The organism is Psychrobacter sp. Rd 27.2 (assembly GCF_001921755.1).
GTDB lineage: Bacteria > Pseudomonadota > Gammaproteobacteria > Pseudomonadales > Moraxellaceae > Psychrobacter > Psychrobacter celer.
Window position 1 is genome coordinate 1 of the sequence record NZ_MRYB01000009.1, and the last position, 57671, is coordinate 57671.

The window sequence follows — 57671 nt, forward strand, 5'->3', positions numbered from 1 at the left end:
GTGCGCTTAACCTTTGCTATTGCTAACTTGTCCATAAATAAGTCCCTTTTTCGTAAACTTATTTTAGGACGGGACAGCATCATAAAAAAAGCCCTCACACTTTATGTTGAGGGCCTTTTATTGAGAGGTGCTTTACCAGATACCGCCTATTTAGCAAAGATAGCGGTCACATCGTCTTTATCGAACGGATAGATCTCACCGCAAAAACCGCAGTCCATCTCAAACGTCCCGCCTTGCTCTTCGATGATATCTAACGCTTCTGCTTCACCGATTTGCTCGATGGCTGTCTCGCACTTTTCGCGTGAGCAAGTACAGCCAAATGATAACGCCACAGGCTCAGGTGCCACGATGTTTTCTTCATGATACAAGCGGTATAAAATCTCGCTGGTATCGAGTGTGGTCAGCTCTTCTGCTTTTAGCGTACGCGTAAGGACGCTTAAGCGCGGCCATAGGTCATCATCGATGCCGGCGTCTTGGTTTTGCTCGACCTCGTAGGTTTCCTCAGCGGTACGTGGCAACATTTGTACCAAGATACCCCCAGCTTGTAGACCATCTGATGCCAAGTTGATCAGCGTTGGAATCTGCGCGGACTGCTTTTGATAGTGCGCCAAGCAGTCTGCCAAATTGTCATGACTACGCTCGACGATACCTTGGTAAGAGTCGCCGCCGTCAGGCTGGATATTGATAAACAATACGCCTTGACCCATCGCGCCAAGCTCGGCAAAAGCGTCTTTGGCTGTGATCATGCTCTCCCACGCTTGTGCTTGCGCGTCGGTGTCGGCTTTCCAGCTGGCAAGCGCACGGATGATGCCGTCTTGGTCACACTCCGCCATCGCCCAATTGAGCAGGCTTTCAGGGTCTGAGGACTGCAGCTGGATAGACAGCCGGCCGTTGATTTTGACAGTGCTGATCAGCAAGCTTGCCGCTGTCATCATCTCGCCCAATAAGCGTTTGATCGCTTCAGGATAGGGCTTTTGGGCAATCGTGGTCGCATAGCTGCGCGATAGACGCACCACATCACCGCGTACAGGCGAGTCTTCAATAAAAAAGCGCTGGCGAATGTCGTTGTAGCTGGTGGTTTGGGTGTCAGTATTTGGTGCTTGAGTATCTTGAGTCATAACTGGCTTATGTCATTGAGAAGTTGCTAACTTTATGGGGATTGTTGCGTATTTATCAATCTTATCAATTACCCTTGATGGCCGCCGCGGGCTAGATGGGTAATCGCCAAAAACCATCATTCTATATTTTGCGCAAAAAAGTTTACCGCCCGTTGCAATTTTGTTGTACAGTAACATTAAGTTGCATTGTGATAAACAATAGCAACAACGACAAGGATGCATGACAACCAGTCAGTCGATAGAGGGTGATTTATAGACCCTTTATCGTCCAAGCACTCGTTTAATTTAGTGATAATGTGATAAAAAGGATGTATCTCATGAGCTATCTATCTTCCAAACCTTTCTCTAAGGGCTTGACCCTAGCGGCCTTTATGGCGTTTGGCCTCGCTGGGTGTAATAACAGCAACCAAGCGACCAATGAGGCAGCGCCTGCCGATGAGGCGGGTACCGCGACCAGTGGAGCAAACGGCACGCTACAAAAAATCAAAGACTCAGGCACCATCGTGGTCGGTCACCGTGACTCTTCTATTCCTTTTTCTTATATCGCGGACGACCCAAATCAGCCGATAGGCTATGCCCACGATCTAGAGATGAAAGTCGTCGAGGCCGTCAAACAAAGGCTCAATATGCCTGATCTTAATGTCCGCTATAACCTTATTACCTCGCAGACGCGTATTCCTTTGGTACAAAACGGTACTGTGGACTTTGAGTGTGGCTCAACCACCAACAACGAAGAGCGCCAAAAGCAAGTGGCCTTCTCCAATGGTTTTTTTGAGATTGGGACGCGTCTGTTGACCAAAAAAGACTCCGGTATCAATGACTTTGCCGACTTAAAAGGCAAGACGCTAGTCACCACCGCTGGCACGACATCAGAGCGCTATATCCGTCAATATAATGACGACAATCAGATGGACACCAACATCATCTCAGCAAAAGATCATGGCGAGGCGTTCTTGATGTTAGAAAACGGCCGCGCTGACGCTTTTATGATGGATGATGTGCTGCTCGCTGGTGAAAAAGCCAAAGCCAAAAACCCAGATGAATGGGTCATCGTCGGTGAGCCGCAATCGTTTGAGATCTATGGCTGTATGATGCGTAAAGACGACCCTGAGTTTAAAGCGGTGGTCGATGAAGCCTTGGCCAATGTCTTTAGCTCAGGCGAGATCAATAGCATCTATGATAAGTGGTTCTTGAACCCAATCCCGCCAAAAAACGTCAATCTCAACTTTGAGATGTCTGACAACCTAAAGGCATTGATTGCCAACCCGCACGATGGTGCGCAGCCAAAAGCGGCGCCAGCACAGTAATCGTTGTCCCAAACCCTAGCTGGCCTATGCGTACGTCATGTGTTGTTTGACGCATAGGCTTTTTTATCGCTGCTTGGAGAGTGGAGAGACAACCATGAATTATAGCTGGAACTGGGGTGTGCTGTTTGAGCAGACCGGTATCGGTAGCGAGCTGTATATCCATTGGATGATTACCGGTCTTGGCTGGCTGCTACTGATTGGCAGTATCGCTTGGGCCATCGCCATGATCGTCGGCACCATCTTAGGCATCATGCGCACGTTGCCGAGCAAGACGGCGCGAGCGATTGGTACCGCTTACGTGACGTTTTTTCGTAATATACCATTACTCGTACAGCTGTTTTTTTGGTTTTATATCGCCCCTGGTTGGCTGACACCAACGATACAAGAATGGTGGTATAAAGACCTGTCGCCCAATACCTCTGCCATGCTCTCGGCGAGTATCGGTTTGGGGCTGTTTACGGCCGCCCGTATCGTCGAGCAGGTGCGCACGGGTATCGAATCGCTACCAGATGGCCAAGTCAACGCCGCCTATGCGCTTGGCTTTAGCATCCCGCAAGTCTACAAAGAAGTCCTACTACCGCAAGCCTTTCGTATCATCTTGCCGCCGCTCAGCTCTGAGCTGACCAACTGTTTTAAAAATGCCTCAGTCGCTTCGCTCGTTGGGGTGATGGAGCTGATTAGCCAAACCAAAACCATCAGTGAATACACGCAAAACAGCATTGAGATCTATACCTACGCGACGATTATCTACTTGGTATTTAACTTGTCCTTAATCGCGATAATGGGACTGATCGAGCGCAAACTGCGCGTGCCTGGGCTGATTGCAGGAGGTCAAAAATGAATATGATGACTGAGCTTGCCACCGCTTATCCCGGTTTGATGGGTGGCATGCTGACCACGCTTAAGGTATTGTTTTTGGCGATTTTGGGCGGTATCAGTTTGGGGACGGTACTGGCGCTGATGCGTTTATCGGGTATCAAAGTGCTTGAGATACCAGCAAAACTGTATGTGAATTATTTTCGCTCAGTGCCCTTGCTGCTGGTGCTTTTGTGGTTTTATTTTGCCGTGCCGATGATTTATTTTTGGATCGTGGGTAAGTATCTACAGCTCGATGCGGCGTTTGCCTCTTGTGTGGTGGCCTTTATGATGTTTGAGGCGGCGTATTTTTCCGAGGTGGTGCGTGCTGGCATTCAATCGATCGGCAGCGGGCAGGTCAATGCCGCCAAAGCGCTGGGCATGACTTATGGGCAGACCATGCGTTTGGTTATCTTGCCGCAAGCCTTTCGCAAAATGCTGCCGCTGATTTTGCAGCAGTGTATTATTTTATTCCAAGATACGACGTTGGTGTTTGCCATTGGTTTGACGGATTTTTTCCGCGCAGCCTACGTGCGCGGTGAGCTGATGGGGCTGCTGACGCCTTATATCTTGGGCGCTGGTGCGGTTTATTTTGTCATTAGCTTGAGTGCGTCTATGGGCGTGCAGCAGCTACAAAAGCGTTTGCGGTTCTGACACACCCTAAACTGCGCGGTCGCGGTTGACGAAATTTTTAAACAATGATTATTAAGATAATGTGGTTAGGAGCCAGTAATGAACAATGCTGATATGTATGTAAATGCCTTTGGCGGGCTGGTCACCAATAATGGTCATGCCAGTGATGAGATGGTCATTGAGATGGCAAATGTCAGTAAGTGGTATGGCGACTTTCAAGTGCTGACTGACTGCACCGCCCATGTGCATAAAGGCGATGTCGTCGTAGTTTGCGGGCCATCGGGTAGTGGCAAATCAACGCTGATTAAGACGGTCAACGGGCTTGAGCCTTTTCAACAAGGCGAGATTATGGTCAATGGTGTCTCTGTTGGCGCGGCCAAAACCAACTTGCCCAAACTACGTAGCCGTGTCGGTATGGTGTTTCAGCATTTTGAGTTGTTTCCGCATTTGACCATTATCGACAATTTAACCGTCGCGCAAATCAAGGTGCTGGGCCGTAAAGAGTCTGAGGCTAAACAAAAAGCCATGGCTTATCTAGATCGCGTGGGGCTGAGTGCGCAGGCACCAAAATATCCTGCTGAGCTATCAGGCGGTCAGCAGCAGCGCGTGGCGATTGCCCGTGCATTGGCGATGGACCCTGTGGCGATGCTGTTTGACGAGCCAACCTCGGCGCTTGATCCTGAGATGATTCAAGAGGTGCTTGATGTGATGGTCGAGCTGACTCGTGATGGCATGACCATGATGTGTGTGACCCATGAGATGGGCTTTGCCAGTCAGGTCGCCAATCGCATTATTTTCATGGATGAAGGTCATATCGTCGAAAATTGTAGCAAAGATGAGTTTTTTGAAGGGGCAAAAAGCGCGCGCGCCCAGCTGTTTTTGTCCAAGATTTTAAATCATTAATAGCAAGGTTTTTGCTGCTACTTTAGCGCCTTGATGTAGAGACTGTTCAATGAGCCCTAAGTATTTGCCAAAAAGCGTCTATGAATTTAGGCGCTTTTTTTTGGTTTTTTTGGCTATAACGATCCAGTAGCGGGGGATAAGCAAGTAGATGAGTGCATGACTGTTTACTGCTACAATAGCGCTCAAGATACCGACAATGAAAAGTTTATACATTATATTGGAGCTATTATGAGCATAGAAAATGCCGACACCCTCGCAAACTCAAAAAACCCCGCCAATGCTGAAAACCCTTTACATACTGAAAACCCCGCGCCAGCGGAAAACCCTGCGTCAGCGGAAAACCAAGGCATCGTTATCGTTGGTGCCGGCTTGGCAGGTTGGCACGTCATCGATGCCATTCGAGCAAAAGACAAAGACGTCGCCATCACTCTTATCACTGCGGATAATGGTGATCGTTATCATAAGCCAATGCTGACAATGGCTATTAGCCAAAACAAGCGGGCGGCAGATTTGGTACGTGCGACTGGCGCTGACGCTGCCAAAGCGGCAAACGTCAATCTGCTGGCCAACACGCAGGTCACGGATGTTGACGCTACTACGCAGCAGTTGCAGCTGGTCTCTGCCCTGCGCTCTGACCCTGTTTATACCAATTATGCCACCATCAGCTATGACAAGTTGGTACTGGCGATGGGCGCGCAGCCGATTTTTCCAAAGAGCCTGCCGGAGGATTTGGTGTGGCATGTCAATCATATTGAGCGCTTTGGGCAGCTACAAGAAAAGCTGGCAGCAGGCAGTCAGCATGTTGCCATCGTTGGCGCTGGTATGGTGGGGACAGAAATCGCCGAAGATTTACTCAAAGCTGGACATAAAGTGACCTTGATTGATTTAAATGACGCGCCTTTATCACAAATGCTACCAGCAAAAGCGGCCGCTCGTATCGCGGCGGCGGTCCAGTCCCAAGGTATTCACTTTTTGGGTGGTTATCAAGTATCGGGTGTCACGCGTCAGGAGGACGGCAAGCTACAAGTCCGCTATGCGCCAGTGGCAGACAGTGCTGGCAGCGCGGCCGCTCAGTCCTCCGAGCCTTTGGTCGTCGATCATGTGATTGCCAGTACTGGCCTCACGGTTGATGCCAGACTGCCCACTGCGGCAGGGGTGGAGTTCGATCGCCGGACTGGTATCGTGGTGGATGCCACCACCTTACGTACGCAAGCGTCAAATATCTATGCCATCGGTGATTGTATGTCTATCAATGGCGTTGCCTGCCGTTATGTTGCCCCGCTGCGTGCGCAGGCGGCGACCATTGCCGATGATATCTTAGGGATGGCACATGACGGCTACGATCATAAACCGCCAATGATTCGCCTAAAAAATAAAGCCATCTCTGTTATGGCCACTGGCGTACCACAAGCGACAGGCAATTGGCAGGTAAAGACTGACACGGATGACGAATTAATCATGGAATTGCTAGATGATAACAATGACGTCAGTGCGACAGTAACGATTAAAGCGCCGCCAATGGTTAAATCTTAATCACCGCTTCATCGTTGCAAGTTTAACTTTTAGCTTTAATTTCTAGTTTTAGCTTTTCTCAAGAGCCAGCTGTGTAACAAATACGTAGCTGGCTTTTTTGCCGACAATAATCGCGGGTTTTTATGCTATCTTTTACTGGGCTAATATTTTTAGCGGTTAATTTAAATGATACATAATGTATTACTATTATTGACAGTTTCGTTTTAGGCGGTATAGTAGATGAATCATCTATGATAGATACTCAAGGAAGAAAAATTGGCCCACGGGCGGTTTTTGAGTAGAATAAAAAGCACAACGAAAGGACTCGTTATGACGCAACCTACTGCATTTGACCACATATTAAGCAACATCCCTACCGTAAATATGGGCGCGCGCTCAGCGAATGCGCCACTGACCCAAAGCTATGATAAAGGCCCTGATGTGCCGCTGATTGAGGCGACCATCGGCGACTTTTTTGACGCCATTGTTTCCAAATATCCAGAGCGTGAAGCGCTGGTCGTCCGTCATCAAAACATCCGCTGGACGTACCGCGAATTGCAGCAACATGTCAATCAGCTGGCCAGCAGTATGATCGAGATGGGACTGGAGATTGGCGATCGCATCGGTATCTGGTCGCACAACAACGCCGAATGGCTACTTATGCAGCTTGCCACGGCCAAAGTCGGCGTGATCCTCGTCAATATCAACCCGGCCTATCGTACCTTTGAGCTGCAATATGCGCTCAATAAACTCGGCTGCTCAGCACTCGTGCTTATGCGCCATTTTAAAAGCAGCGACTACGCTGGCCTTATCCGTGAGCTGTGCCCTGAGATTTACCATAAAGACTACACCCAGCTGGATTTGGTCGAGATTCCAACCATCGAACGTATCATTTGGATTGATGAGCCAGACTCTGACGAAACGTTTGGTTTTATGCAAAAATTCTCTGACTGGATGGCGGAAGGCGATGCCAACGATCCGCGCGTGGCCGAGCGTCAAGCACAGCTAAAAAACACAGACGCTATTAACGTTCAGTTCACCAGTGGCACAACTGGTACGCCAAAAGGCGCGACCTTAAGCCATCGCAATATCCTCAATAATGGCTACTTCATCGGTGAGGCGATGAACCTTACCTTCGAGGATAGACTGTGTATTCCTGTGCCGCTATATCACTGTTTTGGTATGGTGCTCGGCAATTTGGCCATCTTGACGCATGGCGGTTGTATCGTCTATCCCAATGATGGCTTTGAGCCTTTATCAGTCCTGCAAGCGGTCGAAGAAGAAAAATGTACGGGGCTGCATGGCGTACCGACGATGTTTATCGCCGAGCTTGATCATCCTGAGTTTGAAAACTTTGATTTATCGACCCTGCGTACAGGCATTATGGCCGGCTCTAGCTGCCCGATTGAGGTCATGCGCCGTGTCATTGATAAGATGCATATGAAAGAGGTGACCATCGCTTATGGCATGACCGAGACCAGCCCGGTTTCTTGCCAGACCAACGAGCACACGCCGCTTGAGAAGCAAGTCTCGACCGTTGGCTTGGTACAGCCTGCACTTGAGGTAAAAGTCGTCGATACCGAGACGGGTGAGATTGTGCCATTAGGGGAGACAGGAGAGCTGCTCACACGCGGCTACTCGGTGATGAAAGGCTATTGGGGCAGCCGTTTTAAAACCCGTGAAGCGATCCAAGATGGCTGGATGCATACTGGCGATTTGGCTACCATGGATGAGGACGGCTATGTCAAAATCGTCGGCCGTAGTAAAGACATGGTCATCCGCGGCGGCGAAAACATCTATCCGGTTGAGATTGAGAACTACTTATATCGCCATCCCAAGATTCGCGATGTACAAATCGTTGGCGTACCAGATAAGCGGTATGGTGAAGTGCTGGCCGCTTGGATTATTCCCAAAGAGCCGGGCTGCTTGAGTGAAGACGAGGTGCGCCAGTTTTGTAGTGAGCACATTGCTCATTATAAAGTACCGACTTATTATCGGTTTGTTGAAGAATATCCGATGACCATCACCGGTAAAATTCAAAAGTATAAGATTATCGAGCAGATGAAAGCAGAGCTGGGTTTAGACTAAGCGCACTTCTCGAGTACAAAACATCCACGACACCGGTGAGTGATATAAAAGACAAATGGCTGGCAAGCTATCGGTTAGCAGTCGTATAACCAGCAGTCACTATAAACCATACAATCAATCACTTGCACTTACGCAGCAAAGAAAAGGGATATCATGAGCACTATCATAACCAGTAAACTGAGTCCAAACGCCAGCGATTTTCAGCAAAACCGTGCCGCCATGCAAGAGATGGTCGATGACTTATATGTACACCTGCGTAAAGTCGCTCAGGGCGGCTCAGAGCGGGCGCGAGCCAAGCATTTAGCGCGTGGCAAACTGCTGCCACGTGAGCGAGTCGAGCGTTTGCTGGATGCCGGCACCGCATTTTTAGAAGTGGCTCCGATGGCGGCGCACGACATGTATGGCGAAGAGATACCCGCCGCGGGCGTGATTGCCGGTATTGGCCGTATCAATGGCACTGAGTGTATGATCGTCTGTAATGATGCTACGGTAAAAGGCGGCACCTATTATCCCATGACGGTCAAAAAACACTTGCGCGCGCAAGAGATTGCGCAAGAAAACAATCTGCCTTGCGTGTATTTGGTGGACTCAGGCGGCGCAAACTTGCCCAACCAAGATGACGTATTCCCTGACAAAGAGCATTTTGGCCGTATCTTCTTTAATCAGGCCAATATGAGTGCGGCGGGTATCCCGCAGATAGCGGTGGTTATGGGTAGCTGTACGGCAGGCGGCGCGTATGTACCGGCGATGAGCGATGAATCCATCATCGTCAAAGAGCAAGGCACTATATTTTTGGGTGGGCCGCCACTGGTAAAAGCAGCAACAGGTGAAGAGGTCAGCGCTGAGGATTTAGGCGGCGGTGATGTGCATACCCGTCTGTCTGGGGTGGTCGATCATTTGGCACAGAGCGACACGCATGCGCTATCGATTGCGCGTGATATCGTCAGTCACCTTAACCGTCCTGCCAAGCAAATTCCCAATCAAATCAAACCGCGTCCACCGCGCTACGATGCCAAAGAATTATACGGCATCATTCCGACCGATAAGCGTCAGCCCTTTGATATCAAAGAAATCATCGCTCGCATCGTCGATGACAGTGCCTTTGATGAGTTTAAAGCGCGCTTTGGCAACACGCTGGTCTGCGGCTTTGCTCATATCGAGGGCATGCCAGTTGGCATTATCGCCAATAACGGCATCTTGTTTAGCGAGTCGGCGCAAAAAGGCACGCACTTTATCGAGCTGTGCTGCAAGCGTAAAATCCCGCTGGTATTCTTGCAAAACATCACCGGCTTTATGGTCGGCCGTAAATACGAAAACGAAGGCATCGCCCGTCATGGTGCTAAGATGGTCATGGCAGTGGCCAACGCCAAAGTGCCGAAGTTTACCGTCATCGTCGGTGGTTCGTTCGGTGCCGGTAACTATGGTATGTGTGGCCGTGCTTATAGTCCGCGTTTCTTATGGATGTGGCCAAATGCGCGCATCTCTGTGATGGGAGGTGAGCAAGCGGCGTCGGTATTGGCCACCGTTAAGCGCGATAACTTCGAGCGTAAGGGCGAGACATGGAGTAGCGAGGACGAAGCGGCCTTTAAAGCACCGATTCGAGATATGTACGAAGCGCAAGGCCATCCGTATTATGCCACCGCGCGCCTGTGGGATGACGGGGTGATTGATCCTGCTGATACGCGTCAAGTGCTGGCATTGGGGCTAAGCGCCGCCTATAACGCTCCGATTGAAGAGACGAAGTTTGGGGTCTTTAGAATGTAGATTGGTACTATATTTTCGATGAGAAAATGCTTTGGTTTAAAATAAAAACTGGGTTACTAAGGCAGAGAACATTACGCAAAACTATCCGTAAAAAAAGACATGCAAAAGTTACTATAAAATATTGAGATAACCCTAATTGAGATAACCCTATATGAATAATTATAAAAGCCTATTGGTTGATATCGAACAGCACGTGGCGACGGTGACGCTAAACCGTCCTGAGATACGCAATGCCTTTAACGATGAAATGATTGCTGAGCTGACAGAGGTTTTTACCACGCTTGGCACTGATGATAATGTGCGAGTCATCGTGCTAGCAGCAGCAGGCAAAGCGTTCTGTGCGGGTGCCGATTTAAACTGGATGCGCGCCATGGCGGATTATAGCTATGAAGAAAATCTAGCCGACGCCGATAAACTCGCGCAAATGCTCAAAACCATTTATGAGTGCCCAAAACCAACCGTGGCTGCCATTCAAGGCGATGTCTATGCAGGTGGCATGGGTCTGGTCGCCGTCTGTGATGTGGCCATCGCGGTGAAGATTGCCAATTTCTGCCTCAGTGAAGTGCGTTTGGGACTAGCGCCTGCCACCATTAGTCCGTATGTCGTAAGAGCATTAGGGGCTAGGGCATCGCATCGCTACTTTTTAAGTGCAGAAGTGTTTGATGCCAAAAAAGCGCGTCAATTAGGCTTTATCCATGAGCGCGTCAGTGAGGAAGCGCTCGACGATGCGGTGGCAACGTTTTGTGCCAAAATGGTCAAAAACAGCCCCGATGCGGTGAAAACCTGCAAGCAGCTATTGCATGATATCGCAGGCGCGCCCATTAGCGACGAGCTGATCGCCGATACGGTAAAAGGCATCGCTGATATCCGCTCATCCACACAAGGTAAGGAAGGCGTGCAAGCGTTTTTGCAAAAGCGTAAGCCTGATTGGTTGACGGCAGATTAGCGACAAAAAACGATAGCCAAGCCGACAAATAAAAACGACAAGACACAGGGATAGTTATGTTTTCTAAAATTTTAATCGCCAACCGTGGTGAAATTGCCTGCCGTGTGGCCGCGACTGCCAAGCGCTTAGGCGTTCGTACCGTCGCTGTTTATTCTGATGCCGACCGCGGCGCCAAGCATGTCGCTGTCTGTGATGAAGCCGTTTATTTGGGTGGCTCATCGCCGAAAGACAGCTATCTAAAAGGCGATGCGATCATTGCGATTGCTCTCGATGTGGGCGCGCAAGCGATCCATCCGGGTTATGGGTTTTTAAGTGAAAACGCCGACTTTGCTCAGGCTTGTCAGGATGCAGGATTGGTGTTTATCGGTCCATCCGCTGATGCGATTCGCGCGATGGGCGGCAAGTCTGAGTCCAAGCGTTTGATGGAAGCGGCTGGCGTGCCATTGATACCGGGTTATCATGGCGACAATCAAGATGCCCAGTTTTTAAAGCAGCAAGCAGACAGCATTGGCTATCCTGTGTTGATTAAAGCCAGTGCCGGCGGCGGCGGTAAAGGTATGCGTATCGTCGAGCACAGCAGCGATTTTATCGAAATGCTAGACTCTTGTCGCCGCGAAGCAATCACCAGCTTTGGTAATGATCAGGTACTCATCGAAAAATACGCGCTAAAGCCGCGCCATATCGAAATCCAAATATTTGGTGATACGCATGGCAACTATGTGCATCTGTTTGAGCGCGATTGCTCAGTGCAGCGCCGCCATCAAAAAGTGCTAGAAGAAGCGCCAGCGCCAGGCGTCGATGCAGCGATGCGTGAAGCGATGGGGACAGCGGCGATTGAGGCGGCGCGTGCGGTCAGCTATGTCGGTGCAGGGACGGTTGAGTTCATCGTTGAGCAGCGCGAAGGCGAGATGAGCTTTTATTTTATGGAGATGAATACCCGCCTACAAGTTGAGCATCCAGTCAGTGAAGCCATTACCGGTGTCGATTTGGTCGAGTGGCAGCTCTTGGTCGCCTCCGGTCAGCCATTGCCAAAGTCGCAGGATGATTTGACGATTAATGGTCATGCGATTGAGGCGCGTATTTGCGCGGAAAACCCTGACAATGATTTTTTGCCAGCGACGGGTACACTCTTTACGTATCAAAAGCCTGAACACAGCACCTTTGATGTTACCGATGTACGTATCGACGATGGGGTACGCGAAGGCGATGTGATTAGCCCGTTTTATGACTCTATGATTGCCAAGCTTATCGTGCATGCGCCGACTCGCGAGCAAGCGTTAGCGAAACTCGATCGCGCATTGGCACAAACGCGCATCGTGGGCTTGCCAAATAACGTGGCGTTTTTGCGTTATATCTTGAATACAGAGTCGTTTAGTCAAGCCAATCTCGATACGGCGCTTATCGAGCGCGAGGCGGACGAGTTATTTGATCAGCATCCACTTGATTTATCGACGCTGGTTGTGACTGCTATCGCCCAGCAGTTGGCTAGTGAAGGCATGGCGCAAGACGCCGATCCGTTTAGTAAGCCGACAGGATTCCGTGCTTATAACGATTATACACGCTCGTTTAGCTTGGTTTATGATGAGCAAGCTTATAGCGCTCGTATTAGTCATTGGCACAACGCCACTGCCACTGCTGGCAAAAAAGGCACAGATAATCTGAGCAGCTTTACCCTAGTGATCGAAAAAGAAATCGCGAACGCTGACGAAACTGCCAATGCCAATGTCGCCGCGCCAACCGAAGCGGTATATGAAGGTGAGGTCAGCTACTCCAGCGATGACGCGCACAATCATACATTATGGCTCGATGGCGCACGTATCAATGCGCAGAGCTGGGTGAACTATGAAACCGTCTATGTGTTCACCGATCGTGGCCGTGACGAGATTACACTTGTCGATGTGATGGCGCATGTAGGCGAAGAGTCTGCGGCAGTCGGTAGCTTAAAATCACCGATGCCAGGGCAGGTCGTTGCCTTTAAAGTGGCTGTCGGCGATAGTGTAAAAAAAGGCGAGCCACTCGCCGTGATCGAAGCGATGAAAATCGAGCACACCATTACTGCACCCACCGATGGCGTGGTGGGAGAGTTGTTATTTGCAGCGGGCGATTCGGTGGCCGATGGTGATGAGCTGCTGCGTATTGATACCGAAGCTAGTGAAGTTTAAGGTAAGGACAATAAAAGGATAATAATCATGAGCCATTCGTATCCAGAGCACGTCACCATCGTTGATGTCAGCCCGCGTGATGGCTTGCAAAACGAAGCCATGACGGTACCGACGGCGGTTAAGCAAACGCTTATCAACGATTTAATCGCAGCAGGCGTCAAAAAGCTGGAAGCAACCAGTTTCGTCTCGCCAAAGTGGGTACCACAAATGGGCGACAACAGTGAGCTGATGACCGCGCTGGCAGATAGTAGGCGTGATGACGTTATTTATTCGGTACTGGTGCCCAATATGCGCGGCTTTGATAATGTTATCAATTACCGCCCTGATGAAATCGTTATCTTTGGTTCAGCTAGTGACACTTTTAGTCAAAAAAACATCAATTGCAGTATCGATGAAAGTATTGAACGTTTTGCACCCGTTGCCGCTGCGGCAAAAGCGCAGGGCATAAAGGTACGCGGCGTCATCTCTTGCACGGTCGGTTGTCCTTATGAAGGCGAGATTGACCCAAGCCAAGTGGCGTATGTCACCAAACGTTTGGTAGAGATTGGTGCTGAGCAGATTGGTATTGCTGATACGATTGGTGTTGGTACGCCGCTGAAAGTGCAGCGCGCCCTACAAGCTGCTTTAGAATATGCTGATATCAGCATGCTATCAGGGCATTTTCATGATACTTATGGTCAAGCCGTCAGTAATACCTTGGCCGCCTTACAGATGGGCGTCAGCGAATTTGATACCTCGGTTGCGGGTCTTGGTGGCTGTCCGTATGCCAAAGGTGCAACGGGTAATGTCGCCACCGAAGATGTCGTCTACATGCTGCATGGTATGGGTATCAACACAGGCATAGATTTAGATGAATTGGTCGTCGCTGGTGAGCGTATTAGTGAGTTTCTCGGTCGCCGCAATGGCTCAAGCGTGGCGCGTGCGCTGATTAATAAGCGTCAGTCTTAACGAAAAAATAAAGCGAGTCATAAGCTAAATGAATAGAAGTAAATGAATAGATGGCTGGTGTAAATTTTTTGAAGCCTCTGGAGTGACGCAGTCGCACAGCAAGCGATAAAAATTTGTACCAGCTATATGGTCTCTTTTTAAATGGATCTAAATTTTTAAGAAATTAAACATCAAAATACAAGGAATGGTTATGAGTTTACCCGGATTGAATTTCCAGCTTGGCGAAGATATCGACGCACTGCGTGACGTGGTACAGCAGTTTGCGGCTAATGAAATCGCTCCGCGCGCCAGCGAAATCGACAGCAGCGATGAGTTCCCAATGGATTTATGGCAAAAGATGGGCGACCTAGGTCTGCATGGCATTACTGTTCCTGAAGCGTACGGCGGCTCGGACATGGGCTATGTGGCTCATATGGTGGCGATGGAAGAGATCAGCCGCGCTTCTGCCTCTGTGGCACTAAGCTATGGTGCGCACTCTAACCTATGTATCAACCAGATTAAACGCAATGGTAATGAGGCGCAAAAACAAAAATATTTGCCTAAGCTCATCAGTGGTGAGTTCATCGGTGCGCTCGCGATGAGTGAAACCGGCGCTGGCTCAGATGTGGTCAGTATGAAGCTCAAAGCCGAAGAAAAAGACGGCCATTATGTATTAAATGGCAGCAAAATGTGGATCACCAATGGCCCAGACGCCGACGTGATGGTGGTGTATGCCAAGACCAATCCAGAGCTGGGTGCCAAAGGCATGACCGCATTTATCGTAGAAAAAGGCATGAAGGGCTTTGGCACCGCACAAAAGCTCGACAAGCTCGGCATGCGCGGCAGCCATACCGGTGAGATGACCTTTGATAATGTCGAAGTACCAAGTGATAATATCTTAGGCGGCGTCGGCAATGGCGTCAAGGTGCTAATGAGTGGTCTTGATTATGAGCGTGCGGTACTTGCCGCAGGTCCTATCGGTATCATGCAAGCGGTGATGGATAATGTCGTGCCTTATATCCACGACCGCAAGCAGTTCGGTCAAGCGATTGGTGAGTTTCAGCTGATCCAAGGCAAAGTAGCGGACATGTATACCATCTTGCAAGCAGGGCGCAGCTTCTTATACACCGTTGGTAAAAATCTTGACATGTTGGACGCGCGCGGTGCTGGTCATAGCCGAGAAGTGCGCAAAGACTGTGCCAGTGTGATCTTGTGGTGCGCCGAAAAAGCCACGTGGATGGCAGGCGAGGGCATTCAAATCTTCGGCGGTAATGGCTATACCAACGAGTATCCACTTGGCCGCTACTGGCGTGATGCCAAGCTCTATGAAATCGGCGCGGGTACCAGTGAGATACGTCGTATGCTAGTTGGGCGTGAGTTATTTAACGAGACTAAGTAGCAACACGTAATTTCACATTAAACCAAAAAAGCAGGTCGCTTAAAACGTCCTGCTTTTTTATGTTTATTTTATGTCTTATAAAAATCTTAGATCAAAAATGTTATGTCTGTTTACTATGGTCAAAATAGCGTGCCAGACCATTTAGTAGTAAATCATCACGTAGTCGTACTGGGCGATTGACATGCTGGGCGATGATGGCGGCATCACCACCCGTCATGATGACTTCGAAGTTAGGATGACGATGGCTGATCTCGTTGATAGCGCCAACGATAGAGAGCAGTATACCGCGATGCACCGCGTCTTGGGTGGTCATGCCCTGACCGACGCTATCAAAGGCACCGTTAGAGATGGTGATTTGCTTGGTACCAGAAAATAGCGACTCACGCTGCAAATAAATACTGGGAAAAATATAACCGCCTAAATGTGTCGCATGGTCAATCAAGTCAATCGTCACCGCGGTCCCGCAACCTATCACGCACTGGCGCTTTTTTTTATCGACTGCGCCTAGCATCTGTAGCCAGCGATCACAGCCGAGCTGCTGATCGTTATAGTCGCTACGCATCAATGGGTGCGCGGCATCGACGTGGACAAACTCAAACGGGATATTTAGACGGCTGAGGGTTTCGGTGACTTTTATATTGAGCGCTTCGCCGAGCACAGATGAGATACCGATAAAATCGGGCGCATATCGCTCAAAGCGATCGGTGAGACCCATGAGTAATTCGGCAGGCGCTTGCAAATGCTGCTTGGCATCATGGTCGACGATCTGACCGATATCATCGGTGAGCCAGTATTTTAAGCGGGTATTGCCAAGATCTAACCAGAGCATAAAAATCCCTTTATATAGTCAATTCACTAAAAAATGTTATGGCAAAGCTTGTAGTTGAAGCTTGTCAATAAAACCCAGAGACTTTTATGCCATAAGGGCGATAGCGCCCGCAGGCTCTATGCGTTAGGCCTGATGAATCACGTCAATGCGTCCAGTAAAAAGCGCAGAAATATTACCGTTATCTTGGCACAATTGCAAACACCCATGTGTATCGATACCGCAGGCATATCCTGTCACTACAGTACTATTGCCATGGTGCTCTTGAGTGACACGTAGGCGCCGTCCTGCGAGGGCATCGACGTCATCAAACTGCTCTAAAAAACGATCCAAATAGTAGGTATGACCGGTGGGTTTTTCTAAACTAAAATATTCAAAACGCGTCATCGCTGCCATCAGCGCTTTGCTCATTTGCTGATAGAGTGTTTTGAGATTTGGCAAGCGTATCGTCGCCGCGTCAGGCAGCATCTGACAGATATCTTGTAGACTGATCGCCTGATAGCTCATACCTTCGCAAGTCTGCGCGGTCAGCGCTGGTGCCGCTTGTACATTTAGCCCCACACCCATCACCACACCGACCAACTTGCCTGCTATGGTGACAGGCTCTATCAAGATACCCGCAAGCTTTGAGAACGGCTGAGTTTGTATTGCTTGCTCAGAGGGTGTCAACGCTGGCTTAGATATGGCAGCATAAAAGCCCAAGTCATTGGCCCATTTTACCCCGATAGGCGTCAGCTGGCGCGCGCGCAGTTGCTCATTGAGCGCTTGAATGACAGGCATTTTTGCCAGCTCGACACCGATGACTAAAGACAACAAACCGCTAATCGGCTGATGCACAGGGTGATATAACGACAAGTAAACATTACCAGGTGGCGACTGCCAAGAGCGTCCGTGCTGCCCGCGACCAGCGCTTTGGGTGTCGGCAGTCAGCAGATGCATCTGTGCGGCATCAAGCGTGCCATCTTGTACCGCTGTGATCAGCTCGCTATTGGTTGAGGCGCTACTAGCGAGGTGCCGATGGTTGAGCTCAGGCAAATGTACAAGCGTTGGCGATGTATCTGATACAGTTGGATTAGAGACATCGGCTAAAGGGTCAAAAGAAGCGGCAGATAAAGGGGCTGATGGCGGCATAAGTTTCGTCGATGTGGTTAAGGTCGTAGGAACAATCTTTGCTATACTGAGCGCGGGTCACGGCTTGGTATGAATAAGCGCGAATGAGCATGAATAAGCACAGTGACGCGGCTTAGTAGCGGTAATCAAATAGCATAAAGATCGGCTGCCGGTTTGGCAAATGGAATATATAGTCAATTGCAAATAAAACGGTTATATAAAGTTAAACGCACTACTGGTATAAGTTTTCCTTGCGTGCTGTGCCCGCCCTGCAAATGCGCAGATGCGCTAAAAATACTCCAAAAAACTCTAAAACCACAAAATAAAAGGCTGAGCTAATGATGTTATATGTATGGTTTGTGATTGCAGGGGCGTTTGCTGGGGTCAGTGCAGGGTTGTTTGGGGTAGGCGGCGGTATGATTATCGTGCCCGCCTTGGTGTGGATATTTACCGCCTATGACTTTTCGCCTGATGTCATCACCCATCTGGCGATCGGTACCTCGCTTGCGACCATCATTGTCACCTCTATTAGCTCGTTGACAGCACATAATAAACGCGGCGGTGTGCGCTGGGAAGTCTGGCGCAAAATGGCGCTGGGCTTGGTCATCGGAAGCCTTGTCGGTGCCGGTATCGCTGATATGATTGATGGAAAAGTCTTGCAAGCCATCATCGGTGTTGGCGCGTTATTGGTCGCGCTAAAGATGCTGTTTTTGTCTAACAAAGAGCAGCTCGGCAAGCCTTTGCCGCCCGCTGGCGTGCAGTTTGGCGCGGGTACAGGGATTGGTATGGCGTCCTCTATCTTTGGTATCGGCGGTGGTAGCTTGACCGTACCGTTTTTAAACTGGGCAGGACTGCCAATGAAGCAAGCGGTTGGCACCTCGGCCGCGTGTGGCTTACCGATTGCGGTGGCAGGCGCGGTAGGATTTGCATGGTTTGGTCAAGACGTGGTCAATTTGCCTGAAGGTACGCTCGGTTTTGTCCATATCACAGGGTTTTTATGCATATCCGTCGCCAGCTTTATGATGGCAAAGGTCGGTGCTAAGCTTGCACACGTTTTGCCAGCCGCCACGCTTAAGAGCGCGTTTGGCGTGTTGTTATTGTTTGCCGGCGGGCAGCTGTTGTTAAGTGCGATTGGGGTGATATGACTTATCTTTTTTCAAGCGCATCGAGCCCCAAGCGCATCCATTTCATGGCCAGCTCGTCATGGTCGGTGAGCATACTCCATAACGCATCTTCGCTAAAGATAGAGTGCGCTTCGCCCGAATGCGCGATGGGCAGATCTGCTTCACGGTCTTTCATCCACTGCGGATCCAGATAGTAGGTTTTTAGGTCATTTAGCAGCGCTTCTGCTTGTGCGAACTGCTCTTGCGCCTCTAGTTGCTGGCGGTATAGCTCGCACCACTGCTCATATTTTTGTTGTAATTCTTGCGGATTATAATCAGTCATTTTAATGCCCTTAACTTTTAGTGCTTAGAGGAATCATTATTATTTTAAGCCTTATTATAGCATCTCGTACAAAGTCCAAAAAATCGTCATCATTTGCGGTAGAATAGCCGCCTGTTTTTGTTAAGTTTGTCGATCCTTCATGCGTCTAAAATCTCTTAAGCTGGCAGGATTTAAATCCTTTGCCAATCCTACGACCTTTACCTTTCGTCATGGCATCACCGCCATCGTCGGGCCAAACGGCTGCGGCAAATCCAACGTCATCGATGCCATTCGCTGGGTGCTGGGTGAGACCTCCGCCAAGCAGTTACGCGGCGGGGCGATGAGCGATGTTATCTTTGCCGGTACCCAAGACAAAGCGGCCAAAAGTGTCGCCAGTGTCGAGCTGACCTTTGAGCATACTCAAGATGAGCAAACTGGCATTCGCCATGAATTAAATTTGTACCATGAGCTCTCTGTGCGCCGTCAGGTCAATAAAGAGGGACGCTCGGATTACTTTATCAATGGCACGCGCGCGCGCCGCCGTGATGTGGTCGATGTGTTTTTGGGTACTGGGCTTGGTGCGCGTAGCTATGCGGTGATTGAGCAAGGCATGATTGGGCGTATTGTCGAGTCAAGCCCGATGCAGCTACGTGAGTTTATCGAAGAGGCGGCTGGGGTATCGCGCTATCAAGCACGCAGAATAGAGACACAAAAAAAACTTGAGAAAACCCAAGACAATCTGGCGCGCCTGCATGACATGCAAAGCGAGCTGGTCAGTCAACAAAAACGCCTGTCCAAGCAAGCCGCTAGCGCTGAGCGTTATAAAGAGCTGGCACTGACACTGGCGGACATCAAGCAGCAACTGGCCATTCAGCAGCTGTATCAGGCCAAGCATAGCCAGCAGCAGCAAAAACGCGCCCATGAGCAAAGCTGTGCTGAAACCGCTCGACTGCAAGCACAGTATGAGGATCTAAAAGCCAAGCAAGATAAGCTAACGGCTCATATCAATCAAGAGCAATGGCTCAAAGACGACGCACAAAGCCGCCATTATCAGCAGCAGCTCAATTATCAAAATGCCGAGCACGCGCTAAACGATGCCAAATCGCAGCTTGCCAGTTTGGCGCAGCAGATGACCAGCTTGGAGCAGCAGCGCGAGCAGGCCGTCAATGAGATTGAACGCATTACCGCCGAGCAAGCCGAGCAGCAAAACGTGCTAGAAAAATTGCGCCCGCAGCTCGATGAGATAGCGAGTAAACGCGAGACGCATCAACGTGACGAGCGGCCGCTACAGCGCGCCTATCATGACGCACAAAACCAGCTGTCACGGCTACAAGACAATCATCGTGTGCTAGAGCAGCAGCAAGCGATTAATAGCCAAGCACAAAAACGCCAGCAGCAAAGCCATGAGAGATGGCAGCGCCGCCAGCAAAACTGGCAAAACCTCTGGCAGCAGCTACAGCAGTCACTGTCTGCCAAAGTAAATGCGGCCAATATACATAGCGCAGATGGACAAAGTCCGACCTTAGCGTCGCACATTGCTGAGCTGAATAAACAGCTACAACAGATTGAGCGCCAACAAGATAGCGTCGATGAGCGACTCTCCGAGCTACAGCCACGCGCGCATGACTTGCAGCAGCTTTTATATAAGCAGCAGCGCGCGCTGGGCGAGGAAGAAAAACGTCATGCAGTGTTGACCAGTGAATACGACACCTTGCATCAGATATTGCATCCAACACCTACGCCAAAATCACAACAGGCTGCTAAGGTAAAAACCACCGATGTAGTAACAACTGATTTAGCAAATCAAGTAGTAAATAACGATAACGACTTAGCCATTACCACCTTGCGCGAGCAGATTGAGCTGAGCGCCGCCGGCAAGCAGCATGCTGAGCTGCTCGATAAAGTGTTAGCACTATGGCTCGATAGTCACGTGCTGGCTTCTAAACAATCAAGTAATGAAAAAGTTAACGGCGACGTGCAAAAAGCGAATAGCTTATGGCACACGCTTGAGTATAACTTAAGGGATTTGTTTACTTATCAGAATGCACAAAACGCGCAGACTAATAAACAAGACAATTCGTCAATAGAAATGGGTCATAGCTTGTGGCTATCTGCTAAGCAAAATGATGTAAACGAAAAGCCATTTGTTGGCGCATTGCCAAATACTTTGACTGATAAAGTACTGCCTTTATCACAGCTGGTAGCTGCACCTAAATTAGCGCTTTGGCAGCAGTGCTATCTATATATCGCAGACCTTACAACAAACAGTCATCAGATCCTCGATGTGCTGGCAGATATATTAAAAGCTCTCCCACCGTCAGCGATTTTGCTAACGTCTGATGGCTGGCTTATCAGTCGTCAAGGTACGATAAATCTTGGCAAGCTTATTGGCGCGCAAGATGGTCAAAACGACAGCAATAGTCAATTTTTGACGCAGCGTTTACAGCAGCGCGAGCGTCTGCAGATCTTAGAAGAGCTACTTGATGGACTTGAGAGTAAAATAGAAGAGCAGCGCAAAGCCATTGCTAATAATCAGCGAAGCTATGATGCGTTGGCGATTGGCTTAGAGGAGGCGCGGGCGCAAGCTGAGCAGCTGATGCGTGATAAATATAAATATCAGGAGCAGCTGACAACCCAGCGCGCTGCCGCTGAGCGCCTGCAAGCAGATAGCCAGCGCCTAACTGCCGACAAAGCAGCCCTTGAGCAAGAGCAGCAGGAACTGGCGCACGAGCAGCAGGCGCTTACGCATGAGCAGCAGCATATCGCAAGCGAGCTGGCAGTCCTTGCGCCGCAAATCACTGAGGCGCAGGCGACTATGCAGCAACTGCAAGTTGAGCGCCGTGAGCAGCAGCGCCGTCAGCAAGCAGATGACGACGCTTGGCAAGCCCTGCAGCTGCGTGTACAGCAAAGCCAGATGCGCCTTGAGCACAGTAGCAGTAGCCTAAAACGCGCAAATGCGCAATATGATAAGGCGCAACAAAACGAGAAAAGTTTAAAAACACAGTATGAGCAGCAGCAAAACAAACTGCCCGCGCTGCAGACCGCCTTGCAGGCACTGCAACAAACGCGCGATGAGCAGCAGTCGCTCTTGGCAGAGCGCGCGGCGGCATTGACCGCGCTAAAAGAGACCTACAATCAGCAGCAGGCGACTTTAGATGCGCTACAGCAGATGCTACAGACGCAGCAAAGCGAGCAGGCCGATCTTGCCACTGAGCTGGCATTGAGCACCGCGCGTTTAGAGGAGGCGAGTCGCTATGCTGAAGAAGCCATGGCCGAGTATCACCGTACCAGCGAACAGGGTGACACCGCGCAATTGATGAGTGTCTCGGGTTTGTTGGCGGATTTTATCGCCCATGATCGCCGCGTGCGTCCTGATAAAATCGCCGAGCTTGAGCGCGAAAAGTCCAAGCTTGAGCAGAAAATCAGCAAGATTGGCGCGGTCAATCTGGCCGCCGTGGCAGAGCTGGCTGAGGTCAATGAACGTCTAGAGCCGCTCGCGCAGCAGACCACAGATATCACCGCCAGTATGGAGACATTGAGCGAGGCGATTGCTGCTATCGACGAGACCACCAAGACCTTGTTTATCGAGACCTTAGAGGCGGTGAATACCGAGCTTGCCAACTTGTTTGCCAAAGTCTTTGGCGGCGGTCAGGCAAGCTTGACCTTAAACTTAGAGGATCTACCAGCAAACACGCCCAAATCAGAGCAGTGGCGGGCAGGGCTGACCTTGATGGCGCAGCCAAAAGGCAAGCGTAATAGCCGCCTTGCGGTACTCTCAGGCGGCGAAAAAACTCTAACAGCGCTCAGTCTTATTTTTGCCATTTTTAAGCAGCATCCTGCGCCGTTTTGTGTGCTTGACGAGGTCGATGCGCCGCTCGATGATGCTAATGTCGGGCGTTTTACTAGCCTCATTCATGAGCTGGCAGATGACTTGCAGTTTATCTTTATCAGTCATAATAAGCTGGCCATGCAGATCGCTGACGAGCTCAAAGGTATCACCATGCCAAGCGCTGGGGTCTCTCGTTTGGTGAGCGTCTCGCTCGATGAGGCGGCGCGCTATATTAGTGAATAACAAGGAGAATGAAGACAGGCGCTAGACAAAACAAATCACGGAGCAATAAAATAGTAATAACAGCAAGCGGCCAGCAATGGTATAGTAAATAGCACGCCAGCAACGTCACACAACTGTGTCAGGCTGATGATAAACGATGACTATATGATGACGATATTCATAAGCCATGCTAGACTATTGCCATTTATTGTTTCTTGTGTATTCCCTTTTGTCATATATTAGGATGTATCTCTCATGACCGCTATTCAGTTTATCTTGATTGCCATTGCTGCGTTTATCGTGCTCGCAGGACTGTATATGGTCATTCGTAGCTTTAAGCGTCGTAGCAGCGCTGACGCTCCTGCCGTCAATTATGACAAAAACGGCATTCCTATCATACCGCGTCACGAGCGCAGCATTGTCGACCAGCCAGATTTAGAAGACACTGTCGCCGGCGAGACCAGTATCGGCCCTGATCGCAGTTATTTAGATACGGTGGTTGAGCAAGAGCCTGTGACTGCGCCTCACAATACCGAGACCCCATCAGCCACGGCGAAAAACTTGGCCGATACGCCTGATAGCAATGATGAAGACTATATGCGCTGGCAAGAAGCTGAGCTGCGCCGTGACGATGCAGAGTTTGCCGACACAGCGGCGCAGATGGGCAGTGAGCAAGAGCTCGATGCGTTCTCAAGTTTGGTATCGGCGACTGACAGCTTGATGCCATCGATTGATACGGCAGAAGAGCCAAGCTTTGATAGCAACAGCCCCATACTAGATCAGCACCTCTCAGAGCCGGTCGATGAAGCGCAAAACGCGCCGCTTATCAACGCCAAAGACAACATCAACATCACTATTTTACCAACCCAGTATCGTGATCGCCCAGCGGCGATTATTCGTGGCCGTGATTTGCTGGCATTGATTGACAAATATGGCCTGCGTTATGGGGCGATGAACATGTTTCACCGCTATGAAAAAAAAGACGGCACAGGCATGCTATGGTTTAGTATGATGGGCATCACCGAAAGCGGTATCGCCCCTTTTGATCCGCATAGCGTCGCGACCAATGTCTATAACGGTGTGGTGGTGTTTTTGTCATTGCCGCATCCACAAGCCGTGCACAGCTTCGATAGCATGATGAGCATCGCTTATATGATGGCAAGCGATTTGGACGCCATCTTACTTGATGAAAATAACGAACCGATCACGCCCGAATACAAGCAGCAGCTACGCAACCAAGTCCGTGACTATGAAGCCTAAGCACCAACGCTAAATAAATCAATAGAAATTAAAGACAAAACCAAAAGGCAAAAAACATCATGATAGTGTGATGTTTTTTGCTTTTTTTATGAGCTGTTTATCACAATATTAGCCAAACTTGTTATGATATCAGCATCTAGAATAATCAAGACGCTGACTATGACCGACCTGCACTTATCGCCTGCCACGGCACAAAAAAACCAACAACCCGCCACACCTGATGACATCGTGGCACAGATGCGCACGCTGATTGCCGCCATCAAAAAACACAATTATGCCTATTATGTACTCGACAATCCTATTTTGGACGATAGCGAATACGATCAGTTGCGCCGCGCATTGCTTGAGATCGAAAAAGAATATCCAGATTTGGTGCAGTCCGATAGCCCCATCAACCAAGTCGGCGACATACCGCTGTCGGCGTTTACGCAGGTGACCCATGACATCCCTATGCTATCGCTTGGCAACGTCTTTGATTATGACGAGCTGCACGGCTTTATGCGCCGCGTCAATGATCGCCTGAGCGATGCCCAGCAAAACCCTGAGTATGAGATGGAGCTAAAGCTAGATGGCCTAGCGGTGTCACTCAAATACGAGTCTGGGCAGTATGTGCAAGCGGTGACGCGCGGTGATGGGCAGACAGGCGAGGACATCACCCAAAACGCCAAAACCATTCGGAATTTGCCGCTGTATCTTTGTGAGGCAAAAGACATCCCGCTATTAGAAGTGCGCGGCGAGGTGCTGATGCCAAAGGCGGGGTTTTTACGTTTAAACCGTCTGGCAGAAGAAAGCGGCGACAAAACCTTTGCCAACCCGCGCAATGCTGCCGCCGGTAGCCTGCGCCAACTCGACCCTGCTATCGCCGCCAGCCGCCCGTTGGCGTTTTATGCGTATTCGGTCAATCAAGGTCTGCCGGCGGCGATTGAAACCCAGTCCGATGCACTTGCTTGGTTAAAAGAGCTTGGCTTTACTGTGAGTGCTGTCGAGGTGGTACAGAATCCACGCGAAGCGCAAGCCTACTATGAATCGGTGATCAAGAGCCGTGACGCGCTACCGTTTGAGATTGATGGGACAGTGATTAAGGTCAACCGTTTGGCATTGCAGCAGCAGCTTGGGTTTTTGTCGCGTGAGCCGCGCTGGGCGACGGCCTACAAATTCCCTGCCGAGACAGTGATGACGCGCTTAAACGATATCGAATGGCAAGTGGGACGCACCGGGCAGATCACACCTGTGGGTAAGCTTGAGCCTGTGCAAGTCGGTGGCGTGACGGTCAGTAACGTCACCTTGCATAACTTTGGCGAAATTCAGCGCTTGGATGTGCGCGCAGGCGATATGGTCAGTGTGCATCGTGCCGGCGACGTCATCCCCAAAGTCACGCGTGTCTGGCACGACCAGCGTCCAGCGGACGCAAAGCCAGTCGAGCTACCATCGGCTTGCCCCGTGTGTGACTCGCCTGTGGTGCTGCCAGAGGGTGAGGCTTTGGCGCGCTGTAGCGGCGGCCTGTTTTGTCCTGCGCAGCAAGTCGAGGCGCTTATCCACTTTGTCTCACGGCGGGCGATGGATATCGATGGGCTGGGCGAGCGCTGGCTGATGAGTTTTTTTGAGCATGGCCTTATCAAAACCGTCGCTGATATCTATGACTTACACAACCATACCGACGAGTTGATCACTTTTGAGAAACTGGGCGAAAAGTCGGTACAAAACCTCATCAGTGCTATCGATGCCAGCAAGCAGACGACACTCGCACGCTTTATCTACGCGCTGGGTATTCGCGGCGTGGGTGAGACGACCGCGCAAAACCTCGCCCTGCAGTTTGGCGAGCTTGATAGTTTGATGGCAGCGGATATCGAAACATTGCTACAAACACCTGATGTCGGTGCGATCACCGCCGAGCTGATTTATGAGTTTTTCCGCGCACCGCACAATATCGAGGTCATCACCGCGCTACGCGAGGCAGGCGTGTATTGGGACAAAGTCGAGCAGGTCGCAGCAGAAGGGCTACCACTTGATGGGCAGACGTGGGTCATCACCGGTGCGCTCGATAGCATGGCACGTGATGAAGCCAAAGCCAAACTGCAAGCGCTCGGTGCCAAAGTCTCCGGCAGTATCTCAGCCAAGACCACCGCGCTACTGGCAGGGGACAAAGCTGGCTCAAAACTCACCAAAGCAGAAAAGCTGGGCGTACAGATAGTAGATGAAGCAGCGTTTTTGGCGATGGTTGGGGATGAGAACCGTTAAAAAATTGCACTGCAATTTTAGGTTCGCAAATAGTGAAAAACAAAAGCATGGCCTCAGCATCGCTTGCTTTAATAGTGAGCAAATATGCGGGTCATGAGCCGTCTTTCTTTAGTGGTTCACTCGGCGCTCGTCCCTCGCGCAAGAGCAGAGCGAAAATTTTCTGCATCTATTTGAGTAGGGCGCGCCCAGCGCACGAGATAAGATGAGTTACTATAGAGCGTGTTGAACATTCGACCATGACACTACTGCTCAAACAGCCTCTATAGCTTCTACTCCGCTATCTCCTCATGCACCTTTGCCTCACTTTTTTTACCATCTGGCTGAATGACGATAGGCAAGACCAACCCTTTTGCAAAGTCATCCGTCAATACATAATCATAACGGCTGGCCGCCACGTCAGGCGTGGTATGAATGACAAGTTTTATCTCTTCACTATCGATAATCTCGTGTGAGGTATAGCGCTCGCTCAGCTGATCTAGCACCTTTGACAGTGCTTCATTGCTCGCCATGCTCACCGTGAGGTTGTGCTGGGCAGTAGCAGTATCCATATCAAAATACTCGGCATAATCGAGGACGTTTTGGCTATCGATGGCAAAGGGGTACTCATAGGAACTGCGTTCAGCAGGCTTTTCGCCGCTCGCGACCGACGACCAATCGATGGTGTAGGCGGCAGGCGCTGAGGTTTTTGCAGTGCCATCGCTGGACACTGCTGCTTGCTCAGTCGCAGGTTCGGCCACCTCAGTTGGCTGGTCACAACCTACTAGCGCCCAACCAGCAGTAGCCATTAGTAATATACTCGTTAAGCGCATTCCCATCGATGTATCCTCTTTGTTATTGGTCGTTATGAGTGGTCGTTATGATTACCCGTTGTGCTATTTTGCCAGCTTTTGCTTGGCTTCTCTAGGGTGTGTCCTCCACATTTTCTAATACCTCGATATTACCTGCGCTATTTTCGTTGTTTGATTAGGGCGTGTTGAACCTTCAACCATGGCACTGACAGAGACTATTAACACGCATAAAAAAACAGCCATCTTTTGATGACTGCTTTTGACGTACTTTATTGGTTTGGCTTTTTGACTTTCTGTCGTTTAAACGCAAAAGCTTAACGACTAAACCTTAAACATTATCTACCGATCTGGCAGTTTACTTGATATTCTGTACCGTTTGCCCATTTGATAGCAAAGATACCTTTGTCGCCTTTCATATGCCAAGCATAGACTGCTTCTGGATTTGAGTCATTGATATAGCTGGCTACGTCACCTTGTACGCCGCCGTTTAGGATAATTGGCTGCTCTGCCCATTTTACTTTAGGCATGGTGGCGTTTAGCATAACTTGTTTTTTATTGATAGACTGTTTTGCCATGATTTGGCTGTCATCAGTACAAGTATAAGGTGCTGGTGCCATACGGTCGTAAGCAGCATCCGTGACGCTCTCTGATGCTGGCGTATTTGTAGCGTTTGGCGTGGTTGGTGCGGTCGTGGCACAAGCGCTTAGCAGTGCAAGGGCAGGTAAGGCAGTGGCGATTTTGGTTAGGGTGTTCATAGTATTCTCCAAATATTTAACAAAATTATAAGAGGTCTTAAGACGTTTATAAAAATTATCATGTATTTATTATTAACAATGCATTAAGCCAAAAATGCATTAAACATAGGCATAAGTATATAGTGCCTATGGTAACGAAAACTGACTTTGATGAGTGTTAGAAATTGTTTGTTACATGTTCATTAAGTTACGTAAACACTGATTAATGTAACGCTACGGGACAGTCGTTAGTGATAGCCAGCTCGCCGCCAGTGCCACATTTGATAGTTAATTTGATATAACACCCTACAATCACCAAAAAACGCCTGCCGACCGTTGGTCGATAGGCGTTTTGCTTGAACAGCGCTTGGGATAGTCACTTTAGCCATAGTCCAGACTATTTAGTCTTGCGCGGCGGCAGGCCAGTATGCTGCGTCTGAAAGTTGCCTTTACTGACGCGCTTTTTGCTATTTTTGTTCCCAGCTTTATTGGTCGTTGGGCGCTCAGAGGCGCGGTTGCTGCGTTTGAGCGAATCGTTGCCGACGCGGCTGTTCTTTTTGCGTGCAGACTGGTAGCTGTCTTGCACCGCATCACGGCCTTCTAGATGGGCGTTATATGGCGGTATCAGGCAGCCGCGATTTTTACCGATCAAGTCGCTGCGGCCCATGTCTTGTAGCGCTTTACGCAGTAGTGCCCAGTTTTTTGGGTCATGGTAGCGAAGAAAGGCTTTGTGCAATTTGCGCTGCTTGCCTGATTTGACGATGTCCATATCACCACCCTCACGGCTGACCTTGTGTAGCGGGTCTTTGTGGGTATGGTACATGGTGGTCGCGGTCGCCATGGGGCTAGGATAAAACGCCTGCACTTGGTCGGCGCGGTAGCCGTTACGCTTTAGCCACAGCGCAAGGTTCATCATGTCCTCATCTTTGGTGCCAGGGTGAGCGGCGATAAAGTAAGGAATCAGATACTGCTCTTTGCCAGCCTCGGCGCTGAAGCGCTCAAACATGGCTTTAAATTCGTCGTAGCTGCCCATGCCCGGCTTCATCATCTTGGACAGTACGCCTTCTTCTGAATGCTCTGGGGCAATTTTTAGATAGCCGCCGACATGATGGCTGACCAGCTCTTTGACATATTCAGGGTCTTTTACAGCCAAGTCATAACGCAAGCCTGAGGCGATTAGGATTTTTTTCACACCTTTGATATTACGGGCTTTACGATATAGCTGGGTGAGGTTGCTGTGATCGGTAATGAGGTTTTCACAGACATCAGGATAGACACAAGACGGCTTGCGGCAGTTTTTCTCAATGGTCTCATTTTTGCAGTTGAGGCGGTACATGTTGGCAGTAGGGCCACCAAGATCGGAGATAACTCCGGTAAAGTTAGGCGCAGTATCACGGATGGCTTCGACTTCACGTAGGATGGAGTCCTCTGAGCGGTTTTGAATGATGCGGCCTTCGTGCTCAGTGATAGAGCAAAACGTACAACCACCAAAGCAGCCGCGCATGATATTGACCGAAAACTTAATCATGTCATAAGCTGGGATGCGTGCGTCACCATAGCTCGGATGCGGCAAGCGGGCATAGGGCAGGTCAAACACATAATCCATCTCTTCGGTGGACAGCGGAATCGGTGGCGGGTTTAGCCATACATCGATGGCACTGTGTGAGTTACCACCGCCGCTGTTGTGTCGTTGCACCAGCGCCCGAGCGTTACCGGGATTGGTCTCTAAATGCAGGATACGGTTGGCATGCGCGTAGAGCACAGGGTCTGATTTGACGTGCTCATAGTCAGGCAGGCGAATCACTGTCTTATCACGTGGCGGCATTTTTAGCTTATGCTTCCGCGCGGTCATCGGCTTGTTTGTTTTTATCTTATCAAACCCGCGCATCTGTACTACTTGCGTGTCGGTATCGACTTGATCAGCATTTAAGACTTTGTGGGTGACGGGCTCGGCGACGAAGCCAGCATATTGGGCAGACATTCCTGTCATGGCTTGCCCAACTGGCGAGTCCGATGGTTTTTCTTGTTCGATTTTACAGCTATCAACGTCCTCGGTCATCACGTACGGGTTGATGATTGGATCGACGCGGCCGATGGTATCGACATCGTTGCTGGCGACCTCAGTCATATCCGCTTGCCAATGGCGACGACTCGGCGAGAGTAGGTACGCTGTGCCTCGCAGCTTACTCATCTGCTCAAACGTATAGCCTTTAGACAGACCATGTACCACATCGACGATGGCGCGCTCGGCATTGCCGTACAATAATACATCAGCGCGGGCGTCGAGCAAGACGCTACGGCGCACTTTATCTGACCAGTAGTCGTAGTGGGCGATACGGCGAAGGCTACCCTCGATACCGCCGAGGATAATCGGCACATCAGGATAGGCCTCACGGCAGCGCTGGCTATAGACGATCGCGGCGCGGTCGGGGCGCTTGTTTGCCACGTTGCCCGGTGAGTACGCATCATCGCTACGAATCTTGCGATCGGCGGTATAGCGGTTGATCATACTGTCCATATTGCCTGCGGTCACGCCGTACGCATAGACCGGCTTGCCAAGTGCCATAAAAGCGTCTTTGCTCTTCCAGTCAGGCTGGGCGATGATACCGACGCGAAAGCCCTGCGCTTCTAATAAGCGACCGATAATCGCCATACCAAAGCTTGGGTGATCGACATAAGCGTCGCCTGAGATGATAATGACATCACAGGCATCCCAGCCAAGCGCGTCCATCTCAGCACGGCTCATCGGTAGATAAGGCGCAGGCTCGTAGCAGCTCGCCCAGTGTTTGTCATAATCATAAAGCGGTTTGATGCCTTGTTTAAAGGCGGTGCGGGCGATGGTATCGGCAGACATGGGCGGACCTGTTAAATAAAAAGTGACACTAAAAAATAAGCCGTTATTTATCAATAATAATAACGGCTCATTAAAAAACGCTCATTTTAACATGAATTGTCTTCAGGATGTCATAAAGCCGTTTTAATGAGTGAAGGGTAAGTTATTGATAGCGTAAGAGAATATTGAGCGTAAAGGCGGACACCAAACCGCTGGCTTGTACCGTGTTTTTAAAATCATGACTGCTTTAGTCAAAGACACAAGCTAATCGCCCAATACTTGCAGTGGAAAAGTCACCACATCAAATGCTAAGGCAAAAGCGTTGTTGGCATTGATTGTCCTGATTGTTACTGTCCTGACTGTTATCAGCATTACTGTCAGTCGAGCAATATTTTGGTGCCGCTTTTGGTAAAGTTCATTACAAACTGGCTCTTAAAGCCCCGCACATTATTGTCATAAGTGAGTAGGCCTGTGGTAAACCGATGATAGTCTTGCATGTTTTTGGCATTGACCATCAACATAAAATCCGCATCGCCCGACACCTCATAGCAGCTCATCACTTGAGGCTGCGTGTGCATCAAGCGCTCAAACCGATGCTGCATCGAGGTGTTGGAGCGCGCCATCTCGACCATCACAATCGCCGTCAGCCCGTAGCCCACCTTACTTGGGTCGACGATGGCCACTTGTTTGGTGATGACGCCGTCACTGACAAGCGTTTGGATACGGCGCTGTGCGGTGGCGACAGAGACATGGACTTGCTCGGCCACCGTCTTTAGCGGCAGCGTTGCATCGTCTTGTAGCAAGTTTAAGATGGCTTTATCAATATTGTCTAATGTATGACTCATCTTTCTCACCTCTGGTTAAAAGTATTATCACTATAAATCGAAAGTTGATAAATAATATAGTTTTATAGTACTTACTCGATAAATAAATTCAAAATTCTACTTATATAGAGATACTATCCCATAGTGCCTTAGTAAAATAGTCGGCAACAAACAGAGCTCATCAATAAAAATAATAACTGAACGCTCAAACGTCTATTCAAACTTATGGTGCTAACTATGTCTATCTCAACGCTATCTAACGTATTCGCGAATACACTCATCACCACTGTTTCGCGCGTGCCATTGCCTACGATGTGGACAGCAGGCAGCATTCAGCAACGTACCTTAATAATGGGCGCGGCGTTGGCGGTATTGTCCAATGTATTGTTTGGGGTGCTGTACGCCTATAGCAGTTTTTTGGCACCGTTATCGGGTACGCAAGTGTTTATCTGGCGGATGCTGGCGATGTGGGCGGCGCTGGTAGGGTATTTACTGATAAGTGGGCGTCTGGGCGGACATATCCATAAGCTCAAAGCGTTGACAGGCGCCAAGCAGTGGGCATGGCTGCTATTACCAACGCCGATATTTTTAAGTCAGTTTTGGTTATTTATGTGGGCACCGGTCAATGGACAGGGCGTACAGACGGCGATGGGCTATTTTTTATTTCCGCTGATGATGGTGGTGTTTGGCTGTGTCCTATTTGGCGAAAAGCTGAGCCGTTTGCAGTGGCTGGCCGTTGGCTTTGCCGCCCTCGGCGTCGGTAGTGAAATCGTCCGTACCCACAGCATGTCGTGGGCGACGCTTTGGGTGTGCGGCACTTATCCTATTTATTATATTTTGCGCCGCTTGCAGGGCATCGGGGCGGTGACGGGGTTGTTGGTGGATTTGACCATTTTTGCGCCATTCGCGCTCGCGTATTTATGTTTGTTTGCGCCGAGCAGTGTCGCGCTGGTGAGCGGCTCTGGGTTTTTTATTTTGATGCTGGCAGGATTGGGCGTGTTGAGTGTGCTGGCGATGAAAGCCAATGTCGATGCCAGCCAGCTGCTCCCTGTCAATGTTTACGGCATGATGAGCTATCTGGAGCCTGCGTTGCTGTTTATTTTGGCAATCACGGTTTTGGGCAATCCATTTGAGTCGGCGATGATATATAGCTATGGGCTGATCTGGCTCGGTATTGTGTGTTTACTGCTCCATGGTATCCGTCAGCTGCGCGGTACCAAAAACGAGACGTTAGGTACAAAAGCTGCCGCTTAACGCATGTATTCTAGGGGCAATATTTATAATAAAACAGGACGATTTACGCGGTGGTAAATCGTCCTGTTTATCAGCTTGATAGGAGCAACGCCTGCCAGAGCATTTAATCCAAATGCTGCTTAAAGCCGCGCTGCTTATCGCGCTCCCAGTCGCGGTCTTTCAGAGTTTTACGTTTGTCATGTTGCTTTTTACCGACGGCAAGGGCGATCTGACACTTGACCATCGAGCGCTTCCAGTAGCAAGACAGCGGCACACAAGCATAGCCTTTTTGATTGACCGCGCCATATAATTTGTCGATCTCGCGGCGGTTGAGCAGCAGTTTACGGGTACGGATGCTATCGGGGCTAATGTGCGTCGAGCTAGATAGCAGAGGCTGGATGTGAGCACCAAACAAGAAAGCTTCACCATTACGAAAGGTAATATAAGCCTCGGTGATGGACATTTTGCCTGCACGAATGGCCTTGACTTCCCAGCCTTGCAATGACAAGCCTGCCTCAAAGGTTTCTTCGATAAAATACTCGTGCCGCGCTTTTTTATTGGCGCAGATTTGATTGTCTGGTTTTTTTGCTTTTTTTGACATAAATTCTCCATCAGGATGTCAGTGTACTGCATCCTTGTCTTACCATTCCTCATCCAAGACCATCGGCGGGCCTACTATGTGAGATGAGTCGAAGCGCTTATTGTAGCAAAGCAAAGGGGCAAAAGGTAAATCGGCTGTTAGGACAAATGTAGCAGATAAGTATTAAATGTAGGCAAAATTTGCTAGCATGTGCAGTATCATTAACGACCAGATTAGCACTGCTATGAATTCAGCAAATGTCGCCCATGCTTCAAAGCTTCAGACCAAGATTTTATACCCTGGCACCTTTGACCCCATTACCAATGGTCATGTCGATTTGGTGACGCGCGCGACCAAATTGTTTGATGAGGTGGTCATTGCCGTGGCATCAGGGCACCACAAAAAACCGCTGTTTAGTTTTGAGGAGCGTGTGGCTTTGGTCGAGACGGTGTTTGCAGATTTGCCGCAAGTGTCGGTGGTGGGTTTTGAAGGTCTGCTCGTGGATTTTATGCGCCTGCAAGGTGCCACTGCCGTCTTGCGTGGCCTGCGTGCGATGTCGGATTTTGAGTATGAGTTTCAGCTGGCTAATATGAACCGCGAGCTCGATGAAAATTTTGAGGCGGTGTTTTTGACACCATCGCAAAACTACTCGTTTATCTCATCGACGATGATTCGTGAGATTGCCAAGCTTGGCGGCGATGTCAATAAATTTGTGCCGCCTTGTGTCTCGCAAGCTTTTGCCAAAAAGCTCACGCTTAACTAGCCGTCACCGTTTATCTGCTGACAGTTATTTTATCCTTCACCAAACTCGCCAGAGTAATCTGCCGCGCTTGTTATTAGTCATACATAAGGAGCAGTTTATGGCATTGTTCATCACTGACGAATGCATCAACTGTGATGTCTGCGAGCCTGCTTGCCCAAACGAGGCCATCTCTGAGGGCGATGATATTTATGAGATCAACCCTGACCTGTGCACAGAGTGTGTCGGTCACTTCGATGAGCCGCAATGCGTGGTCATCTGTCCTGTGGACTGTATTCCAAAAGACCCTGACCATGTCGAGAGCGAAAGCGATTTATTGGCCAAATACAAGCGTATCACTGGTCAATAATGCACTGAGATGCTACTGCCCAACAACGCCTAGGAATAATATGATGAATACGGATGTTCAATTGCCTATACACTTTTTTCAACATACATACTTTTCGTTTGCGAGCGGACGATGAGTATGTCTACCAGCGACTTCGACCACCAGCACTTGTGGCATCCCTATGCCAGCTTGCCGCCCACTTATCCAAATATCGTCATTGACCATGCCGAAGGTATCTATATCGTCACTCAAGATGGCACGCGCCTCATAGATGGCATGTCGTCATGGTGGGCAAGCGTGCATGGCTATAACCATCCGGTGCTCAATGCGGCAATGACTCATCAGCTCGGCAAAATGGCGCATGTGATGTTTGGGGGCTTGACCCATCAGCCGGCGATAGACTTGGGTGAAAAACTGCTCTCCATCGTACCAGCAGGCCTCGATGCTATTTTTTATGCTGATAGCGGCAGTATCGCGGTGGAAGTGGCATTAAAGATGGCGCTACAGTATCAGATTGCTGCCAAGCGTCCGCAAAAGTGCCAGTTTGCCTCGACGCATTCAGGCTATTATGGCGATACCTGGCATGCGATGAGCGTCTGCGATCCTATCAATGGCATGCATAGCTTATATGGTAAGCAGCTGCCGGTGCAGCATTTTGTTCCAGCCCCGCCATTGGGGTTTGATCGCGCTTTGAGCGCAGCTGAACGTCAGGCGTTAAGCGATTTTTTTGCCAACAATAGCGAGCATTTGGCAGGGTTTATCATCGAGCCTGTCATTCAGGGTGCAGGCGGCATGCGCTTTTATAATCCGGAATATCTGCAATTACTGCGGCAATTATGTGATGCGCATGATGTGCTGTTGATTACCGATGAGATCGCCACAGGCTTTGGCCGTAGCGGTAAGCTGTTTGCGTGTGAGCACGCCGATATCAGCCCCGATATTATGACCGTGGGTAAGGCGCTAACGGGCGGCTATATGACCTTTGCGGCCACCCTATGCACCCGCCATATTGCCGATACCATTCATCACAGCGATTATCCTGCACTGATGCACGGGCCCACCTTTATGGGTAATCCGCTTGCCTGCGCGGTCGCTTGTGCGTCGATTGATTTGATTTTGTCTTACGATATCGAGAGGCGTACGGCAGAGATGCAAGCCGTTATGGAGTCGCAGCTTGCGCCTGCAGCGACATTGGATGGTGTCAGAGAGGTACGTTGTTTGGGTGCGGTCGCTGTCATTGAATTGGATGAAGCGGTCGATATGCCCGTTTTCCAATCCTTACTGATTGAAAATGGCATTTGGGTCAGACCCTTTGGTAAATTGGTCTATATCATGCCGCCCTATGTCATGACGGATGATGAGCTGGTGACGTTATGCCAAGCGCTACTGACTGTCGTTACCTCTTATTTAAATCAAACTTGTGCCACCAATAGAGCTACTATATGAGTGTGCTGTTTATCTCCGGTATCGATACCGACATTGGCAAAACTTACGCCACCGGCATGCTGGCTAAGGCCTTGATGCAGCAGGGCATAAATATCATCACCCAAAAGCTGGTACAAACGGGCGTTGGGGTTGATTTGGCCAGTGGTGAGATGAATATTGCTGATGACATCGTCACTCATCGCCAGTTGATGGATGTACCGCTACAGCCGTGTGACCTCGCTCACACCACATGCCCTTATCGTTATAAAAAACCAGCGTCGCCGCATCTGGCGGTCAGACTGGCCGATGATGTGTTAGATCCTGATATCATCGCTCAGGCGACGCGGCAATTACAAGTAAACTACGATGTGGTGTTGCTAGAAGGGGCAGGCGGTTTGCTCGTACCCATAACCGAGCAATTACTGACGCTAGATTATATTGCCACCCAAGGCTATCCAGTGGTTTTGGTGACCTCGGGTCGCCTTGGCAGTATCAATCATACTTTGCTTAGCCTTGAAGCCATCAAGGCGCGCGGTTTAACGCTGCATAGCGTGATTTATAATCCCATTCATGATAATGCGGCTCAGACAGATACTGAGATTGCGACGAGTACCATGGCGTTTTTACAGCACCATCTGCAGCAGTACCATCCAGACACGTACTGGCTGACCCTGCCCTATATAAAGCAAGATAAGCAACGCCACACTCTGCCAGATTTTTATTTACCAAATGGCTTTGTCTGAAGCGGCTACAAGCGATTATTTGACGAGGCGAAATTAGTCACAAAAGATATTCCCAGATGAGCCTTGGGTTTGCTATACTAGCGCCCTTGGTAGACTAGGCGATCGCCGCTGCACACTGGCAACAGATGCGTAGGGGAGGAAAGTCCGGGCTACATAGGGCAGCGTGCCAGCTAACGGCTGGGCAGGGTAACCTGACGACCAGTGCAGCAGAGAGGAGACCGCCCCGCGTAAGCGAGGTAAGGGTGAAAGGGTGCGGTAAGAGCGCACCGCGTGGCCAGCAATGGTGCACGGCATGGTAAACTCCACGCGTAGCAAGACCAAATAGGCATCGGCATGGCGCGGCCCGCGTTCGATGCGGGTAGGTTGCTTGAGCGTATCAGCGATGATGCGCCTAGAGGAATGATCGTCCACGACAGAACCCGGCTTATCGGTCTACCAACTTTTTTATGCTTCGTTTTTTAAGCGTTGTGTTTAAGCATTGTTTTTACACTTCGTTTGTATAGTTAGCAGTGATGTTTTTGCGCTTAATTTGAATAAAATTCATTTTTTTTGCAAAAAAAGCCAATTAGGGGTTGACGATATCCACCTCTATCGGTATTATACCGAGCCTTAAATGGCGATGTAGCTCAGCTGGTTAGAGCGCACGACTCATAATCGTGAGGTCGAGAGTTCAAGTCTCTCCATCGCCACCATATATCATAAAACCTAATCAGTTTTAAAAAGCCAATCTTTTATGATTGGTTTTTTTTTGCCTAAAATAATTTAAAAACTCTGTCAGGCTGAGGGCTTTTTTATCATGAAGCCGCTTATAAACAGCCATTAAGCTTACGGATTTCTTGCTATATCATTGGTTTATCGGTTTACTCACAGATTAATTCTTGTAACTTATGTCCTGCTTACTTATCATAGGGGCTGTTTTCGGTAAAGTCCTGTAACGCCATGTCTGTACAACTGCCTCCTTATCGTCCCATCAAGCACCGTAGTGGCCTTAAAGTCATGGGTGCGGCATTTCATGCGTTGCTGATGCGTGAGCTACAGACGCGCTTCGGTGGTTATCGTTTGGGCTATCTGTGGGCGCCGCTTGAAGTGGTGTTTCAAGTGCTTATCTTTTTGGTTATTTTTGGCGTGATTATTGAACGCGCTTTACCAGGGATGGGTTTTCCGCTGTTTTTGGTGACAGGTATGGTGCCTTTTCGCATGTTTCAAACGATAGCGACGAGAGCATTAGGCGCTGTTGAAGGAAACAAAGGCTTGTTAATGTATCGCTCGATACGTCATATCGATGTCATTATTGCTCGATCGGTATTAGAGCTGATCATCTATTTTATTACCTCGATTATTTTGTTAGTTGGTTTGGCCTTTTTTGATATTTATGCCAGTTTAGAGAATCTACACATCGTGCTGTTTTGCTGGATCACACTGTTTTTATTTAGTTTTGGCATTGCACTGATGATGATGGTTATTGGTTATTATGGTGGTGAGATTAGCAAGGTGATTACCATTATATTTACCATCTTGTACTTTGCTTCCGGCATTATTTACCCGATTCATGTGGTACCAGAGCCATACTTTAGCTACCTGCTTTATAATCCTTTTATTCATAATATCGAGCTGATTAGGCATGCTTTTGCCCCTAACTATCCCGCTTATCATATTGATATCACCTATTTTTTAAAGTGGACAGTGGCTGTCAACTTCTTAGGTTTGCTCATGTATAAAGCGGTAGAAAAAGATCTAATACGCTCAAAATAAAGCTCGTAGTATTTCATTTTTATGATATTTATAATATCTAGTTTTATTTTATGGTAAATAAATGATTGAAGTTAAAAACATTTCTAAGTCATTTATGACAAAAAAAGGTCGGCATTATCTTTTTAAAGATCTCAATCTGACCATTGGTGATAAACAAAGTGTTGGCCTGCTCGGGCGTAATGGTGCGGGTAAGTCAACCTTGCTGCGTATCATCTGCGGACTTGATGAGCCAGACCATGGTGAGATCATCACCGACTCTACCATCTCATGGCCAGTCGGCGTGGCAGGGGGCTTTCAAGGCAGTTTGACGGGTCGGCAAAACGTCCGCTTTGTGTGCCGACTGTATTCTAGCGGGGCCTATATCGATGAAAAGATTCGTTTTGTCGAAGAGTTTGCGGATATTGGCAACTATTTTGATATGCCGGTCAAAAGCTACTCATCTGGTATGAAGGCTCGTTTGACCTTTGGGCTGAGTCTGGCGTTTGATTTTGATTATTATATGCTCGATGAGGCTGGGGCGGTGGGTGACGCGGCTTTTCGTAAGCGCAGCGAAGAGATTTTGGCCGCCCGCCGTGAGCAAGCAGGGTTTTTGATAGTGTCGCATAATATCGGTGATATTAAGCGTAACTGCGATATTGGTATTGTATTAATGGATCAGACAGCACACGTCTTTGAAGATACAACAGAAGCGATTGAGGTTTATGAAAAGCATATCCACAAAGCAAAAAAGTAAGATAATTAACCTCTCGTTATTTATCGGCTTAGTCATACTGCCTTGGGTGCTCGTGATATTTTATGTCATGACGCTGGCTCATCCGCGTTATATATCGACCGCTGATGTGGTGGTAAAGCAAGTCAGCGAGTCAAGTGTGCCGTCCGGTGGTGGGCTATCTGCGCTACTGGGTGTCAATAGCACCAGCAAAGAAGACGCCACCTATCTGACCGAGTACATCTTATCGAATGATATGGTCAAGCGCCTTGATGATAAGTTTAAGTTTCGCGAGGCTTATTATGTCGATGGTTCAGACCCTATCTATGAGATTGATCCGGATGCCACGCAAGAAGAGCTACTCGATTACTTCAAAAAGCGGGTACACATCAACCTCGATGAGCAGAGCTATGTGCTGTCGGTAGCGACAGAAGCCTTTGATTCACGCTATGCGTTTGAGCTAAACAAAACCATCTTGAACGAGTCTGAGCAATTCGTAAACCGTATCTCACAAGAAGTCGCGCGTGATCAGTTGGTGTTTGCCGAAACCCAATTAGAAGAGTCACAAGATCGCCTAAACGACGCCAAAGAAAAACTACTCAATTATCAAAACACCAATGAGATTTATGACCCGCAGGCCAACGCCCAGATTATCAATCAGCTGATTGGCAGCCTACAAGGACAGCTGAGCTCTCTACGTACTGAGGAGCGGCAACTGCTTAGCTATCTCAATCCTGATGCGCCGCAAGTGGTGTCGATCAGAAGCCAAATTAAAGCGATTGAAGCGCAAATTCGTCAAGAGCAAACCAAGCTGACCTCGCCAAACACCACCAAGCTAAACCGTCAAGCGGTGCAGTTTGAGACCATCAAAGCGGATGTGGACTTTGCCACAGAGCTGTATAAGCTATCGCTATCATCACTTGAAAAGGCGCGCCTAGAAGCCTTTAAAAAGATGAAAAACCTGATTGTGATCTCAACCCCTTATGAGGCCGAAGAGGCGTTGTATCCACGCCGCGCTTATATTATTTGGACATCACTTATATTGTTATTGATATTCTACGGTTTTGTGCGTTTGGTGATGGCCGTTGTCCGCGATCATCGTAGCTAGTTTTGCGGTCTGCCAGCTTTGACCGACCAGATATCACTAATGATCGACAGATCAGTAAAGGAAGTTAATTCATGAATACGAAACCACGTGCGATCGTGATGATGATAAGTGTGGCGATGGCTGCTATGAGCATGTCAGCAAACGCCGTCAGTTATGCCGAGCAAATGGCAGGCTCTAGCTTTGGTACAAGCGCCAATAATGCCAGCCAAGATCAAAATCGCAATAATATCAATGTCTCAACCCAAGCGTTTGCTGGCGGTGTACCCGGGCAGGCCACCACCCAAGAAGCGGTGAATGCTGCCAGCTTGCCTAGTCAGTCGGTTATTAACACCACCCGCCCTTACCAAGACATCAACACCCAAGACATGATGTTTGGTGAGCAGCTATTTCGCGGGGCTTTTTCGACCACCTCCGGCTCGACCTTTAACGACAGCTATGTGATTAACCCAGGCGACAATGTCCAAGTGCGTATGTGGGGCGCCTATCAATTTGCCTCCACCATGACAGTCGATCCACAAGGCAATATTTTCTTGCCAAACGTCGGTCCGGTACGTATCGCTGGGGTTCAAAACGGCAACTTACAAAACGTGGTCAAAAGCGCGGTCAATCGTATTTATCGCTCAAACGTCGGCGTCTATGCTTCTTTAGAGCAAGCACAGCCGGTCAAAGTATTTGTCACCGGTTTTGTCAAACAGCCTGGTTATTATGGCGGGCTGGCGGCGGACTCGGTGCTGTCTTATCTCGACAGAGCCGGCGGCGTCGACCCGACACGCGGCAGCTTTATCGACATTCAGATCAAACGCAATGGCCAAATGCTTCAGCAAGTCAATCTTTATGATTTTTTATTGGCCGGTAAGTTGCAGCCTTTTGCCTTTCGTGATGGTGATGTGATTACAGTGGCTCCGCAGAAAAAAACCTTTGAGGTCAGCGGCCAAGTACAAAACGAATATACCTTTGAGTTTGATGTCAATGACCTGACCATCGGTGATGTCTTGCAAGTGGCCAATCCTGCCGCAAACGCCACCAACGTCAGTATTACCCGCAGTGCAGGCCGCGCCCAGACAGCGGAGTATTACTCACTGGCAGAGGCGCAAAACGTGCCTGTCTATAATGGTGATCAGATGGTGGTGACCTCGGATCGCTATGCTGGGACGATCGCAGTGCAGGTAAAAGGAGCGCATACGGGCAATGGCGCGATGGTGGTGCCCTATGGCGCCCGTCTCAAAGACATCGTGCCGCAATTGCAGCCAAGCCCGCTGGCTAAGTTGACGCATTTGACCATTTATCGTCAGTCAGTCGCTGAGCAGCAAAAACGCATGATCAATGAGTCGCTTGATCGCCTAGAAGAGCTCACACTTGCCACGCAGTCAACGACTCGTGAAGAGGCCGCCCTGCGTCAAGATGATGCCGCTTTGGTCAAGCAGTTTGTGGCAAAAGCGCGAAATGTACAGCCAGATGGCCAGATCGTTGTGGTGCCAAACTCATGGCAAGACATTATCCTTCAGCAAGGCGATGTCATCGAGATCCCCGCGCAGACGTCTGTGATTACGGTCAATGGCCAGGTACGCGCGCAAGGGGCGTTGACCTTTAACCCAGATTATACCGTCGGCGATTATGTGGCCAATTCAGGCGGCTTCGGTGATAATGCAGATACCAACGAGATTTTGGTTATCCACCAAAATGGCGCCAGCGAAGTGGTGAATACTGCTTATCGTATCCAGCAAGGCGATGAGATTATGGTGTTGCCAAAGGTTAAAACCAAACGGGTAGAGATTGCGCGCGGACTGTCGCAGATTTTCTATCAGTTGGCCATCGCTGCAAAAGTGGTGCTGGATCTATAACGACTGATAGGCGTTTTATAGGATAAGGTGTTTATACTAAAATACCAGTGATTGGTAAATCACTGATTGACAAGGGGAAATAATGGCAAACAGCGTCACAGAAGAAGGCAAAAGCGCCTCTATATCGGCCTTTGATGATACGCTGTTTTTGCCCTTAACCCAGCGCTTGCAGCCGATGCAACTGGCGGTGATTGGTAAAGGTATGCAGCGTAATAATCTTTTGCTGCCACAAGTGCTGCATGCTGATATTCAGCGCTGGTATCCGTGGTCAGCAAGGCAACAAGGTGTCACGGCTCCTGCTGCCTCACTGCTGTCTAGGTTGCCCTTACCAAACCGTATCAAGAATCAGATTAAAACCATATCGAAGCCTCAGCCTGAGGCTTTTATCGGTTGGGGACGCAAAAAAAGCTTTCAGCGCGCCCACAAAGCCGCCAGCAAACAAAACTGTGCTGCGCTGAGTATCGAAGACGGCTTTTTGCGCTCATTAGACTCCGGCATCAGTAGCCGCCACGCTGTCAGTGTGGTCGTCGATGATGTGGGTATTTATTTTGATTTGACCCAAAGCTCGCGCTTAGAGCAGCTTATCGTTGCTCGTGCCAGTTTTGACAATCATAACAATCGTGACAGTGCTGGGCATCATGCGCTGCATCACCGTCGTGCTCAGCAGCTGATGTCACGCATCTGTGCAGAAAAGCTGAGTAAATATAATGCGGTGACGACTTGCCCCTCACTCAATGAGTTGGCAAACAGTAAAGCGGCAAAGCGAAAAGTCGCCAATACCGCAAGCACTCCTCGGCAGCCACATATCTTATTAATCGATCAAGTCGCAGGCGATGCCTCTGTCAAAGGGGCTGGTGCAGATAAACGTCAGTTTAGACGTATGCTAAAAGCCGCTTGCCGCAATCATCCGAATGCCCATATTTGGATAAAAGCACACCCTGCCGCCCGCACAGGCTATCTGACTGGTCTCAAACTACCCAAAAACGTGCAGGTGTTGACACAGGTGCTCAATCCTATCGCCTTACTGACACAGGTCGATCATGTGTATACAGTCAGCTCGCATATGGGTTTTGAGGCGTTGATGCTTGGTAAGCAGGTACACTGCTTTGGGGTCAACTGGTATAGTGGCTGGGGGCTGACAGATGATAGCGGTGCGCCCAAACGCTTGTATCATACTGTCATGCACCGTCGTCAAAACTTTGCGAAGGGTTTGCCGCCGTCAAACCCCCAGCCTTATTCAGCCTTATTACCACCAGCTTTTTCTCAAACGACCTCTAAAGCCAAGATGGCGAGAAACGTGAGCGCAACTTTAGAGGTACTGTTTTATAGTGCTTATGTCGATTATAGTCACTATGTTGATCCTGCGAGCAGAAAATCGTGCGACATAGAGACGGCGATTGAGTGGTTGGTGACCAACCGTCACTGGCAGTCGCAGCTGGCAGGTCGTTTGACGGTTTATGAATTTAGCCGCTGGAAGCTGCCATTTGTTAAGGCTTTTGTGGATCTGCCGCGTACTGATTTATTTATCAAACCAAAACCTCGCCTAAAAAACCTGCTGCATCCCGATCATTTACGGGTGGATTATCAGCAGCCGTTACTGGTTTGGGGCTTAGCAAAGCGGCAGCAGGTACAACAAAAACGCCAGCGCAAGCAGGTAGGTTTTGGTGCAGATAGCCCAGCTATCTACTGTATGGAAGATGGTTTTATCCGCTCCAACGGTCTGGGCGCAACGCTACTGGCGCCTTTATCTGTGGTGATAGACAGACAAGGCATCTATTACGACGCCACCGCGCCCTCGGATTTGGAGACGCTGCTACGCCACTGTCAGCCTCTAAGTCAGCCGCAGCGTCAGCGCGTCCAAAACCTACAAACCAAACTGCTCACCCAGCGAGTCAGTAAATACAATGTGGGTGCGAGCATCAGTCGTCAGGCAAGTCGTGATGGCAGCTGGCTCATACAGGCAAAGCAGTCTGGCAAGCGTCGCCTCCTCATCGTTGGACAAGTAGAAGATGATCTCTCTGTACAGCACTGCGGGTCAATGATCAAAAAAAACCGTGATTTGATCGCGCGCGTTAGGCAAGACAATCCTGATGCATACCTCATTTATAAACCGCATCCCGATGTAGAAGCAGGGCTGCGCGCTGGCAAGGTAGGCGCTGATGGCTTACAGCTGGTAGATGCGGTCGCTTATGATACCGCGATGCCTGATTGCCTAGAAGGGGTCGATGCGGTGCACACCATCAGCTCGTTGACAGGTTTTGAGGCGCTGCTTCGCGGTTTGAGTGTGACGTGTTATGGTCTGCCGTTTTATGCAGGGTGGGGGCTGACCACAGATATCGACGCGCAGCTGACGCCAAAATCTCAGTATCTGGCCAGACGTCATCGCGCCACTCCTTTATCGCTTGAGCAGCTACTGTATTGTACTCTGATTCGCTACCCGTTATATCGCCTGCCAAATGGCCATGGGCTGGCGCAAGTGGAGCAGGTCATCGACTATTTGTACCCGCCTGATGACGATGCTTTGATGGTCAGTCCAGAGACTTCTATTACTCCCAGCACCAAGAGCCCTATGCGCGCTTTATTACCAACGCCCACCCAATTAAAACGCCGCGCCGCGACGCGTTTTATGCAGTATCGCCATCAGTGGCAACAGCGCCTCAGCAATAAACCGCACTAACCTTATCTCAACAATCAACGTAAATCCCCTGCGACAGTCATGCCTTTTTTAGGTATAATTGCCTGTCGTTTATGCGGTTTTTTTGTATATTGGCCTGTTTTGATGCGACCTTCTTTTTCTTTGATTAATGGTAATTTGATACTATGACAGCTTCGATGTCTCATCTGCTTACTCATCGACATGTCTTGCTATTACAAGGAAAAATGGGCGGGTTTTTTCATCGTTTCTCAAGCTTTTTGCAGACGCAAGATATCAAGGTCAGCAAGATTAACTTTAATGCTGGCGATGCGCTGTTTTATCATCATCCCAATACTTACGAATACACAGGCACATTGGCGCAGTTTTCGTCGTGGTTGTCTGCCTTTATTCAAGAGCAAGGGGTCGATGCCATCGTCTGCTTTGGCGACTGCCGTCCGCACCATACTCAAGCGGCGCGGGTCGGTGAGCAGCTAGGCACCTCGTTTTTTGTATTTGAAGAAGGCTATTTGCGCCCTGATTACATCACCTTGCAAGAGCATGGCATCAATGGCTACTCACGCCTTAATACGGCTGATATCAAGGCGCTGAAAAAAGCCAACGACCAGCCGCTCTATACGCATAATCGCTTTTATCGCTTGAGCGTCGCGGCCATCGTTTACTATGCGGCCACTTGGCTGTATAAAAGCCGCTACCCGCATTATTCCCATTATCGTGGCATGACCGCCTGGCAAGAGGCAATCGCTTGGCTAAAAGCGCCGTGGCGCAAGCTGCGTGGCTACCTACCTGACAAGCGCTTACAACAGCGGCTAACGCGGCAAGACAGCAACAATTATTTTTTGATTAGCTTACAGGTGCATAATGACTCGCAAATCACACATCACAGTGACTATCGTGATGTGGTGCAGTTTATTGACGAGGCCATCGCAAGCTTTGCCCATCATGCCGATGCTGCGCAGCTGCTGGTATTTAAGCATCATCCGCTAGACCGAGGTCATCGGGATTATCGTGAGTTGGTAGCAAGTTTGGCGGCGCGCTACCAAGTCGCAAATCGGGTGTTTTATGGCTGTGATATGCATCTGCCCACCTTGATGAAGCACAGTATCGGAATGGTGACCATCAATAGCACCACGGGTCTACAATCGGTATATCATAAAAAACCGACCAAGGTCATGGGCCGCGCTATCTATGATACTCCCAAACTGACGGATCAAAAACCACTTGATAAATTCTGGCAGCAGCCAAAAGGCCCCGACAACGAGTTTTATCTGCGCTTTCGTGAGTATCTGATAGAGCAAACTCAGCTAAATGGTGCTTTTTATGGCAAGTCGCCATGGATATATAAGTATCTAAGCGCGACAAAAGACACTGACGATTCAGCGTTCTCTGAGAGTAAGATGCCCTAAAAAATAACGGGGATAAACGTGAAATATCGCAAAAGACACAGGCGCGATAAACAAATTAGCCAACAATCTGTTGCCTTCTTTTTTTCTGTAGCGTTATCGGCTTGTAACGTCACTGGTAAATCCTCTGCCAACGCATAAAATCGCCTTACTTTATAGTGGAAAACTGCTAGAATACGCTTTTATGTTTGCGCATAACGGTTAGCGTCTTCAGTGATTGATTAAAGACAGTGATACCGGATATCGGTCTGATAATGTCTAGATATTTGTGACTCATTTATGGGCTGCCAGTTTTTAGATAGCAACTTTTTAGATAGCGACCGTGTGACATGCGCCTGACAGCATTTGCTCGAATCTTTTATTCTATCACCCTTAATTTAGTAGGCGCTTTGTGACTGCATTAGCAAATATTCGTAACTTTTCAATCATTGCCCACATCGATCATGGCAAGTCGACGCTTGCCGATCGTTTTATCCAGATGTGTGGTGCCTTGCAAGATCGCGAGATGCAAGCGCAGGTACTCGACTCTATGGATATCGAGCGTGAGCGCGGTATCACGATTAAGGCGCAGTCGGTCACTTTGTTTTATGACCATCCAAATGGCGAGCGCTATCAGCTTAATTTTATTGACACGCCAGGCCACGTCGACTTTTCTTATGAAGTGTCGCGCTCACTTGCTGCCTGTGAAGGGGCACTGCTGGTGGTGGACGCCGCGCAAGGCGTCGAAGCACAGTCGGTGGCCAACTGCTACACCGCGGTCGATCAAGGTTTGGAGGTTATGGCAGTCTTAAATAAGATTGATTTGCCACAAGTAGAGCCTGAGCGCGTGATTCAAGAGATTGAAGACATCATCGGGATTGAAGCCATTGATGCGCCGCGTGTCTCTGCCAAATCAGGTCTAGGCGTCGATAAGCTATTAGAAACGTTAGTAGAGGTTATCCCTGCGCCAACAGGCGACCGCGAAGCCCCGCTACAAGCCCTTATCATTGACTCTTGGTTTGATAGCTATTTAGGCGTGGTATCGTTGGTCCGTGTCCGTGAAGGGACGGTGAAAAAAGGCGATAAGATTTATATCAAATCGACCAAAGAGTCTCACCCTGTCAGCTCTATCGGTGTCTTTACGCCAAAACCTGTCGACACCGGCGTCCTAGAAGCAGGGGAAGTGGGTTTTGTCATCGCTGGTATCAAGGACATCGCAGGCGCGCCGGTGGGTGATACCATCACGCATGCCAGCACGCCTGACGTTGAGCGTATCCCAGGTTTTCAGCAAATCACTCCGCAGGTCTATGCAGGCATGTTCCCTGTCGATGCCAATGATTTTGAAAAATTCCGTGAAGCCTTACAAAAACTACAAATCAACGACGCCTCGCTTTTCTTTGAGCCAGACACCTCGGATGCGTTAGGGTTTGGTTTCCGCTGTGGCTTTTTGGGCATGCTGCATATGGAGATTATCCAAGAGCGCTTAGAGCGCGAGTATGACTTGGATTTGATCACCACTGCGCCATCGGTGATTTATGAGATTGTCAAAAAAGACGGTGAGATTATCTATGTCGATAACCCATCGAGATTGCCTGAGCCAAACAATATCGAAGAGTTCCGCGAGCCGATTGCTCGTTGTCAGATTTTAGTACCGCAAGATTACTTGGGCAACGTCATGACTTTGTGTATCGAGCGCCGCGGCGTACAGGTCGATATGCGCTTTATGGGCAAGCAAGTCCAGCTGATCTTTGATATTCCGATGGGTGAGGTGGTCATGGACTTCTTTGACCGTCTAAAATCAGTCTCGCGCGGCTTTGCCTCATTGGATTATAACTTTGAGCGTTATCAAGTCGATAAGCTGGTGAAAGTGGATGTACTCATCAATGGTGATCGAGTTGATGCGCTAGCGATGATTGTCCATCAGGACCAAGCACGCTTCCGTGGCAACCAGCTAGTGACCAAGATGAAAGAGCTGATTCCGCGTCAGATGTTTGATGTGGCGATTCAAGCGGCGATTGGTAGCCAGATCATCGGTCGTAGTACGGTCAAAGCCATGCGTAAAGATGTCCTAGCCAAATGTTATGGCGGTGACGTGTCACGTAAGAAAAAGCTGTTGTCTAAGCAAAAAGCGGGTAAAAAACGTATGAAGCAGGTGGGTAGCGTCGAGATTCCACAAGAAGCCTTCTTAGCCGTGCTGCAAGTGGATAGCTAAGAGTACATGCTGCTTTGGTAAAGGTTTGATAAAAAATACGTCACATATGGTTTGATCTTATCGAGGCTGCAATAAGATAAGCCGCTCGTTAATAGGCAAGTTATTATGGATTTTGATTTTAATTTAATTTTAGTGCCATTAACCATCGGCTTAGGTATCATTTGGCTATTAGATAAGTTGACCCTCAAACAGCGTAAGACTCGCGGACGCGGCAAGGAGAGCTTATTGGTCCGCTGGGCTTATGACTTTTTCCCCGTATTGGCCGTGGTGTTAGTGGTACGTTCATTTTTGATTGAACCTTTTAATATTCCCTCGTCATCGATGGTGCCTACGCTGTACACAGGCGACTTTATCGCAGTCAATAAGTATGCGTATGGTGTGCGTCTGCCTTTGACGTACAATAAAGTATTGGACACAGGCGAGCCTGAGCATGGCGACGTGGCCGTGTTTCGCTATCCAGAAAACCCAAGTATTTACTACATAAAGCGTGTGATTGGTCTGCCAGGGGATACGGTGAGCTATGATAACGGGACGCTTGCGATCAATGACGTACCAGTAAAAACCAAGCCTGTCAGCTTTACGGCCAATACAGATCTGACGTCTCAGCTTTATTTACCAGGACAGATTGCCCCCGGTCAAATACTCACCGAAGAGAGCGCTGCTGCCATGGGCCAGCAAGAAGAGCGTGAAGCGCAGTATTTTGCCGAAACTCAAGGGGATACGACGCATCTTGTGCGCTATTTGACTGATATGAATAGTGCGCAATATGCGCCTTTTTTGCAGCAACAAGCGCCAGAAGTGGTCAGCTCTGAGGGTACACAGTGGCGTATCCAGGTACCAGAAGGTCAGTATTTTGTGATGGGTGATAACCGTGATCGCAGTGCTGACGGTCGGTTTTGGGGTTTTGTGCCCGAACAAAACCTAGCGGGCAAAGCGGTCTACATCTGGATGCATAAGCCGCCTGGCCTAAACCTGCCCACTTTTGCACGTAACGGTACGATTCACTAACCGTAAAGACTGACTAGAGCGCCTCTTCACTTAGGGTTTGGTTTGAGGCAGCGCGTACAAGCATGATATGTCTGCTGATAAAAGTAGCAGCGCCGCTATTGGTTTTTTTATCGATAATAGTTTTGTGCTACTATTGTTACTATCTAATCAACGATCGTCTCATAGGTAGGCGGCGGTTAAAAATAGTGATTTATCAATATGGACCAGTAGAGGAAAAGGATCATGCAGCAGATATCTGGCTTGGCAACGCAGCGCGGTGCAAGTGTGACCAGTATCGTTTTAGTCATTATGGTTTTGGGTGTTGCTGCCAAACTCATCGTTGCTATCGTACCCGCTCACATCGGTGATTACCAGTTAAATAAGACTTTAAGTGCCCAGCTAAAAGAGTCGAATAAGAATAATGAAACCGCCAGACAGTACGTCGAACGTGTCAATCGGCAGCTATCTATCAACGCTGATTATGACACCAAAGCAGAGGACGTCTTTACCTTTACCAATAAAAAAACGGGTCAACTGGCGATTCATAAGCAGTATGCGGTCACCAATAACTTCTTTGGCAATGTCGATATCGTTAATCGTTTTGAGGCCGATATCGATATGAGTAGCGCAGAGTAGCGCAGCCGAGCTGCCGATGATTTTTATAACGCATTTATCATTCCAACCATTCACCACCTCAGTAAAAACAGAAGGGATAACCATAAGCCACGCATGAAATCAACTTCGCAGCATTCCCAAGCGGTTACTACTCCCAAAAAAAATAGCACGTCTGTCGACAACCACGTTGTGAGTACAGAGTTTGTCCAACGATTAGCGGTTTTGACGCGCAAATTAGGCTATGTGTTCAACGATTTGAGCTTGCCAAAGCTTGCGCTGACGCACCGCTCTTTTGACAGCAAAAAAAACTACGAGCGTTTAGAGTTTTTGGGTGACGCCCTGCTAGGGATGATCGTCGGAGAAGCTTTGTACCATCGTTATCCGACGCAAAATGAAGGGCGATTGACGCGTATGCGAGCCACTTTAGTACGTCAAGAGTCGCTGGTAATCATCGCGCAAAATCTTGAGCTCTCCAACCATTTGATTTTAGGCGTGGGCGAGCGTAAAGGTGGCGGACGCAATCGCGCTTCTATCTTGGCCGATGCTGTAGAGTCTTTGATTGGGGCGATTTACCTAGATAGCCAAGACATGGACATCACGCGCCAGTGCGTACTGTCGTGGTATGGGGATTTGATCGACAATGTCAACGATCAAAAAGCCTTAAAAGATGCCAAAAGTCGTTTGCAAGAGTGGCTACAGTCCAAGCAATTTGATTTACCACATTATGAGCTATTAGAGACTCGAGGGAATGCGCCGCATCAGATATTTGTGGTGCGCTGCCATGTCAATATCAATGAATGCCCTGACATTACTGAGTCTGGTGAGAGTCGCCGTATCGCTGAGCAAAAAGCGGCCGAGCTGATGATTAATCAGTTGCACAAGCTGCCAAACTCTGCCAAAAAACGCTTATAGCAAGTGATAAACCCACAGCCTTACATATAATATGGTTATTGCAAGTAATATGGTTATTGCAAGGCAGTTTGTCCACATTGATTTTACTCGTCTTGACCGCATATATTATAAAAGTTCACCTATTTATTAGCCCATAACGCAATGGATGTTTTAATATTGGTGATAATGCACCATTTAACGCCTAGTGATTTTTTATCAAACACCGTTTGGCTGGTGATAAACCCTACAGGATTACCTTATGAGCAATCATTCTGATTTGCCATCACACAATGCAGATAATACTGACAATATGACTGAAAACACCCCCATGCCCGCAGACCAAAATCAGGTAGCAATGAGCACAGACGAGATCAATCAGTCAGAAGATGTCTCATTAGAAAACGATGCCGCCATTGAGGCATTTTTTGCCCCGAGTAGCCAGACGCGTATCGCGGAAGATTTCAAGTCGGGCTATGTGGCGATTGTTGGACGTCCAAACGTGGGTAAATCGACATTGATGAACCACTTGCTTGGGCAAAAACTGTCTATTACCTCGCGCAAGCCGCAAACCACCAGACATCGTATCCACGGTATTTTGTCAAACCATGAGATGCAAGCGGTGTTTGTCGATACGCCGGGTATCCATCGTAACGAAGTACGGGCAATCAATGAGCGTATGAACAAAGCCGCGGTTTCAGCCTTGGTCGATGTTGATTTGGTGCTGTTTGTGGTCGATTCGGATCAATGGCGTGATGATGATCTGCTTACCTTGCAAAAACTTGGTGAGACAGATCTGACCGTGGTATTGGTCATCAACAAGGCCGATACCTTGAAGGATAAAGGTACGCTACTGCCCCTGATCGAAACGTTCCACGAAAGCTTTGACTTTGCTGATATCGTTCCTGTGTCTGCGCTAAAAAACCAAAACCTAGATCGCTTACAAGAGGTGATTGCCTCACACTTACCAGTAGCGTCGCCTATTTATGATACCGAGCAAATCACCGACCGTTCAGAGCGTTTTTTGGCCAGTGAGATCATTCGCGAAAAAATCATGCGCAGTGCAGGCGATGAAGTGCCCTATGATTTGACCGTGCAAATTGATGAGTTCAAAGACGAGCCTGCGCATACAGATGCCAAAACTGGCCGTCCACGCAAAGCTTGTACCTTTATTGATGCGACCATCTATGTGGAGCGTAGCGGACAAAAAGCCATCGTCATCGGAGATAAAGGCCAGCGTATCAAGCAAGTCGGCATGGACGCTCGCAAGGATATGGAGCAACTGTTTGACAAAAAAATCATGCTGACCTTATGGGTAAAAGTCAAACGTGGCTGGTCTGATGACGAACGAGCCTTGACCAGTTTGGGCTATTGATGCGCAGCGATACCGATAGGTATAGCTGTTTTTAAGCCACCTGATAAACATGGGGGCTGAGGTAATAGACATGCGTAACGAAGCGTTAACAGGTTACTTATTGCATCAGCGTCCTTATCAAGAAAAGCGCGCATTATATTGTCTTTTTTCTCAGCAGCATGGGGTCATACATGGGGTTGGCAAAAAAGGCGCACCGCTATTTATGCCTTTGCAGCTATTTGCCAGTGGCAAGCGTGATTTAAAGACGTTTAGTCAAATCAACATCGCTGTACACAGTAACAGTAATAGACATGAAAAAGTCTCTTTAGATGCTCATCCCGATGGTACAGCGGTAGATGACGCTCACACGCTTGCTGCAATGCCTTATGAGACAATCACGGGTCAGCAGCAGTATTCGGCATTGTATCTCAACGAGATACTGTGGCGTCTTTTGCCAACCGAAGACCCAATGCCGGTACTGTGGCAGCACTACCAAAACAGCCTATACCAACTCAAACAGCCTTTAACCCAGCAGCAGCTGCGTCTATGCTTGCGTCAATTTGAAAAGCACCTATTTGATGAGCTTGGTTTTACCCTGACTCTCAGTCATGACAGTATGCAAGACGCGATTGTGCCTGAGGGACTATATCGGTTTTTGCCAGATGCTGGGTTTTTGGCCATATCGCGTGACACCATAGAGTCTGAGCGTTTAACAAGTGCCAAGGGCTATGCGGTGTTTTTGGGTGCAGATATCATAACAATGGCGCAGTCAGGCATCACTACCACGACGCTAAACGACTGGTCAAAACTACATCGTCATCTGATTGATCATTTATTAGAGTATCAGCCCCTGCAAAGTCGATTGTTGTGGCAGCAGCAGCGGCGCTATCAATGATTACGTCTAGCAGTAGTCACATTTATCAATCAATCGTTACGTCTATCAATAGTCATGCCTGTCTATTAGGTCTCGTTATTAAAAGGATGTCTTATGACCACTTCTTCATTGTCCGCCGCTCATGGTGCTTTGCAAAAACCTTTGTTAGGCGTCAATATTGACCATGTAGCGACATTGCGTCAAGCACGCGGTGTCAATTATCCAAGCCCTTTGGCAGCCGCTTTACTGTGTGAAAAGGCGGGCGCTGACGGTATCACGATACACCTACGCGAAGATCGTCGCCATATCCAAGATGCTGATGTCTATGAGATAGCAGAGCAGCTGACGACGAGAATGAATTTAGAAATCGCTGCAACAGAGGAGATGCTAAAAATTGCCAGTGAGGTCAAGCCATACTGGGTATGTCTGGTACCTGAAAAGCGTGCTGAGCTAACCACAGAAGGCGGTCTTGATGTCGCAGGGCAACTGGCTTGGTTGACTGATTATATCGGTAAGCTACAAGCTGCGGGCATTAAAGTGTCACTGTTTATTGACCCTGACGACAAACAAGTCGCAGCAGCCATCGAGTGCGGCACGGATGCCATCGAGCTACATACCGGTGCTTATGCCGAAGCAGGTTTGGCCGGTGATACAGGTGCCCAGCAAAATGAGCTTGCGCGCATCAAAGCGGCGGTTGCGACTGCGCAACGTCTCAATAACCAGCTACTGGTCAATGCAGGTCATGGCCTCACACGTGACAATGTCCATGCCATTGCACAGATAGAAGGGATTTATGAGTTAAACATCGGCCATGCGCTCATCGCAGATGCCGTATTTGCCGGACTAGAACAGGCCGTCGTGATGATGAAAGACGCGATGTATAAAGAAAGCTAAAAAACCTGCGTAGCTAGTTAATTAGAGGTTGCCTATTTAGAGACCATAATAAATAAGGCTCATTTATCACATTGAGTGGGGTGGTTTTCATTAAGCTTTTGCTTAACAATGCCGCCTTGGTTGAAAGAGATGAGATACATGGCTTTATTATAAGTGGCCGTTGGGCAGTATTTTATATGACCAAAGTGCCCACGCGGTTTGCCACTATCTCCCCAAAACTTAGTATAGTGGCGTCTGCCGCCTACGCGTAACATGACCTTACTGTGTTTTAGCTTCAGTGACTGCTGCACCAATAGCTGATCAACCTGCGTATCGAAGTGCTTGTTGTTATTTTTATCGATAAATAATAAAAGGGTTTTGTCACTGTTTCTATGACAGCGGCCACCTGCGTTTGATAAGCACAGCAACACGTTTTGTCTTCTGATAAAACTTTCAGCCTTGGCTAAAGCAAGTGTATCCTCTAATTGGTTTTTGACGCGTTCAGCTTCCATCCGCGCCAGCTGCGTCTGTATGGCTGGTGCCGCCATCATCGCTATAATAGCCATTATCGCCACAGTGATAATCAGCTGAATTAAGGTAAAACCCTGACAACTTTTATATACGTGCGGACAATTCGTGATCTTGGGTTTATCTAATGAAGTGATTGGATACGGTAAGCGGGGCGACCAGGCTATACAGTCTTTACCTCTCTTATAAAGCAGGTAACGTCTTGCTTTATCAAATAGCAGTGCACCCAAGACCAACGTTACTTTACCAGCGCAACCAACGCGGCAAATTCTAAGTAGCTCTATCCTAAGTAGCCAGTTCATGAGGCGTGTAACCTATACTAAGTGAAGGAATCTAATAACGGGGTCCCACTTATTTCCTTGTTACTTCATTGTATATTTGTGTTTTTAAATATATTGCTAGTTTTTTATCAAAGTGCCATTATTTTGCTTTACACAAAACTGTGTAAATACACTATAATCTACAGTGAATAAATGTCGACTTATGTAGTTTAAACAAAATATATGTCTACTGTCAAAAAATGTTTCAATTGGTGAATGCTGGGTTTTAGCAATAGAGAAAAACTACTAACTGTATTAAAATACGCTCAGACAGTAGGTATTGTTAAGTGAACTATCTATTGCGAACTGACATACAAAAGATAAAAAGCGTAAGGTGTGTTAGTTCTAGGTAACTTAAGCTGGTTATTGTGTTTTAGTTACGACATTATCGTGTAATAATGTGTAGCTCGTTAACGAAAAAAGTTGTAAACTGAATTGATAATCGCTAAGCTACTCCTTAATTGGTTTTGCTTTGTAACTTAAAATTCGTAAGAGATGTCTATTTTAGAGCGTCTTGAGAAGCGGTTTTGCTTAACGCATCACTAAAATTATCCTTTGGAGGAAGTCCATGAAATTGAATAAAATTGCTCTAGCTCTGGTTGCTGTAGCAGCTGCGCCTTTAGCAGCAAATGCTGGCGTAACAATCAGCCCGCTATTACTTGGTTATCACATGACTGAAGAGTTCAGTGATACTAGTGATAAGCAACGTGATATCCTAAAAACTGGTAAAGATCTATATATCGATGCCAACGGTAACTCAATTGATGGCCGTGGCGGTAACGTACCAAATGGCGGCGTAGCGCAAGAAAGCGGTCTTTATACTGGTGCTGCTCTTGGTATCGAATTGACACCTTCTACGCAGTTCCAAGTTGAGTATGGTGTTACTAATACCAATGGCGAAGCTTCAGAAAGATCAGCAGATGCTGGCGTAAACCGTTTCGACGTAGAACAAACCATGCTTTCTGGTAACTTCTTGATCGGTACTGAAGAGTTCACGGGTTACACCGACAACGCATTCAAACCATATGTATTGGTTGGTGCTGGTCAATCTAAAATCAAAGTAGAAAACCAAGAAACTTATGGTCCTGCTGAAGGTTCGTCTGTAGGTACAGTTAATGCTGGTACTGAAGTATCGAACTCTAAAGACACTATCGGTAACCTAGGTCTAGGTGCTATGTATCGTATCAACGATGCACTAAGCCTACGTGGTGAAGCTCGTGCGATTCACAACTTTGACAACAACTGGTGGGAAGGCATGGCATTGGCCGGCCTAGAAGTTGTACTTGGTGGCCATTTAGCACCTACAGTAGCAGTACCACCTATGCAAGAGCCAGTAGTTGACAACACGCCAGTTGTGGTTGTTGATGACCTTGATTCTGATGGTGACGGTGTACCTGATAGCATCGACGCTTGCCCAGGCACTCCAATGAACGTTGTCGTTGATGAGCGCGGTTGCCCAGTTCCAGTAGATATTACTGATGAGCTAAAAATGGAACTACGCGTATTCTTTGACAACGACAAGTCAACGATCAAAAACCAGTACAAGCCAGAAATCGCTAAAGTTGCTGAGAAGATGCGTGAGTATCCTAACTCTACCGCTCGCGTAGAAGGTCATGCTTCTAAGACTGGTCCTTCAGCACGTTATAACCAACGTCTATCTGAAGCTCGTGCCGTTGCGGTTAAATCTATGCTAACTAACGAATTTGGTATCGCGCCAAACCGTCTAACCACTGTTGGCTATGGTTACAACAACCCAATCGCGCCAAACGACACTGAAGAAGGTCGTGCTATGAACCGTCGTGTTTATGCCATCATCACTGGTGACAAAACAATGACTGTTGAGCAAACTAAAGACATGGTTGTTCAGTAAATAACAACTGATAGACTTAAGTCTTGAGTGAGAAACACTCATATATAGTTACAAAAAAAGCCGCCCATAGGGTGGCTTTTTTTTATTTATGTATTGAGAAAAGCAAGTAATTACATAAATTTATCGGGCAATAATGTTATACTAGCAGCCCAAACATTCTGTAAATTGACAGAGTGTACATTAGCATAGCTATCTGTATGATGAATTTATCAGTGTAGATATTTGATTCTCTTGAAATAATTAGAAAGTCGGTACTTATTGGACGACTTTTTAAATCAGTATTAAATACCTGTCTGATTGATGATAAAAGTTTATCCAGCGGCGCTTATTGCTACTGCATTTTTTTAAGACGAAACGAGCATTTTATATGGCGAACGATATCAAACACCTGCGTAACATTGCAATTATTGCCCACGTTGACCACGGTAAAACCACTTTGGTTGATAAGTTATTACATCAGTCTGGTACTTTTGGCGACCGTGCAAACATTGCTGAGCGTGCGATGGACTCAGGTGATATTGAGCAAGAACGTGGTATTACTATTTTGGCTAAAAACACAGCCATCCGCTGGACAGATCAGACTGATGGTACCGAATACCGTATCAACATTGTAGACACCCCAGGTCACGCCGATTTTGGCGGTGAAGTCGAGCGTGTTATGTCAATGGTTGACTGTGTATTGTTGGTAGTGGACGCGGTTGATGGCCCAATGCCACAAACTCGTTTTGTGACGCAAAAAGCATTTGAGCAAGGTCTAAAGCCGATCGTGGTTATCAATAAAATCGACCGTCCAGGCGCGCGTCCTGATTGGGTTATGGATCAAATCTTTGATCTATTTGATAACTTGGGTGCAACCGATGAGCAGCTTGACTTCCCAGTAGTATATGCTTCAGCGCTAAACGGTATTGCAGGTTTAGATGCTGATGATTTGGC

General features: G+C 48.5%; 45 protein-coding genes, 1 tRNA gene and 1 other RNA gene (1 of these 47 running past the window's edge). 37 read left to right on the forward strand and 10 right to left on the reverse strand.

All coding sequences use genetic code 11. The annotated features are described in order from the left end of the window. Positions 1–146 precede the first annotated feature (146 nt). Positions 147–1118: an Hsp33 family molecular chaperone HslO gene (locus BTV99_RS08655; RefSeq protein WP_075101978.1), complete on the reverse strand. Its 972-nt coding sequence runs from the start codon at positions 1116–1118 to the stop codon at positions 147–149. Positions 1119–1435: 317 nt separating this feature from the next. On the opposite strand from BTV99_RS08655, the gene BTV99_RS08660 reads away from it, so the two are divergent. From BTV99_RS08660 to BTV99_RS08710, 11 genes are all read left to right on the forward strand, one after another. After that, positions 1436–2425, forward strand: coding sequence for a glutamate/aspartate ABC transporter substrate-binding protein (locus BTV99_RS08660; RefSeq protein WP_075101979.1), 990 nt, complete (start codon positions 1436–1438; stop codon positions 2423–2425). 94 nt (positions 2426–2519) lie between these two features. Beyond that, positions 2520–3266, forward strand: coding sequence for an amino acid ABC transporter permease (locus BTV99_RS08665; RefSeq protein ID WP_075101980.1), 747 nt, complete (start codon positions 2520–2522; stop codon positions 3264–3266). Further along, the gene (locus tag BTV99_RS08670) at positions 3263–3934 is read left to right on the forward strand and encodes an ABC transporter permease subunit (protein WP_075101981.1); all 672 of its coding nucleotides are present in this window, start codon (positions 3263–3265) and stop codon (positions 3932–3934) included. Before BTV99_RS08665 ends, BTV99_RS08670 begins: the two co-directional genes overlap by 4 nt. 150 nt (positions 3935–4084) lie before the next feature. After that, positions 4085–4816: an amino acid ABC transporter ATP-binding protein gene (locus tag BTV99_RS08675; RefSeq protein WP_218607504.1), complete on the forward strand. Its 732-nt coding sequence runs from the start codon at positions 4085–4087 to the stop codon at positions 4814–4816. 228 nt (positions 4817–5044) lie between these two features. Further along, complete coding sequence (locus BTV99_RS08680) at positions 5045–6349, forward strand: FAD-dependent oxidoreductase (protein ID WP_083608598.1); 1305 nt, start codon at positions 5045–5047, stop codon at positions 6347–6349. 309 nt (positions 6350–6658) lie between these two features. Then, a complete protein-coding gene (locus BTV99_RS08685) occupies positions 6659–8416 on the forward strand; it encodes an AMP-binding protein (protein ID WP_075101982.1) in 1758 nt (585 codons plus the stop codon). Positions 8417–8569: 153 nt separating this feature from the next. Then, the gene (locus BTV99_RS08690; RefSeq protein WP_075101983.1) at positions 8570–10180 is read left to right on the forward strand and encodes a carboxyl transferase domain-containing protein; all 1611 of its coding nucleotides are present in this window, start codon (positions 8570–8572) and stop codon (positions 10178–10180) included. A 151-nt stretch (positions 10181–10331) separates the two neighbouring features. After that, entirely contained in the window at positions 10332–11126 is a 795-nt protein-coding gene (locus tag BTV99_RS08695) for an enoyl-CoA hydratase/isomerase family protein (RefSeq protein WP_075101984.1), read from the forward strand. 56 nt (positions 11127–11182) lie between these two features. Continuing rightward, positions 11183–13288 carry an acetyl/propionyl/methylcrotonyl-CoA carboxylase subunit alpha gene (locus BTV99_RS08700; protein WP_075101985.1) on the forward strand — a complete coding sequence of 702 codons (2106 nt, stop codon included), beginning with the start codon at positions 11183–11185 and terminating at the stop codon, positions 13286–13288. Positions 13289–13315: 27 nt separating this feature from the next. Next, the gene (locus BTV99_RS08705; RefSeq protein WP_075101986.1) at positions 13316–14236 is read left to right on the forward strand and encodes a hydroxymethylglutaryl-CoA lyase; all 921 of its coding nucleotides are present in this window, start codon (positions 13316–13318) and stop codon (positions 14234–14236) included. 190 nt (positions 14237–14426) lie between these two features. Then, positions 14427–15614: an isovaleryl-CoA dehydrogenase gene (locus BTV99_RS08710; RefSeq protein WP_075101987.1), complete on the forward strand. Its 1188-nt coding sequence runs from the start codon at positions 14427–14429 to the stop codon at positions 15612–15614. A 100-nt stretch (positions 15615–15714) separates the two neighbouring features. Here the strand turns inward: BTV99_RS08710 and BTV99_RS08715 are convergent, their stop codons facing one another. Together BTV99_RS08715 and BTV99_RS08720 are read right to left on the reverse strand one after the other, a co-directional pair. Further along, positions 15715–16443 carry a pantothenate kinase gene (locus BTV99_RS08715; protein ID WP_075101988.1) on the reverse strand — a complete coding sequence of 243 codons (729 nt, stop codon included), beginning with the start codon at positions 16441–16443 and terminating at the stop codon, positions 15715–15717. A 123-nt stretch (positions 16444–16566) separates the two neighbouring features. Next, positions 16567–17571, reverse strand: coding sequence for a biotin--[acetyl-CoA-carboxylase] ligase (locus BTV99_RS08720; protein ID WP_083608599.1), 1005 nt, complete (start codon positions 17569–17571; stop codon positions 16567–16569). A gap of 320 nt (positions 17572–17891) precedes the next feature. On the opposite strand from BTV99_RS08720, the gene BTV99_RS08725 reads away from it, so the two are divergent. Continuing rightward, the gene (locus tag BTV99_RS08725) at positions 17892–18695 is read left to right on the forward strand and encodes a sulfite exporter TauE/SafE family protein (protein WP_075102061.1); all 804 of its coding nucleotides are present in this window, start codon (positions 17892–17894) and stop codon (positions 18693–18695) included. Between the two features lies 1 nt (position 18696). Here BTV99_RS08725 and BTV99_RS08730 read toward each other — a convergent pair whose 3' ends face one another. Next, positions 18697–18996: a DUF4298 domain-containing protein gene (locus BTV99_RS08730; protein ID WP_075101989.1), complete on the reverse strand. Its 300-nt coding sequence runs from the start codon at positions 18994–18996 to the stop codon at positions 18697–18699. A 139-nt stretch (positions 18997–19135) separates the two neighbouring features. On the opposite strand from BTV99_RS08730, the gene BTV99_RS08735 reads away from it, so the two are divergent. From BTV99_RS08735 to ligA, 3 genes are all read left to right on the forward strand, one after another. Then, a complete protein-coding gene (locus tag BTV99_RS08735) occupies positions 19136–23047 on the forward strand; it encodes an AAA family ATPase (protein ID WP_075101990.1) in 3912 nt (1303 codons plus the stop codon). Between the two features lie 234 nt (positions 23048–23281). Continuing rightward, on the forward strand, positions 23282–24286 hold the full coding sequence (locus tag BTV99_RS08740; protein WP_075101991.1) for a cell division protein ZipA C-terminal FtsZ-binding domain-containing protein: 1005 nt from the start codon (positions 23282–23284) through the stop codon (positions 24284–24286). A 159-nt stretch (positions 24287–24445) separates the two neighbouring features. After that, a complete protein-coding gene (gene ligA / locus BTV99_RS08745) occupies positions 24446–26524 on the forward strand; it encodes an NAD-dependent DNA ligase LigA (RefSeq protein ID WP_075101992.1) in 2079 nt (692 codons plus the stop codon). A gap of 269 nt (positions 26525–26793) precedes the next feature. Here ligA and BTV99_RS08750 read toward each other — a convergent pair whose 3' ends face one another. The 4 genes from BTV99_RS08750 to BTV99_RS08765 form a co-directional block, all read right to left on the reverse strand. Further along, entirely contained in the window at positions 26794–27309 is a 516-nt protein-coding gene (locus BTV99_RS08750; protein WP_256713762.1) for a hypothetical protein, read from the reverse strand. A gap of 338 nt (positions 27310–27647) precedes the next feature. Next, a complete protein-coding gene (locus tag BTV99_RS08755) occupies positions 27648–28067 on the reverse strand; it encodes a hypothetical protein (RefSeq protein WP_075101994.1) in 420 nt (139 codons plus the stop codon). 376 nt (positions 28068–28443) lie between these two features. Further along, positions 28444–30900, reverse strand: a complete 2457-nt coding sequence (locus BTV99_RS08760) for a YgiQ family radical SAM protein (protein WP_075102062.1) — start codon at positions 30898–30900, stop codon at positions 28444–28446. A 356-nt stretch (positions 30901–31256) separates the two neighbouring features. Then, a complete protein-coding gene (locus BTV99_RS08765) occupies positions 31257–31724 on the reverse strand; it encodes an Lrp/AsnC family transcriptional regulator (protein ID WP_075101995.1) in 468 nt (155 codons plus the stop codon). 216 nt (positions 31725–31940) lie between these two features. Between BTV99_RS08765 and BTV99_RS08770 the strand changes: the two genes are divergently transcribed. Continuing rightward, complete coding sequence (locus BTV99_RS08770) at positions 31941–32957, forward strand: EamA family transporter (RefSeq protein ID WP_075101996.1); 1017 nt, start codon at positions 31941–31943, stop codon at positions 32955–32957. Positions 32958–33060: 103 nt separating this feature from the next. Here BTV99_RS08770 and smpB read toward each other — a convergent pair whose 3' ends face one another. After that, complete coding sequence (gene smpB, locus BTV99_RS08775; protein ID WP_075101997.1) at positions 33061–33537, reverse strand: SsrA-binding protein SmpB; 477 nt, start codon at positions 33535–33537, stop codon at positions 33061–33063. A gap of 223 nt (positions 33538–33760) precedes the next feature. Between smpB and coaD the strand changes: the two genes are divergently transcribed. The 19 genes from coaD (at position 33761) to BTV99_RS08870 (ending at position 54041) form a co-directional block, all read left to right on the forward strand. Then, complete coding sequence (gene coaD / locus BTV99_RS08780) at positions 33761–34279, forward strand: pantetheine-phosphate adenylyltransferase (RefSeq protein ID WP_075102063.1); 519 nt, start codon at positions 33761–33763, stop codon at positions 34277–34279. A gap of 97 nt (positions 34280–34376) precedes the next feature. Further along, positions 34377–34625, forward strand: coding sequence for a YfhL family 4Fe-4S dicluster ferredoxin (locus BTV99_RS08785; protein ID WP_075101998.1), 249 nt, complete (start codon positions 34377–34379; stop codon positions 34623–34625). Positions 34626–34736: 111 nt separating this feature from the next. Next, the gene (gene bioA, locus BTV99_RS08790) at positions 34737–36050 is read left to right on the forward strand and encodes an adenosylmethionine--8-amino-7-oxononanoate transaminase (protein ID WP_075101999.1); all 1314 of its coding nucleotides are present in this window, start codon (positions 34737–34739) and stop codon (positions 36048–36050) included. Beyond that, on the forward strand, positions 36047–36772 hold the full coding sequence (bioD, locus tag BTV99_RS08795; protein WP_075102000.1) for a dethiobiotin synthase: 726 nt from the start codon (positions 36047–36049) through the stop codon (positions 36770–36772). Before bioA ends, bioD begins: the two co-directional genes overlap by 4 nt. A gap of 86 nt (positions 36773–36858) precedes the next feature. Further along, positions 36859–37215: RNase P RNA component class A (rnpB, locus tag BTV99_RS08800), an RNA gene on the forward strand. Positions 37216–37387: 172 nt separating this feature from the next. Continuing rightward, positions 37388–37464: transfer RNA gene (locus BTV99_RS08805), tRNA-Met, on the forward strand. Between the two features lie 247 nt (positions 37465–37711). Then, positions 37712–38524 carry an ABC transporter permease gene (locus tag BTV99_RS08810; RefSeq protein ID WP_075102001.1) on the forward strand — a complete coding sequence of 271 codons (813 nt, stop codon included), beginning with the start codon at positions 37712–37714 and terminating at the stop codon, positions 38522–38524. A gap of 61 nt (positions 38525–38585) precedes the next feature. Continuing rightward, complete coding sequence (locus tag BTV99_RS08815; RefSeq protein WP_075102002.1) at positions 38586–39257, forward strand: ABC transporter ATP-binding protein; 672 nt, start codon at positions 38586–38588, stop codon at positions 39255–39257. Beyond that, the gene (locus tag BTV99_RS08820; protein WP_075102003.1) at positions 39226–40341 is read left to right on the forward strand and encodes a capsule biosynthesis protein; all 1116 of its coding nucleotides are present in this window, start codon (positions 39226–39228) and stop codon (positions 40339–40341) included. The genes BTV99_RS08815 and BTV99_RS08820 overlap by 32 nt, the downstream gene beginning before the upstream one ends. Positions 40342–40412: 71 nt before the next feature. Beyond that, positions 40413–42182, forward strand: coding sequence for a polysaccharide biosynthesis/export family protein (locus BTV99_RS08825; RefSeq protein WP_075102004.1), 1770 nt, complete (start codon positions 40413–40415; stop codon positions 42180–42182). Between the two features lie 82 nt (positions 42183–42264). Continuing rightward, the gene (locus BTV99_RS08830) at positions 42265–44859 is read left to right on the forward strand and encodes a capsular polysaccharide biosynthesis protein (protein ID WP_075102005.1); all 2595 of its coding nucleotides are present in this window, start codon (positions 42265–42267) and stop codon (positions 44857–44859) included. A 155-nt stretch (positions 44860–45014) separates the two neighbouring features. Next, positions 45015–46241, forward strand: a complete 1227-nt coding sequence (locus BTV99_RS08835) for a capsule biosynthesis protein (protein ID WP_256713763.1) — start codon at positions 45015–45017, stop codon at positions 46239–46241. Positions 46242–46629: 388 nt separating this feature from the next. After that, entirely contained in the window at positions 46630–48429 is a 1800-nt protein-coding gene (gene lepA / locus BTV99_RS08840; RefSeq protein ID WP_075102007.1) for a translation elongation factor 4, read from the forward strand. Positions 48430–48534: 105 nt separating this feature from the next. After that, positions 48535–49437: a signal peptidase I gene (gene lepB / locus BTV99_RS08845; RefSeq protein ID WP_075102008.1), complete on the forward strand. Its 903-nt coding sequence runs from the start codon at positions 48535–48537 to the stop codon at positions 49435–49437. 222 nt (positions 49438–49659) lie between these two features. Further along, positions 49660–50052: a DUF4845 domain-containing protein gene (locus tag BTV99_RS08850; RefSeq protein WP_256713764.1), complete on the forward strand. Its 393-nt coding sequence runs from the start codon at positions 49660–49662 to the stop codon at positions 50050–50052. A 93-nt stretch (positions 50053–50145) separates the two neighbouring features. After that, positions 50146–50943, forward strand: coding sequence for a ribonuclease III (gene rnc, locus BTV99_RS08855; RefSeq protein ID WP_075102010.1), 798 nt, complete (start codon positions 50146–50148; stop codon positions 50941–50943). A gap of 334 nt (positions 50944–51277) precedes the next feature. Beyond that, the gene (era, locus tag BTV99_RS08860) at positions 51278–52294 is read left to right on the forward strand and encodes a GTPase Era (protein ID WP_075102064.1); all 1017 of its coding nucleotides are present in this window, start codon (positions 51278–51280) and stop codon (positions 52292–52294) included. A gap of 70 nt (positions 52295–52364) precedes the next feature. Next, positions 52365–53168, forward strand: a complete 804-nt coding sequence (locus BTV99_RS08865) for a DNA repair protein RecO (RefSeq protein ID WP_075102011.1) — start codon at positions 52365–52367, stop codon at positions 53166–53168. A 93-nt stretch (positions 53169–53261) separates the two neighbouring features. Further along, positions 53262–54041: a pyridoxine 5'-phosphate synthase gene (locus BTV99_RS08870; RefSeq protein ID WP_075102012.1), complete on the forward strand. Its 780-nt coding sequence runs from the start codon at positions 53262–53264 to the stop codon at positions 54039–54041. Positions 54042–54100: 59 nt separating this feature from the next. Here BTV99_RS08870 and BTV99_RS13775 read toward each other — a convergent pair whose 3' ends face one another. After that, positions 54101–54685 (reverse strand): GspH/FimT family protein, encoded by a 585-nt coding sequence (locus BTV99_RS13775; protein WP_372046629.1) that lies wholly within the window; start codon positions 54683–54685, stop codon positions 54101–54103. Between the two features lie 751 nt (positions 54686–55436). Between BTV99_RS13775 and BTV99_RS08880 the strand changes: the two genes are divergently transcribed. Further along, positions 55437–56738, forward strand: coding sequence for an OmpA family protein (locus BTV99_RS08880; protein WP_075102014.1), 1302 nt, complete (start codon positions 55437–55439; stop codon positions 56736–56738). Between the two features lie 367 nt (positions 56739–57105). Continuing rightward, positions 57106–57671 carry the beginning of a translational GTPase TypA gene (typA, locus tag BTV99_RS08885; RefSeq protein ID WP_075102015.1) on the forward strand. Its footprint extends 1282 nt past the window's final position, so 566 of the gene's 1848 nt are visible here — the first part of the coding sequence; its start codon is at positions 57106–57108; the stop codon falls past the right edge of the window.

What these genes read in the sequence shown, in the direction of transcription:
- BTV99_RS08870 (WP_075102012.1), top strand. Translation starts at nt 53,262, where the DNA reads ATGACCACTTCTTCATTGTCCGCCGCTCATGGTGCTTTGCAAAAACCT.
- rnc (WP_075102010.1), top strand. Translation starts at nt 50,146, where the DNA reads ATGAAATCAACTTCGCAGCATTCCCAAGCGGTTACTACTCCCAAAAAA.
- BTV99_RS08760 (WP_075102062.1), bottom strand. Translation starts at nt 30,900, where the DNA reads ATGTCTGCCGATACCATCGCCCGCACCGCCTTTAAACAAGGCATCAAA.
- BTV99_RS08810 (WP_075102001.1), top strand. Translation starts at nt 37,712, where the DNA reads ATGTCTGTACAACTGCCTCCTTATCGTCCCATCAAGCACCGTAGTGGC.
- BTV99_RS08820 (WP_075102003.1), top strand. Translation starts at nt 39,226, where the DNA reads ATGAAAAGCATATCCACAAAGCAAAAAAGTAAGATAATTAACCTCTCG.
- BTV99_RS08815 (WP_075102002.1), top strand. Translation starts at nt 38,586, where the DNA reads ATGATTGAAGTTAAAAACATTTCTAAGTCATTTATGACAAAAAAAGGT.
- BTV99_RS08690 (WP_075101983.1), top strand. Translation starts at nt 8,570, where the DNA reads ATGAGCACTATCATAACCAGTAAACTGAGTCCAAACGCCAGCGATTTT.
- BTV99_RS08750 (WP_256713762.1), bottom strand. Translation starts at nt 27,309, where the DNA reads ATGGCTACTGCTGGTTGGGCGCTAGTAGGTTGTGACCAGCCAACTGAG.
- BTV99_RS08865 (WP_075102011.1), top strand. Translation starts at nt 52,365, where the DNA reads ATGCGTAACGAAGCGTTAACAGGTTACTTATTGCATCAGCGTCCTTAT.
- BTV99_RS08720 (WP_083608599.1), bottom strand. Translation starts at nt 17,571, where the DNA reads ATGCCGCCATCAGCCCCTTTATCTGCCGCTTCTTTTGACCCTTTAGCC.
- BTV99_RS08705 (WP_075101986.1), top strand. Translation starts at nt 13,316, where the DNA reads ATGAGCCATTCGTATCCAGAGCACGTCACCATCGTTGATGTCAGCCCG.
- BTV99_RS08770 (WP_075101996.1), top strand. Translation starts at nt 31,941, where the DNA reads ATGTCTATCTCAACGCTATCTAACGTATTCGCGAATACACTCATCACC.
- BTV99_RS08730 (WP_075101989.1), bottom strand. Translation starts at nt 18,996, where the DNA reads ATGACTGATTATAATCCGCAAGAATTACAACAAAAATATGAGCAGTGG.
- BTV99_RS08765 (WP_075101995.1), bottom strand. Translation starts at nt 31,724, where the DNA reads ATGAGTCATACATTAGACAATATTGATAAAGCCATCTTAAACTTGCTA.
- BTV99_RS08685 (WP_075101982.1), top strand. Translation starts at nt 6,659, where the DNA reads ATGACGCAACCTACTGCATTTGACCACATATTAAGCAACATCCCTACC.
- BTV99_RS08740 (WP_075101991.1), top strand. Translation starts at nt 23,282, where the DNA reads ATGACCGCTATTCAGTTTATCTTGATTGCCATTGCTGCGTTTATCGTG.
- BTV99_RS08735 (WP_075101990.1), top strand. Translation starts at nt 19,136, where the DNA reads ATGCGTCTAAAATCTCTTAAGCTGGCAGGATTTAAATCCTTTGCCAAT.
- BTV99_RS08665 (WP_075101980.1), top strand. Translation starts at nt 2,520, where the DNA reads ATGAATTATAGCTGGAACTGGGGTGTGCTGTTTGAGCAGACCGGTATC.
- bioA (WP_075101999.1), top strand. Translation starts at nt 34,737, where the DNA reads ATGAGTATGTCTACCAGCGACTTCGACCACCAGCACTTGTGGCATCCC.
- era (WP_075102064.1), top strand. Translation starts at nt 51,278, where the DNA reads ATGAGCACAGACGAGATCAATCAGTCAGAAGATGTCTCATTAGAAAAC.
- smpB (WP_075101997.1), bottom strand. Translation starts at nt 33,537, where the DNA reads ATGTCAAAAAAAGCAAAAAAACCAGACAATCAAATCTGCGCCAATAAA.
- BTV99_RS08655 (WP_075101978.1), bottom strand. Translation starts at nt 1,118, where the DNA reads ATGACTCAAGATACTCAAGCACCAAATACTGACACCCAAACCACCAGC.
- lepB (WP_075102008.1), top strand. Translation starts at nt 48,535, where the DNA reads ATGGATTTTGATTTTAATTTAATTTTAGTGCCATTAACCATCGGCTTA.
- ligA (WP_075101992.1), top strand. Translation starts at nt 24,446, where the DNA reads ATGACCGACCTGCACTTATCGCCTGCCACGGCACAAAAAAACCAACAA.
- coaD (WP_075102063.1), top strand. Translation starts at nt 33,761, where the DNA reads ATGAATTCAGCAAATGTCGCCCATGCTTCAAAGCTTCAGACCAAGATT.
- BTV99_RS08825 (WP_075102004.1), top strand. Translation starts at nt 40,413, where the DNA reads ATGAATACGAAACCACGTGCGATCGTGATGATGATAAGTGTGGCGATG.
- BTV99_RS08835 (WP_256713763.1), top strand. Translation starts at nt 45,015, where the DNA reads ATGTCTCATCTGCTTACTCATCGACATGTCTTGCTATTACAAGGAAAA.
- BTV99_RS08850 (WP_256713764.1), top strand. Translation starts at nt 49,660, where the DNA reads ATGCAGCAGATATCTGGCTTGGCAACGCAGCGCGGTGCAAGTGTGACC.
- BTV99_RS08670 (WP_075101981.1), top strand. Translation starts at nt 3,263, where the DNA reads ATGAATATGATGACTGAGCTTGCCACCGCTTATCCCGGTTTGATGGGT.
- BTV99_RS08710 (WP_075101987.1), top strand. Translation starts at nt 14,427, where the DNA reads ATGAGTTTACCCGGATTGAATTTCCAGCTTGGCGAAGATATCGACGCA.
- BTV99_RS08715 (WP_075101988.1), bottom strand. Translation starts at nt 16,443, where the DNA reads ATGCTCTGGTTAGATCTTGGCAATACCCGCTTAAAATACTGGCTCACC.
- BTV99_RS08675 (WP_218607504.1), top strand. Translation starts at nt 4,085, where the DNA reads ATGGTCATTGAGATGGCAAATGTCAGTAAGTGGTATGGCGACTTTCAA.
- bioD (WP_075102000.1), top strand. Translation starts at nt 36,047, where the DNA reads ATGAGTGTGCTGTTTATCTCCGGTATCGATACCGACATTGGCAAAACT.
- BTV99_RS08680 (WP_083608598.1), top strand. Translation starts at nt 5,045, where the DNA reads ATGAGCATAGAAAATGCCGACACCCTCGCAAACTCAAAAAACCCCGCC.
- BTV99_RS08660 (WP_075101979.1), top strand. Translation starts at nt 1,436, where the DNA reads ATGAGCTATCTATCTTCCAAACCTTTCTCTAAGGGCTTGACCCTAGCG.
- BTV99_RS08695 (WP_075101984.1), top strand. Translation starts at nt 10,332, where the DNA reads ATGAATAATTATAAAAGCCTATTGGTTGATATCGAACAGCACGTGGCG.
- BTV99_RS08700 (WP_075101985.1), top strand. Translation starts at nt 11,183, where the DNA reads ATGTTTTCTAAAATTTTAATCGCCAACCGTGGTGAAATTGCCTGCCGT.
- BTV99_RS08785 (WP_075101998.1), top strand. Translation starts at nt 34,377, where the DNA reads ATGGCATTGTTCATCACTGACGAATGCATCAACTGTGATGTCTGCGAG.
- BTV99_RS08755 (WP_075101994.1), bottom strand. Translation starts at nt 28,067, where the DNA reads ATGAACACCCTAACCAAAATCGCCACTGCCTTACCTGCCCTTGCACTG.
- BTV99_RS08725 (WP_075102061.1), top strand. Translation starts at nt 17,892, where the DNA reads ATGTTATATGTATGGTTTGTGATTGCAGGGGCGTTTGCTGGGGTCAGT.
- BTV99_RS08830 (WP_075102005.1), top strand. Translation starts at nt 42,265, where the DNA reads ATGGCAAACAGCGTCACAGAAGAAGGCAAAAGCGCCTCTATATCGGCC.
- BTV99_RS08880 (WP_075102014.1), top strand. Translation starts at nt 55,437, where the DNA reads ATGAAATTGAATAAAATTGCTCTAGCTCTGGTTGCTGTAGCAGCTGCG.